Origin of the sequence: Caenimonas soli, assembly GCF_013155545.1 — a bacterium.
In the GTDB taxonomy this organism is placed as follows: domain Bacteria; phylum Pseudomonadota; class Gammaproteobacteria; order Burkholderiales; family Burkholderiaceae_C; genus Ramlibacter; species Ramlibacter soli.
This window is the reverse complement of sequence record NZ_JABJVV010000010.1, coordinates 169,460-227,130: the sequence shown is the minus strand read 5'-3', so window position 1 is coordinate 227,130 and position 57,671 is coordinate 169,460. Positions and strand designations below refer to the sequence as shown.

At 65.6% G+C, this 57,671-nt stretch carries 49 protein-coding genes and 1 tRNA gene (2 of these 50 running past the window's edge); 38 read left to right on the top strand and 12 right to left on the bottom strand.

Annotation, left to right across the window (positions count from 1 at the left end):
• A protein-coding gene (locus HNE04_RS17360; protein WP_172221761.1) for a hypothetical protein crosses the window boundary here: on the top strand, nucleotides 1-255 show its 3' portion. 66 nt of this gene lie to the left of the window's left edge; only the last 255 of its 321 coding nucleotides appear in the window; its start codon lies beyond the left edge, outside the window; its stop codon occupies nucleotides 253-255.
• Between the two features lie 6 nt (nucleotides 256-261).
• On the opposite strand, the gene dhaK (HNE04_RS17355) is transcribed toward HNE04_RS17360, so the two are convergent.
• Both dhaK (HNE04_RS17355) and HNE04_RS17350 read right to left on the bottom strand, forming a co-directional pair.
• Complete coding sequence (dhaK, locus tag HNE04_RS17355) at nucleotides 262-1,230, bottom strand: dihydroxyacetone kinase subunit DhaK (protein WP_172221758.1); 969 nt, start codon at nucleotides 1,228-1,230, stop codon at nucleotides 262-264.
• Nucleotides 1,231-1,282: 52 nt separating this feature from the next.
• Nucleotides 1,283-2,311, bottom strand: coding sequence for a LacI family DNA-binding transcriptional regulator (locus HNE04_RS17350; RefSeq protein WP_172221755.1), 1,029 nt, complete (start codon nucleotides 2,309-2,311; stop codon nucleotides 1,283-1,285).
• 167 nt (nucleotides 2,312-2,478) lie between these two features.
• On the opposite strand from HNE04_RS17350, the gene HNE04_RS17345 reads away from it, so the two are divergent.
• The 27 genes from HNE04_RS17345 (at nucleotide 2,479) to HNE04_RS17215 (ending at nucleotide 35,851) form a co-directional block, all read left to right on the top strand.
• Nucleotides 2,479-2,757, top strand: coding sequence for a hypothetical protein (locus tag HNE04_RS17345; protein WP_172221752.1), 279 nt, complete (start codon nucleotides 2,479-2,481; stop codon nucleotides 2,755-2,757).
• A gap of 190 nt (nucleotides 2,758-2,947) precedes the next feature.
• Entirely contained in the window at nucleotides 2,948-4,279 is a 1,332-nt protein-coding gene (locus HNE04_RS17340; RefSeq protein ID WP_172221749.1) for an ABC transporter substrate-binding protein, read from the top strand.
• Between the two features lie 21 nt (nucleotides 4,280-4,300).
• Nucleotides 4,301-5,308: a carbohydrate ABC transporter permease gene (locus HNE04_RS17335; RefSeq protein WP_328700356.1), complete on the top strand. Its 1,008-nt coding sequence runs from the start codon at nucleotides 4,301-4,303 to the stop codon at nucleotides 5,306-5,308.
• On the top strand, nucleotides 5,305-6,252 hold the full coding sequence (locus HNE04_RS17330) for a carbohydrate ABC transporter permease (protein ID WP_172221746.1): 948 nt from the start codon (nucleotides 5,305-5,307) through the stop codon (nucleotides 6,250-6,252). Before HNE04_RS17335 ends, HNE04_RS17330 begins: the two co-directional genes overlap by 4 nt.
• Nucleotides 6,249-6,440 carry a hypothetical protein gene (locus HNE04_RS17325; RefSeq protein WP_172221743.1) on the top strand — a complete coding sequence of 64 codons (192 nt, stop codon included), beginning with the start codon at nucleotides 6,249-6,251 and terminating at the stop codon, nucleotides 6,438-6,440. The genes HNE04_RS17330 and HNE04_RS17325 overlap by 4 nt, the downstream gene beginning before the upstream one ends.
• 1 nt (nucleotide 6,441) lies before the next feature.
• The gene (locus HNE04_RS17320; protein WP_172221740.1) at nucleotides 6,442-7,551 is read left to right on the top strand and encodes an ABC transporter ATP-binding protein; all 1,110 of its coding nucleotides are present in this window, start codon (nucleotides 6,442-6,444) and stop codon (nucleotides 7,549-7,551) included.
• Complete coding sequence (locus tag HNE04_RS17315; protein ID WP_172221737.1) at nucleotides 7,544-8,554, top strand: ABC transporter ATP-binding protein; 1,011 nt, start codon at nucleotides 7,544-7,546, stop codon at nucleotides 8,552-8,554. Before HNE04_RS17320 ends, HNE04_RS17315 begins: the two co-directional genes overlap by 8 nt.
• 27 nt (nucleotides 8,555-8,581) lie before the next feature.
• Nucleotides 8,582-9,220 carry a dihydroxyacetone kinase subunit DhaL gene (dhaL, locus tag HNE04_RS17310; RefSeq protein ID WP_172221734.1) on the top strand — a complete coding sequence of 213 codons (639 nt, stop codon included), beginning with the start codon at nucleotides 8,582-8,584 and terminating at the stop codon, nucleotides 9,218-9,220.
• Nucleotides 9,217-10,200, top strand: a complete 984-nt coding sequence (gene dhaK / locus HNE04_RS17305; protein WP_172221732.1) for a dihydroxyacetone kinase subunit DhaK — start codon at nucleotides 9,217-9,219, stop codon at nucleotides 10,198-10,200. The genes dhaL and dhaK (HNE04_RS17305) overlap by 4 nt, the downstream gene beginning before the upstream one ends.
• Nucleotides 10,201-10,208: 8 nt before the next feature.
• A complete protein-coding gene (locus HNE04_RS17300; protein ID WP_172221729.1) occupies nucleotides 10,209-11,360 on the top strand; it encodes an ABC transporter substrate-binding protein in 1,152 nt (383 codons plus the stop codon).
• 262 nt (nucleotides 11,361-11,622) lie between these two features.
• A complete protein-coding gene (locus HNE04_RS17295) occupies nucleotides 11,623-12,315 on the top strand; it encodes a class I SAM-dependent methyltransferase (RefSeq protein WP_172221727.1) in 693 nt (230 codons plus the stop codon).
• Nucleotides 12,316-12,655: 340 nt separating this feature from the next.
• Nucleotides 12,656-15,337, top strand: a complete 2,682-nt coding sequence (aceE, locus tag HNE04_RS17290; protein WP_172221725.1) for a pyruvate dehydrogenase (acetyl-transferring), homodimeric type — start codon at nucleotides 12,656-12,658, stop codon at nucleotides 15,335-15,337.
• A 20-nt stretch (nucleotides 15,338-15,357) separates the two neighbouring features.
• Nucleotides 15,358-16,953 (top strand): dihydrolipoyllysine-residue acetyltransferase, encoded by a 1,596-nt coding sequence (locus tag HNE04_RS17285; protein ID WP_172221724.1) that lies wholly within the window; start codon nucleotides 15,358-15,360, stop codon nucleotides 16,951-16,953.
• 11 nt (nucleotides 16,954-16,964) lie between these two features.
• Nucleotides 16,965-18,725: a dihydrolipoyl dehydrogenase gene (lpdA, locus tag HNE04_RS17280; protein WP_172221722.1), complete on the top strand. Its 1,761-nt coding sequence runs from the start codon at nucleotides 16,965-16,967 to the stop codon at nucleotides 18,723-18,725.
• 11 nt (nucleotides 18,726-18,736) lie between these two features.
• The gene (locus HNE04_RS17275) at nucleotides 18,737-19,534 is read left to right on the top strand and encodes an alpha/beta fold hydrolase (RefSeq protein ID WP_172221720.1); all 798 of its coding nucleotides are present in this window, start codon (nucleotides 18,737-18,739) and stop codon (nucleotides 19,532-19,534) included.
• Nucleotides 19,535-19,564: 30 nt separating this feature from the next.
• Nucleotides 19,565-21,859, top strand: a complete 2,295-nt coding sequence (locus tag HNE04_RS17270) for an NADP-dependent malic enzyme (RefSeq protein ID WP_172221718.1) — start codon at nucleotides 19,565-19,567, stop codon at nucleotides 21,857-21,859.
• Nucleotides 21,860-21,866: 7 nt separating this feature from the next.
• Nucleotides 21,867-22,808, top strand: a complete 942-nt coding sequence (lipA, locus tag HNE04_RS17265; protein ID WP_172221716.1) for a lipoyl synthase — start codon at nucleotides 21,867-21,869, stop codon at nucleotides 22,806-22,808.
• A gap of 33 nt (nucleotides 22,809-22,841) precedes the next feature.
• A complete protein-coding gene (locus HNE04_RS17260) occupies nucleotides 22,842-24,239 on the top strand; it encodes a dicarboxylate/amino acid:cation symporter (RefSeq protein ID WP_172221713.1) in 1,398 nt (465 codons plus the stop codon).
• 22 nt (nucleotides 24,240-24,261) lie between these two features.
• Nucleotides 24,262-25,593 (top strand): NAD(P)/FAD-dependent oxidoreductase, encoded by a 1,332-nt coding sequence (locus HNE04_RS17255; protein WP_172221711.1) that lies wholly within the window; start codon nucleotides 24,262-24,264, stop codon nucleotides 25,591-25,593.
• Between the two features lie 10 nt (nucleotides 25,594-25,603).
• The gene (gene phaC / locus HNE04_RS17250; protein WP_172221709.1) at nucleotides 25,604-27,169 is read left to right on the top strand and encodes a class I poly(R)-hydroxyalkanoic acid synthase; all 1,566 of its coding nucleotides are present in this window, start codon (nucleotides 25,604-25,606) and stop codon (nucleotides 27,167-27,169) included.
• 45 nt (nucleotides 27,170-27,214) lie between these two features.
• On the top strand, nucleotides 27,215-28,396 hold the full coding sequence (locus HNE04_RS17245) for an acetyl-CoA C-acetyltransferase (RefSeq protein WP_172221707.1): 1,182 nt from the start codon (nucleotides 27,215-27,217) through the stop codon (nucleotides 28,394-28,396).
• A gap of 28 nt (nucleotides 28,397-28,424) precedes the next feature.
• A complete protein-coding gene (gene phbB, locus HNE04_RS17240; RefSeq protein ID WP_172221705.1) occupies nucleotides 28,425-29,174 on the top strand; it encodes an acetoacetyl-CoA reductase in 750 nt (249 codons plus the stop codon).
• 14 nt (nucleotides 29,175-29,188) lie between these two features.
• Complete coding sequence (locus HNE04_RS17235) at nucleotides 29,189-29,875, top strand: DUF6781 family protein (protein ID WP_172221704.1); 687 nt, start codon at nucleotides 29,189-29,191, stop codon at nucleotides 29,873-29,875.
• A 287-nt stretch (nucleotides 29,876-30,162) separates the two neighbouring features.
• Nucleotides 30,163-31,524, top strand: coding sequence for a cytochrome ubiquinol oxidase subunit I (locus HNE04_RS17230; RefSeq protein WP_172221702.1), 1,362 nt, complete (start codon nucleotides 30,163-30,165; stop codon nucleotides 31,522-31,524).
• A 5-nt stretch (nucleotides 31,525-31,529) separates the two neighbouring features.
• The gene (locus HNE04_RS17225; RefSeq protein WP_172221886.1) at nucleotides 31,530-32,525 is read left to right on the top strand and encodes a cytochrome d ubiquinol oxidase subunit II; all 996 of its coding nucleotides are present in this window, start codon (nucleotides 31,530-31,532) and stop codon (nucleotides 32,523-32,525) included.
• A complete protein-coding gene (locus HNE04_RS17220) occupies nucleotides 32,522-34,411 on the top strand; it encodes a sensor histidine kinase (RefSeq protein ID WP_172221700.1) in 1,890 nt (629 codons plus the stop codon). The genes HNE04_RS17225 and HNE04_RS17220 overlap by 4 nt, the downstream gene beginning before the upstream one ends.
• Nucleotides 34,412-34,492: 81 nt before the next feature.
• Nucleotides 34,493-35,851, top strand: a complete 1,359-nt coding sequence (locus HNE04_RS17215; RefSeq protein ID WP_172221698.1) for a sigma-54-dependent transcriptional regulator — start codon at nucleotides 34,493-34,495, stop codon at nucleotides 35,849-35,851.
• Between the two features lie 146 nt (nucleotides 35,852-35,997).
• Here HNE04_RS17215 and HNE04_RS17210 read toward each other — a convergent pair.
• From HNE04_RS17210 to HNE04_RS17185, 6 genes are all read right to left on the bottom strand, one after another.
• Nucleotides 35,998-36,073, bottom strand: a tRNA-Thr gene (locus HNE04_RS17210).
• Between the two features lie 31 nt (nucleotides 36,074-36,104).
• Nucleotides 36,105-37,364, bottom strand: a complete 1,260-nt coding sequence (locus HNE04_RS17205; RefSeq protein ID WP_172221695.1) for a 6-phosphofructokinase — start codon at nucleotides 37,362-37,364, stop codon at nucleotides 36,105-36,107.
• Nucleotides 37,365-37,381: 17 nt separating this feature from the next.
• On the bottom strand, nucleotides 37,382-40,033 hold the full coding sequence (pepN, locus tag HNE04_RS17200) for an aminopeptidase N (RefSeq protein WP_172221692.1): 2,652 nt from the start codon (nucleotides 40,031-40,033) through the stop codon (nucleotides 37,382-37,384).
• 9 nt (nucleotides 40,034-40,042) lie between these two features.
• Nucleotides 40,043-41,147 (bottom strand): peptide chain release factor 2 gene (prfB, locus tag HNE04_RS17195; RefSeq protein ID WP_172221690.1). Its coding sequence is split into 2 segments (ribosomal slippage): nucleotides 40,043-41,065 and nucleotides 41,067-41,147, totalling 1,104 coding nucleotides; the frame shifts between segments, so codons are not numbered across the junction.
• Between the two features lie 71 nt (nucleotides 41,148-41,218).
• Nucleotides 41,219-42,082 carry a DUF2927 domain-containing protein gene (locus HNE04_RS17190; RefSeq protein ID WP_172221688.1) on the bottom strand — a complete coding sequence of 288 codons (864 nt, stop codon included), beginning with the start codon at nucleotides 42,080-42,082 and terminating at the stop codon, nucleotides 41,219-41,221.
• 180 nt (nucleotides 42,083-42,262) lie between these two features.
• Nucleotides 42,263-43,168 (bottom strand): alpha/beta fold hydrolase, encoded by a 906-nt coding sequence (locus tag HNE04_RS17185; protein WP_172221686.1) that lies wholly within the window; start codon nucleotides 43,166-43,168, stop codon nucleotides 42,263-42,265.
• A 26-nt stretch (nucleotides 43,169-43,194) separates the two neighbouring features.
• Between HNE04_RS17185 and HNE04_RS17180 the strand changes: the two genes are divergently transcribed.
• The 6 genes from HNE04_RS17180 (at nucleotide 43,195) to HNE04_RS17155 (ending at nucleotide 48,797) form a co-directional block, all read left to right on the top strand.
• A complete protein-coding gene (locus HNE04_RS17180) occupies nucleotides 43,195-44,949 on the top strand; it encodes an acyl-CoA synthetase (RefSeq protein WP_235965100.1) in 1,755 nt (584 codons plus the stop codon).
• Nucleotides 44,950-45,060: 111 nt separating this feature from the next.
• Nucleotides 45,061-46,122, top strand: a complete 1,062-nt coding sequence (locus tag HNE04_RS17175; protein WP_172221684.1) for an aldo/keto reductase — start codon at nucleotides 45,061-45,063, stop codon at nucleotides 46,120-46,122.
• Nucleotides 46,119-46,610, top strand: a complete 492-nt coding sequence (locus HNE04_RS17170) for an aminoacyl-tRNA deacylase (protein WP_172221682.1) — start codon at nucleotides 46,119-46,121, stop codon at nucleotides 46,608-46,610. The genes HNE04_RS17175 and HNE04_RS17170 overlap by 4 nt, the downstream gene beginning before the upstream one ends.
• A gap of 24 nt (nucleotides 46,611-46,634) precedes the next feature.
• Nucleotides 46,635-47,264, top strand: coding sequence for a glycerol-3-phosphate 1-O-acyltransferase PlsY (gene plsY / locus HNE04_RS17165; RefSeq protein WP_172221680.1), 630 nt, complete (start codon nucleotides 46,635-46,637; stop codon nucleotides 47,262-47,264).
• A 31-nt stretch (nucleotides 47,265-47,295) separates the two neighbouring features.
• Nucleotides 47,296-47,724: a CopG family transcriptional regulator gene (locus HNE04_RS17160; protein WP_172221678.1), complete on the top strand. Its 429-nt coding sequence runs from the start codon at nucleotides 47,296-47,298 to the stop codon at nucleotides 47,722-47,724.
• Between the two features lie 20 nt (nucleotides 47,725-47,744).
• Nucleotides 47,745-48,797: an extracellular catalytic domain type 1 short-chain-length polyhydroxyalkanoate depolymerase gene (locus HNE04_RS17155; protein WP_172221675.1), complete on the top strand. Its 1,053-nt coding sequence runs from the start codon at nucleotides 47,745-47,747 to the stop codon at nucleotides 48,795-48,797.
• Nucleotides 48,798-48,801: 4 nt separating this feature from the next.
• On the opposite strand, the gene HNE04_RS17150 is transcribed toward HNE04_RS17155, so the two are convergent.
• From HNE04_RS17150 to HNE04_RS17135, 4 genes are read right to left on the bottom strand one after another with little or no spacing between them, the layout of a single operon-like run.
• Entirely contained in the window at nucleotides 48,802-50,583 is a 1,782-nt protein-coding gene (locus HNE04_RS17150) for an alpha/beta fold hydrolase (protein WP_172221672.1), read from the bottom strand.
• Nucleotides 50,580-53,060: a glycoside hydrolase family 2 protein gene (locus tag HNE04_RS17145; protein ID WP_172221669.1), complete on the bottom strand. Its 2,481-nt coding sequence runs from the start codon at nucleotides 53,058-53,060 to the stop codon at nucleotides 50,580-50,582. The genes HNE04_RS17150 and HNE04_RS17145 overlap by 4 nt, the downstream gene beginning before the upstream one ends.
• Before the next feature lie 40 nt (nucleotides 53,061-53,100).
• Nucleotides 53,101-53,358: an acyl carrier protein gene (locus HNE04_RS17140; protein ID WP_172221666.1), complete on the bottom strand. Its 258-nt coding sequence runs from the start codon at nucleotides 53,356-53,358 to the stop codon at nucleotides 53,101-53,103.
• Nucleotides 53,358-53,798 (bottom strand): holo-ACP synthase, encoded by a 441-nt coding sequence (locus HNE04_RS17135; protein WP_207717603.1) that lies wholly within the window; start codon nucleotides 53,796-53,798, stop codon nucleotides 53,358-53,360. Before HNE04_RS17135 ends, HNE04_RS17140 begins: the two co-directional genes overlap by 1 nt.
• Before the next feature lie 157 nt (nucleotides 53,799-53,955).
• Between HNE04_RS17135 and HNE04_RS17130 the strand changes: the two genes are divergently transcribed.
• The 4 genes in view from HNE04_RS17130 to HNE04_RS17115 are tightly spaced (at most 54 nt apart) and all read left to right on the top strand, a layout consistent with a single transcriptional unit that may run on beyond the window.
• Nucleotides 53,956-55,140 (top strand): acyl-CoA dehydrogenase family protein, encoded by a 1,185-nt coding sequence (locus HNE04_RS17130; RefSeq protein WP_172221664.1) that lies wholly within the window; start codon nucleotides 53,956-53,958, stop codon nucleotides 55,138-55,140.
• Entirely contained in the window at nucleotides 55,137-56,048 is a 912-nt protein-coding gene (locus HNE04_RS17125; protein ID WP_172221250.1) for an amino acid--[acyl-carrier-protein] ligase, read from the top strand. Before HNE04_RS17130 ends, HNE04_RS17125 begins: the two co-directional genes overlap by 4 nt.
• A complete protein-coding gene (locus HNE04_RS17120; RefSeq protein ID WP_172221662.1) occupies nucleotides 56,045-57,028 on the top strand; it encodes a DUF1839 family protein in 984 nt (327 codons plus the stop codon). The genes HNE04_RS17125 and HNE04_RS17120 overlap by 4 nt, the downstream gene beginning before the upstream one ends.
• A gap of 54 nt (nucleotides 57,029-57,082) precedes the next feature.
• A protein-coding gene (locus HNE04_RS17115) for a metallophosphoesterase (protein ID WP_172221660.1) crosses the window boundary here: on the top strand, nucleotides 57,083-57,671 show its 5' portion. 173 nt of this gene lie beyond the right edge of the window; only the first 589 of its 762 coding nucleotides appear in the window; its start codon is at nucleotides 57,083-57,085; the stop codon falls past the right edge of the window.

Sequence of the window (57,671 nt, the reverse complement as noted above, 5' to 3'; positions counted from 1 at the left end):
GAACGTCTCCTGAACCAGACCTGGCATCACTACCTGGACAGACGCGGCCCAGCGGCGACCGATGGTCTCGTGAAAGAGGTCGCGCAGTTCCGCGATCGTGCCGAGTCCCGGCTGGCTCGCGCGCTGGCGCTCAGGGATTCGACCGGCGATGAATGTCCATCCACTGTCGTGGCGTTCCCGCACAAAGAGATCGCTGAAGGCAGTGCCGATCCGGAGTCGAGGTCTTCGCGGACCCTGTTGACCGCAAAAAATTGACAGGGGCTACCAGCGCAGGGCGGGGGTCGCCACCGGCGCATCCCAAAGCGACTTCATCTCGTCGTCCAGAAGCGTGACCGTCAGGGAAGCCCCCGCCATTTCCAGCGAGGTGGTGTAGTTGCCGACCAGCGAGCGCACCGGCACCAGGCCGGCGCGGCCCAGATGCTCGGCGGCCAGTTGGTACAGCAGGTACAGCTCCATCAAGGGGGTGCCGCCGAGCCCGTTGACGAACAACAGGACCTCTTGTCCCGGCTTGGGGTTCAAGTCCTTCAGGATTTCCGTCATCAGCTCCTGGACGATGGCGGCAGCCGGCTGGAACGGCGTGCGCCGACGCCCGGGCTCTCCATGAATGCCGACCCCGATCTCCATCTCGCCGGGCCCGATCTCGAAAGTCGGCACGCCTGCCTCGGGCACGGTGCAACTGCTGAACGCCACCCCCATCGAAGCGGTGCCGGCGTTCACCCGGTCGCCCAGGTGCTTGCAGGCCGCCAGGTCCGCGCCGCGCTCCGCGGCCGCGCCGACCATCTTTTCGACCACCACCGTTCCGGCCACGCCGCGCCGTCCCACGTTCAAGGAGACATCGTCGTTGACGAGCACCGACGCGAACTCCATGTCCATCATGTCCATGGCCATCTGGAAGTTCATCACGTCGCCGGCATAGTTCTTCACGATGAAGAGCACGCCCGGGTCGCCCCCAACGGCCTTGGCCGCGGCAAGCATCTGGTTCGGCGAGGGGGAAGTGAACACCTGGCCCGGGCAGGCCGCATCGAGCATGCCGACCCCGACGAAGCCGGTGTGCAGGGGCTCGTGGCCCGATCCTCCGCCGGAGATCAGCGCCACCTTGCCCGGGTTGGGGCTTTTGCGCGCAACGAAGAGCGGATCCAGGTGGACGGTCACCAGCTGGGCGTGGGCCGCCCCGAGCCCCAGCAGGCTTTCATACACGAGGTCGCTCGGGAGGTTGGTGAATTTCTTCATCGCCGCTCGCGTTGGGGTGGTGCGCTGATTATGGTTGCCGCAGAGACGCCTGTCACGCCAGGTTCTCCGCAGTAATGATCTCGATGCGGGGGTTGCTGACGGCCAGCGCGCCGCGCACTTCCTCGCACAGCAGCCGCAGCACTTTGGCGGCGGTCATGATGGCGTAGTGCACGTCCTGCTGCAGGACGTAGGAGACGGCGTTGGCGACCAGCAGCGTGCGGTGTATCTCCAGCATGTCGTGGACGGCGAAGCCCAGCGAGCTGTCGTAGCCGAATTCCTGCAGGGCGCGGCTGACGCCATGCGAGCCCGGCCCCACGTTGTACAGGGCATGCAGCTTCCCGGCGGTTTTCGCCGGGTCGAGGAACTGCCGGGCGAAGGCATAGGCCTGGTCTTCCGATTCGGGCATGTCGGGAAGCTCGATCAGGCGGGCATTCGGGAAACGCTCCTCCAGCACCTGGGCGAAGCCGATGCGCCTGTCGATCTCGGCGGCGAATCGCGTGGGCGGCGAAAGCATGGCGCAGCGGCCGAGCTCGCCATGCGGCAGGCCGCGGCCCAGCAGGATTGCCGCGGTCCGTCCGGCCGCCCGGTTGTCGGCACCCACGAAGGTCTCGCGCAGAGAGCCGGGAACGTCGGAAAACAGCGTGACCACATGCACGCCGCTGCGTGCCAACTCGTTGATGGCCAGCTTGACCTGCGGCACATCCGGGGCGAGCACGGCGATACCGTCGAGATCGGTCATCTTGGCCAGCTCCTGCGCGAAATCGGCACCGTCCTGGTTGGGCAGGCGATGCGTGATCTCGGTGATGTGCTGGTGGCGGAAATCCCCAGCAGCCTGCGCGACGACGCGGTCGATCAGGTCGAAAAAACCACGCCGTGACGCCGGCAGCACAAACCCAAACCGATAGTTCGGCGTCGAGCGCGGGCGGCCGCGGACCGGGCTGGCCGCGCCCAGCGCCTGCATCACGGTACGGACCCGCTCGACCGTGGCTGGGTTGACGCCGGGTCGATTGTTCAGCACGCGATCGACTGTTGCGGTGCTGACGCCCGCGGCTTCCGCGATCTGATTGATGGTGGCTGCCATTGGAGGGGGAATTTACCCCAGATTCGACGGGCTTTGCTGCCGTGGAGCGCAGGGTTTTTGAGGGATTAGGGTTTCTATTGATTGATGGATTAATTGATGTAATTAATATAAATCAATCAAATCAGCCGGCCCGCAAGGAGGCCGGCGCTGAGTCGAAGGAGACAACCATGACGTCCATTCATACCCCGGTCATCACGAGTGCCGAGCCACGCTGTTTTCGCCTCACACCAAGGGGACGCGCCTGCGTGACGGTGGTGGAAAGCGGCGAGCAAACCGTCGGCTCCCTGTCGCGCTATCTGCACGACGTGCTGATGCTGTGCGGCTCGGGGGCCTGGTTCGACCAGCTGCGCCAGTTCATGCCGCCCCGCTCGCTCGAGGAATCTCTGCAGTCCCTGCTGACGCTGGGGCTGATCGAGTGTCAAGAGGGATGTGATTTTACCCATTAGGGTTTGTCTTGATTGATGTATTAACTGACGTAATTAACATCAATCACATCAGACAAGTCGGACGACCTGGCGCGAGTTGTTCAAGCAGCGGGCCGCAGGCAGTGGGGCTGATCGGCGGATGACGCCGGAATAGACGCTTTTTATTTGCAACCCAAGCGTGGCCTGCCACGCACCGTATGGAGACGAACAAATGAGCAAAGCCAAATCAACCTTCTGGCGCCTGATGGCCGGGGCTGCGCTGGGCCTGACCGCGCTGGGCGCGCAAGCGCAGGACAAGCAGCTGACGCTGTGCTGGGCCGCCTGGGATCCGGCGAACGCACTGGTGGAATTGTCGAAGGACTTCACTGCCAAGACCGGCATCCAGATGAAGTATGAGTTCGTGCCATGGCCGAACTTCGCGCAACGCATGCTCAACGAGCTCAACTCCAAGGGCAAGCTGTGCGACCTGCTGATCGGCGACAGCCAGTGGATCGGCTCGGCCGCCACGGAAGGCCACTACGTCAAGCTGAACGAGTTCTTCGACAAGAACAGCATCAAGATGACGGACTTCATGCCCGCCACCGTCGAGGGCTACTCGACCTGGCCCAAGGGCAGCAAGAACTACTGGGCGCTGCCGGCCATGGGCGATGCCGTGGCCTTCACCTACCGCAAGGACTGGTTCGCCCGTCCCGAGCTGCAGGCCGAGTTCAAGCAGAAGCACGGCCGCGACCTGGCGCCGCCCAAGACCTGGGACGAGTTCAAGGAGATCGGCCAGTTCTTCCAGAACCGCACCATCGACGGCAAGAAGGTCTATGGCGCGGCGCTGTACACCGAGCGCGGCTCCGAGGGCATCACCATGGGCGTGACCAACACCCTGTACGCCTACGGCTTCGACTACGCCAACCCGGCCAAGCCTTATGACATGAAGGGCTACGTCAACGGGCCGGGCGCCGTGAAGGGCCTGAAGTTCTACAAGGAACTGTATGACTGCTGCGTGCCGCCCGGCCACAGCAACGCCTACATGACCGAAGACCTGGACGCGTACAAGTCGGGCCAGGTGGCGATGCAGATGAACTTCATCGCGTTCTTCCCCGGTATCTCGAAGGACCCGCAAGTCGGCGGCGAGAAGACCGGCTTCTTCCCGATTCCCAAGGGCGACAAGCAGCTGGCGCAGCTCGGTGGCCAGGGCATTTCGGTGGTGAAGTACTCCGACAAGAAGGACATGGCGCTGCAGTACATGAAGTGGTTCGCCCAACCGGCGATCCAGAAGAAGTGGTGGGACGGCGGCGGCTTCACTTGCCTGAAGTCGATCCTGGAATCTCCCGGCTTCGAGACCAGCACGCCCTACGCCAAGGTGTTCCTGGACTCCATGAAGATCGTCAAGGACTTCTGGGCCGACCCCAGCTACGCCCAACTGATGCTGGCCATGCAGAACCGTGTGCATGACTACGTGGTCGCCGGCAAGGGAACGCCCAACTCAGCCCTCGACGCGCTGCTGAAGGACTGGACCGAGGTCTTCAAGGAAGACGGCAAGCTCAAGTAAGCCAACACTATTGGAACCATCGTGAAACCTCGGGTGTTCATGCAGTGGCCGCAGCCTCAAGCGGCGGCCACCGCAAATTCCTCGGAGCCGGCGGCAAGTGCCCGCCAGGCCGCCGGCCCCGCCCTGGCGCCCAGCATGCTGTTGGCCCGCCAGGGCCTTTCGGACCGGGCCCTGGCGTGGCTCTTCGTCGGCCCCACCATCGCGCTCCTGCTGGCCTTCAACATCTTCCCGCTGCTCTGGACCATCTGGCTGTCGTTCACCAATTTCCGCGCCAACCGGCCCAACGCCGAAGTCGTATGGCTGGGGATCGACAACTACCGGCGCGTTCTCGGCAACGAGGCGATCTGGGAAAACATGCGGGCCACCGCACACTTCCTGGTGTCCTCGATCGCGCTGCAACTGGTGCTGGGATTCGTGCTGGCGTTGCTGCTCAACCGGCGCTTTCGCTCCCACAGTTTCTGGAGCACCGCCATCCTGCTGCCCATGATGCTGGCGCCCGCCGTGGTGGGCACCTTCTGGAAGTACTTTTTCGAACCGCAGTACGGCATCTTCAACGCCATCGCCCGTTTCCTCGGGGCCAGCGGCGACTTCACCATGCTGGGCAGCACCCAGCTGTCCCCATGGGCCATCGTCCTCGTGGACACCTGGATGTGGACGCCGTACGTCATGCTGCTGCTGCTGGCCGGCCTCAAATCGATTCCGCCCTACCTGTACGAGGCCGCAGAGATCGACCGCGCCTCGGAGTGGACCAAGTTCTGGCGCATCACGCTGCCCATGGTCATGCCCTTCATCCTGCTGGCGCTGCTGTTTCGCACCATCGAGAACTTCAAGATGTTCGACCTGGTGGACCAGCTGACCAACGGCGGACCGGGGTCGGTGACCGAGCTGGCCTCGATCCACCTCAAGCGCGAGGCCTTCGAGAAATGGCGCACCGGCTACGCCTCGGCCTTCGCCATCATCCTGTTCGTTTCCATCTACGGCCTGTCCCTGGTGACGGTGCGATTCCTCGACAAGGTGAAACAGCGATGAAAACCATGCCCCACAGCCCGCTGGAGCCCAGCGCCGCCGCCAAATGGTTTGCCGGCATCGTGGTGATCGGCTATGCCGTCATCACGCTGATTCCGCTGGCCTGGATCTTTATGACCAGCTTCCGCACGCCGGCCGACTCCATCGCCTATCCGCCCAAGGTGGTGGCGCAACCCTCGCTGGTCGGCTACGTCAACCTGTTCACCACCCGCTCGCGCGTGTCGGCCGACGAGCTGGCGGCCCTGCCGCGGCCCAGGACCTGGTACGAAGGGCTGGTGCGCGAGCAGCAGATGATCCTGGCCGGGCCTTCGCGCTTCACGGACCGCTACCTCAACTCGCTCCTGATCGGTTTCGGCTCCACGCTGCTGTCCGTGGTGCTGGGCACGCTGGCCGCCTATGCCTTCTCGCGCTTCCGGGTGCCGGGCAAGGACGACTGGCTGTTCTTCATCCTGTCGACGCGGATGATGCCGCCGATCGCCGTGGCGATCCCGATCTACCTGATGTTCCGCAACCTGGGGCTCAACGACACGCACCTGGGGCTGATCCTGCTGTACACGGTGGTGAACCTCTCCCTGGCTGTCTGGCTGCTCAAGGGCTTCATGGACGAGATTCCGCGCGAGTACGAGGAGGCCGCCATGGTGGACGGATACACCCGCTGGCAAGCCTTCGTCAAGGTGGTGCTGCCGCAGGCCGCGACCGGTATTGCGACCACCGCGATCTTCTGCCTGATCTTCGCCTGGAACGAGTACGCCTTCGCGCTGCTGCTCACCAGCGGCACGGCGCAGACATCGCCGCCCTTCATTCCGACCATCATCGGCGAGGGGGGACTGGACTGGCCCGCCATGGCCGCCGGCACCACGCTGTTCCTGCTGCCGGTGCTGGTATTCACCGTGCTGTTGCGCAAGCACCTGCTGCGTGGCGTGACCTTCGGAGCGATCCGCAAATGAAAACCACCCGTTCCACACCGCGCTGGCTGCGCCGCGGCCCCTGGGAGCACGGCACCAGCGCCCTGATCGGCCTGGGCCTGGTGATGCTGATGCAGCCCTGGTCGCTCACGGCGTACAGCTACTCCTTCGTCGTGCTGCTGGCCGGCGTGATCGGCTACTCCATCGCAGTCAAGCTGCCGGAGCATTGAAATGTCTGAAATAAGAATCCAAAACCTGCAGAAGCGTTTTGCCGACTTCACGGCCGTGCGCGGCTCCAGCCTGGTGCTCGAGAGCGGCAAATTCGTCGTGCTGCTGGGCCCCTCGGGCTGCGGCAAGACCACCACGCTGCGCATGATCGCCGGCCTGGAATTCCCCACCGGCGGCACCATCACGCTGGAAGACCAGGACGTGACGTATCTCAGGCCGCGCGAGCGCGACATCGCGATGGTGTTCCAGCTGTTCGCGCTCTATCCGCACATGGGCGTGCGCGGCAACCTGGAGTTTCCGCTGCGCAACGAAGGCGTGCCGCGCGCCGAGATCGACCGGCGCGTGCAGGAGGTTGCCTCCATCCTTCGCATCGAGCACTTGCTTCATTCCAGCATCAGCGGGCTGGCCGGCGGCGACCGCCAGCGCGTGGCCCTGGGCCGCGCCATCGTGCGCAAGCCCAAGGCCTTCCTCATGGACGAGCCGCTGGGCACGCTGGACGCGGAGTTTCGCGAGCTGATGTGCGTGGAACTGCGCAAGCTCCATGACCGGCTCAAGACCACCACCGTGTTCGTCACGCACGACCAGAACGAGGCGATGGCGCTGGCCGACCACATCGTTGTGATGAACGAGGGCGAGATCCTGCAGGCCGACGACCCGCACGGCATCTATGCCTTCCCGTCCTGCCTGTTCGTGGCGCGCTTCATCGGCCGCCCGCCCATGAACCTGATGCGGGCGCAGGCACCCGTGACGCGCGGCGACACCAGCGTGCGCCTGGCGGGCCGGTCCATCGAGGTCCCCATGGTGGACGCCCCGGCGGCTTCCGTGGTGCTGGGCATCCGGCCTGAACATGTGCGGCTGCTGGGCGCCGACGCGGGCAGCCTGGGCGGCACCATCGAGCATGTCGAGTACTTCGGCTCCCACTGGGTGGCCGAGGTCCGCACCGAGGCCGGGCTGCTGAAAGTGCTGGCCGACAAGACCGTCCGCCCGGCGTTGAAGGACCGGGTGGGCTTGTCGTTCGATACCCGGCATATCGTGCTGTTCGACGCGGACACCGAGAAGCTGCTCCCCAGCGCGACCACGCGCACCCACAAACCGAGCGTGCGCCATGGCTAGCATTTCACTTCAAGGCATCCAAAAACGGTTCGGCGAAACCACCGCACTGGCGGACGTGCAGCTGGACATCCTGGACGGCGAGTTCTTCGTGCTGCTGGGCCCCAGCGGCGCCGGCAAGACCACCACCCTGCGAGTCATCGCCGGGCTGGAGCGGCCCGACTCGGGCCAGGTGCGCATGAACGGCGAGGACGTCACGACGGCGGCGCCGGCGCAGCGAGATTGCGCTTTCGTGTTCCAGCAGTACTCGCTGTATCCGCATCTCACCGTTTTCGACAACCTGGCGTTCCCCTTGCGCGCGCCGATGCGCCGCATCGCCGAGGGCGAGATCCGCCAGCGGGTGGAACGGGTGGCCGCCATGCTGCACATCGAAAGCAAGTTGCAGCGCAAGGCCACGGCCCTGTCCGGCGGCGAGATGCAGCGCGTGGCGATCGGCCGCGCCCTGGTGCGTGAGCCGCGCGTGTACCTGATGGACGAGCCTCTGTCCTCGTTGGACGCGAAGCTGCGGGAGGAATTGCGCGTCGAGCTCAAGCGCCTGCAGCGCCAAAGCGGCGCCACCGTGGTCTATGTGACGCACGACCAGGTGGAAGCCACCACCATGGCCGACCGCATCGCCATCCTGGAAGATGGGCACATCCAGCAGGTAGGAACGCCCGAGGAGATCTATCGCGAGCCCGTGTCGGTGCATGTCGCCCAACGCCTGGGGTCACCGCCGATCAACGTCCTGCCGGCCGACTGGTTCGCCGGTCAGCATCCGGCCGCGGCCGTGAGCGTCGGCATCCGCCCGGAGGACGTCGAACTGGCGGGCGAGGGTGAGGGCTTCGAGTGCACCGTCATCGAGTCCTCGCTGCTCATGCACCACGTGATCGCCGAGCGCCACGGCGTGGAAGTGCGCGCCCGCCTGATGCAAAGCGTCGCGCCTCATCCCCGGTCCCCCATCCGCCTGCGTTTCCCGCCCGGCCAGCGCCTGCTGTTCGACCGGGCCGGGCAGCGCGTGTCCGCCTGATATCCCAATCACAACGAGAACCCTGCCATGAACACCCAAGACATCATCGCCGCCGTGGAGGCGGTGCAAGCCGCGATCCTTGCCAACGAGCAGCAGATCGAATCGCTGGACCGCGCCATCGGCGACGGCGATCACTTCATCAACGTGCGGCGCGGCTGCGAAGCCATCGCCGCCCTCAAGCCCGAACTCGCGCCCCTGCCGCCTTCCCAGGCGTTCAACCGCATCGGCATGAAGCTGCTCAGCACCATCGGCGGCGCCTCCGGGCCGCTCATCGCCAGTTTCTTCCTCTCCATGGGCAAGGAGCTGGAGGGCCTCACCGAACCGGACGCCAAGAGCTTCGCGCAAGCGCTGGCCGCCGGCGTCGAAGCCATCAAGAGCCGCGGCAAGGCCGACCTGGGCGAGAAGACCATGCTGGATGTGCTGATCCCGGCCGCGCGGCTGTTGGTGCGGCTGGCGGACGAGGGCAGCGACCTCGACACCTTGTGCTCCAGGCTCAAGCACGAAGCCGAACTCAACATGCTGGCCACCCGCGACATGATCGCGACCAAGGGCCGCGCGCACTTCCTGGGCGAGCGCGCGCTGGGACACATCGACCCCGGTGCGAAGACCAGCCAGGTGGCGCTGTTCGCGGTGTGCGACATGCTAACCATCGGAGCTGCGTCATGAAGAAATTCGTCAACGATGTCGAGCTGCTGCTGCGCGAGTCGCTGCAGGGAATGGCCGCCGCGCACAGCGATCTGCTGTCGCTGCACCTGGACCCAACGTTCGTCACCCGCAAGCAACCGCCCCAGCGCAAGGTTGCGCTGATCTCGGGCGGCGGCTCGGGGCATGAACCGCTGCACTGCGGCTTCATCGGCAAGGGCATGCTGGACGCGGCCTGCCCCGGGCAGGTCTTCACTTCGCCGACGCCCGACCAGATGCTCGCGGCCGCGACGGAAGTCGATCGCGGCAAGGGCGTGCTGTTCATCGTCAAGAACTACGCCGGCGACCTGATGAACTTCCAGATGGCCGCCGAAATGATGCAACAGCCCTGCGCCACCGTCCTGGTCAACGACGACGTGGCCGTGGAGCGTTCCACCCACGGCACGGGCCGGCGCGGCGTCGCCGGCACCATGATCGTCGAGAAGATGATCGGCGCCGCAGCGGAGGCGGGCGCCAGCCTCGAGCAGTGCAAGGTGCTGGGCGACCGCGTCAACAGCCGTACCGCCTCCATGGGCGTGGCTTTCACCAGCTGCACCGTGCCGGCGGCGGGACGTGCGACCTTCGACATCGCCGATGACGAGATGGAATTCGGCGTAGGCATCCATGGGGAGCCCGGGCGGCGCCGCTCGAAGGTGCGCCCGGCCCAGGAACTGGTGGACGAACTGATGGGCGCCATCCTGGGCGACCTGAAGCCCAAGACCGGCTCGCAGGTGCTGCTGCACGTCAATGGCTTCGGCGGCACGCCCCTGATCGAGCTGTACCTGCTCTATCACTGCGCGAGCCAATTGCTCGAAGGCAGGGGCCTGAAGGTGGCGCGGTCGCTGGTGGGCAATTACACGACTGCGCTGGAGATGGCCGGCGCGTCGATCACGGTCACGATGATGGATGAAGAGATGAAGTCGCTGTGGGATGCGCCGGTGCACACGGCCGCGCTGCGCTGGTAGGGGCCTTCATGACGACGAACCGGAGAGGGGCCATCACCCTGGCCTGCGCCGCGGCGGCGGGGCTCGCATGGCCGGCCCTGGGCCTGGCTGCCAGGAAACCGTCCGCGGACGGCATCGTGCGTCTGGGCCAATCGACTGCGTTGACGGGCAATAACGGCGCCGTGGGGCGGCAGTTTCGTGATGCGGCCCAGGGCTGGTTTAATCTGGTCAACAACCAGGGTGGGGCAGGGGGCCATAGGCTCGAACTCGTCACGCTCGACGACGGCGGCGTGGTCGAACGCGCAACGACCAACGCCAAGCTCCTGACCAGCACGCACGCGGTCTCGGGATTCTTCGGCTTCGTGGGTCCAGGCGCCAACCGCGAAGGAATGCAGGTGGCGCTGGAGGAGGGTGTGCCCTTCATCGCCCCGGTCAGCGGCATGGACGTGTTGCGGCAACAGGCCAACGGGCACGTGTTCCTGCTGCGCGCCGGCCATCGTGACGAGATTCGCCAGATCATCCGGCACACCAGCTCCACCGGCATCACTCGCGTGGGCTTGCTCTTCGAATACGAATCGGCGGGATGGGAGATCAGGGATTCGTTCGCGCAGGCCGCCGAAGCCGCCAAGCTTTCCAGCAACATCAGCGCCAGCGTTTCGCGCGGCAGCGCCGATGTCGGCGCTTCGGTTCCCGCGCTGCTGGCAGCCAATCCGCAGGCCATCATCCTGTCGGCCAACCCGAGTGCCAGCGCGGCGTTCGTGCGCGCCGCGCGCAAGGCCGGTTTCGGTGGCAGTTTCTACACGGTCTCCACAGTCGGTGGCCAGGTGCTGCTCGACCAGCTGGGCCCGTTGGCGGTGGGAATCTCCGTGGCCCAGGTGGTGCCGTTCCCCTGGGGCGGCGGCACCGCCATTTCGCGCGAATTCCTGGCGTTTTGCGCGGACAACAAGATCACGCCCGACTTCGCGAGCATGGAAGGCTACGTGGCGGCGCGCTGGTTGACCGAGGCGTTGAGGCGGGCCAAACCGCGCGAGGCGAGCGCGGCGGCAATCGCCTCGGCGCTGGAACGCCTGCCGGCGGTCAACCTCGGCGGTTTTCCGCTGGCTTTCAATGGCGACACGCGAAGCGCGTCGTCGTTCGTGGAACTGACGGTGGTGTCGAATGCGCTGAAGTTTCTCAAGTGACGCATTGCTGCAAGCCTGACCGAGCAAACAGCATGGCCGTTCTTTTCGGCGCCAGGCCGAGCTGCCTGCTTCCCAAGCCGAAGGACGCAGGAGAAGGCATGGCGGGCGGTCTTCCGCTGCCCGTCCTTTTTGCGCAGCCAACGTCATGCGTAGCAAAGCCAGGCAGCGGTACAGCAGATTCCTCTTGCGTCCTACAGGCTGTCGAGTACGGCGCTGCATAGCATTGCGTACCCTCACCGTCTGCGGCTTTTAGGAGGTCCCTATGGGCATGGGCCTGCGCACGCGGCTCAAGATGACGATTTCCAGCATTCCCCTTGCGCACGACTTGACTTTGAAGCTTCTTTCGCGCGAGAGCATTTTTTCGCGGGCATATAGTTCCAGAGCCTGGGGGAGCGAGGAAAGTGGGTCAGGAGTCGGCTCGGAACTCGGCGCGACTGAGGCGCTGCGCGCGTATCTTCCCGGCCTGTTTAAACGCCTGGGCGTCGAAAAGATCCTCGACGCTCCCTGCGGCGACTGGAATTGGATGCGACTTGTTGATCTGGAAGGCATCGATTACGTGGGCGTCGATGTGGTCCCAGAGGTCATTGCAAAGAATCAAGCGGCCTACGCGGCGGCGGGCGTTCGCTTCAAGGTTGCCGACATAACCAGGGATGACCTTCCGAGTGCAGACCTCATACTTTGCCGAGACTGCTGGGTTCATCTGTCCTTCCGTGACGCCGCCTCGATCCTCGAGAATTTTCGCCGCTGTGGCGCCACCTGGCTCCTTGTCAGCAACAGCCCACAGATATCCGAGAACAAGAACCAGTTGACTGGCTTGAGTTGGCGCTATCTCAACCTCCACCAGCCACCGTTCAATTTTCCGGCCGGATTGGAAGCCCGCAAAGATCACTACGACGATCACGGATTTCAAATCACCCTGTGGCGGATCGCGGATCTGCCCAGGATCAATGCTTGATCGCCAGGCGATCCAGCCTTCGGCTCGAGTCCGAGGACAGGCGCATGCGGTTGACGACCTCGCGCATGGCGCTCTCGCAGATCCGTGCCGGTGCTGATGAGCTGGCGTGGGGCCGATCTCCGTAGTAACCCTCATTCGGACACGCGATAAACCATACGCCGCTCATGGCGTCATTCCGGCACTTCGTTCAGGGCGCCCCGCGCGGGGAATGCGAATGTCCTGTCAAAACAAAGACTTGGCGACGAGTCAACCCATTCATCAGCCCTGGCATGCCGATTGCGAACTGCTTGGCATGCGTGTGGCACGTGAAGCGACATACGCCAGACCAAAAGGAGACAAGATGAATCTGAATGACGACGTCGATCCGATCGAAACCATCGAATGGGTCGATGCGCTGCGCGCGGTAGCACAGCATCGCGGGCCACAACGCACCAACCACATCGTCAACCGCCTGGTCGACCTGGCGCGGCAGGACGGCGTGTACGTGCCGCGCTCGCTGAACACGGCCTACAAGAACACCATCGAGCCCCATGCCCAGGAGAAATCGCCGGGCGACCGCGACATCGAGCATCGACTGCGCTCCATCATCCGCTGGAACGCGATGGCGATCATCCTGCGCGCCAACAAGGAGTCGTCCGAACTCGGCGGCCACATCGCCAGCTTCCAGTCGGCGGCGACGCTGTACGACATCGGCTTCGGCCATTTCTGGCACGCGCCCACCGAGCAGCATGGCGGCGATCTCATATACATACAGGGCCACTGCTCGCCCGGCATCTACGCCCGCGCCTTCGTCGAAGGGCGCCTCACTGAGCAGCAGCTGCTGGGCTACCGGCAGGAGACGGAAGGCAAGGGCATTCCCTCGTACCCGCATCCCTGGCTGATGCCTGACTTCTGGCAGTTCCCCACCGTCTCCATGGGCCTGGGCCCGCTGATGGCGATCTACCAGGCGCGCTTTTTGAAGTACCTGCAGGGCCGCGGCCTGGCCGAGACGGCGCCGCGCAAGGTCTGGGCCTTCATGGGCGACGGCGAGATGGACGAGCCCGAGTCGCTGGGAGCGATCTCGCTGGCGGGGCGGGAGGGCCTGGACAACCTGATCTTCGTCATCAACTGCAATCTGCAGCGCCTGGATGGCCCGGTGCGCGGCAACGGCAAGATCGTTCAGGAACTGGAGTCGGTCTTCCGCGGTGCCGGCTGGAACGTCATCAAGGTGCTGTGGGGCACCGGATGGGACAAGCTGCTGGCCAAGGACAAGAGCGGCCTGCTGCTCAAGCGCATGGAAGAGTGTGTCGACGGCGAATACCAGGACTTCAAGAGCAAGAGCGGCGCCTATGTCCGCGAGCATTTCTTCGGCAAGTATGAAGAACTTAAGGCGCTGGTCGCCGACATGAGCGACGGCGAGATCTGGGGCCTGACACGCGGCGGCCATGATCCGGAGAAGGTGTTCGCGGCCTACGCGGCCGCCGTCAAGCACACCGGCCAGCCGACGCTGATCCTGCCCAAGACCGTGAAGGGCTACGGCATGGGCGAATCGGGCGAGGGCCAGATGATCGCCCACCAGGCCAAGAAGATGACGCAGGACGCGCTGCGCGGCTTTCGCGACCGCTTCCAGATCCCGGTGTCCGACGAGGACCTGCCGAAGATGCCGTTCATCAAACTGCCCGAGGACAGCCCCGAGATGAAGTACCTGCGCGCGCGCCGAGAGGCCCTGGGCGGCTACTTGCCGCAGCGCCGCCAGAAGTCGGCCGCGCTCACCATCCCGCCCCTGGACACCTTTCGGCGCCTGCTGGCCAGCTCCGCCGAGCGGGAGATCTCGACCACCATGGCCTTCGTGCAGATGCTGGGCACGCTGGTGCGCGACAAGAACATCGGCAAGCACATCGTCCCGATCGTACCCGACGAGTCGCGCACCTTCGGCATGGAAGGCATGTTCCGCCAGCTGGGCATCTACTCGTCGCTCGGCCAGCTGTACAAGCCGCAGGACGCGGACCAGCTGATGTACTACCGCGAATCCAAGGACGGGCAGGTGCTGCAGGAGGGCATCAACGAAGGCGGGGCCATGTCCAGCTGGATCGTTGCCGCCACCTCGTACAGCGTGAGCAACGTGCCGATGATCCCGTTCTACATCTATTACTCGATGTTCGGGCTGCAGCGGGTGGGCGACCTGGCCTGGCTGGCCGGCGATATCCGCGCTCGCGGCTTCCTGCTGGGCGGGACCGCCGGTCGCACCACGCTCAACGGCGAGGGCCTGCAGCATGAGGACGGCCACAGCCACCTGCTGGCCGCAACGATTCCGAACTGCGTGTCCTACGACCCGACATTCGCCTACGAGATGGTGGTCATCGTGCGCGAGGGCATGCGCCGCATGTACGAGCAGCAGGAGGACGTCTTCTACTACCTCACCCTGATGAACGAGAACTACCCGCACCCCGGCCTGGCCGAGGCGGGGAAGGACGCGGAAGCCGGCATCCTCAAGGGCCTGTACAAGCTCAAGGACGGCGGCAAGACGGGGAAGAAGGGCCTGCGCGTCCAGCTCATGGGCAGCGGCACCATCCTGCGCGAAGTGATCGCCGCGGCAGAGTTGCTCAAGACCGACTTCAATGTCACCGCCGACATCTGGAGCGCGACCAGCTTCAATGAACTGCGCCGCGACGGCATGGCGGCTGCGCGCTGGAACCTGTTGCACCCGACCGAGGCGCCGCGTCAGAGCTGGGTCGAAACCTGCCTCCAAGGTACCGAGGGCCCGGTGATCGCATCCACCGACTACATGCGCAGCTACGCCGACCAGGTGCGCGAATACGTGCAGGCCGCGGGCCGGCGCTTCACGGTGCTGGGCACCGACGGCTTCGGGCGCAGCGACTACCGCGTCAAGCTGCGCAAATTCTTCGAAGTCGATCGCCACTACGTCGCCGTCGCCGCGCTGAAGGCGCTGGCCGACGAAGGCGCCATCAAGCCGGCGCTGGTGGCCGAGGCCATCGCCAAGTACGGCCTGGACACCGAGCGCGCGGCGCCCTGGACTGTTTGACCCGACTGGAACGACACAACATGAGTCAAATCATCGACATCCCGGTGCCCGACATCGGTGACTTCAAAGACGTGCCCGTGATCGAGATCTTCGTCAAGGTCGGCGACGCGGTGAAAGCGGAGGACCCGCTGATCTCGCTGGAATCCGACAAGGCCACGATGGACGTGCCGGCGCCCCACGGCGGCGTGGTCAAGGCGATCAAGGTCAAGGTTGGCGACAAGGTCAGCCAAGGCAGCGTGGTCATGCAGTTCAACGGTGCCGCCGGTGCTGCCGTGGTGGCCGCCGAGGCCACCAAACCCAGCGTCAGTGCGCCGCCGGCGCCCGTCAGCGCCCCGGCCGGGCTGGCCGAGGTGCGCGTGCCCGACATCGGCGACTTCAAGGACGTGCCGGTGATCGAGATCTTCGTCAAGCCCGGCGACACGGTGAAAGCCGAGGACCCGCTGATCTCGCTGGAATCCGACAAGGCGACGATGGATGTGCCGGCTCCGCTGGGTGGCGTGGTGCAGGAGATTCGCGTCAAGCTGGGTGACAAGGTCTCGCAAGGCAGCGTCATCATGACGTTGTCGACGGGGGCGGTGAGTGCCGCTGCGCCGGCCAATGTCGCGCCAGCGGCAGCCGTGCCCCCACCCCAACCCTCCCCCGGAGGGGGAGGGAGCAACACCATCGACGAGGCGGCGTTCGCCTTGGCCTACGCCGGGCCGGCGGTGCGCAAGCTAGCGCGCGAACTCTCGGTGGACCTGGGCCGTGTCAAGGGCAGCGGCGCGCACGGCCGCATCGTGCGCGAAGACGTCGAAGCCTTCGCCAAGGGCGGGGGCACAGCGGCCGGCGCAGCGCTTTCGGCCGCCAAGGCCGCCGCCGCGCCGTCCGGTGGTGGCGCTGGGCTGGACCTGCTGCCCTGGCCCAAGGTCGACTTCGCCAAGTTCGGGCCGGTCGAGCGCAAGGAACAGAGCCGAATTAAAAAGATCTCGGCCGCCAACCTGCATCGCAACTGGGTGGTGATTCCGCATGTCACCACGCATGACGAGGCCGACATCACCGACCTGGAGCAGTTCCGCGTTCAGATGAACAAGGAGCTGGACAAGTCGGGTGTCAAGATCAGCATGCTGCCCTTCATGATCAAGGCAGCGGTGGCGACGCTCAAGAAGTTCCCCGAGTTCAACGCCTCGCTTGACGGCGACGCCCTGGTGCTGAAGAACTACTGGAACATCGGCTTTGCCGCCGACACGCCCAACGGGTTGATGGTTCCGGTGGTCCGCGACGCGGACAAGAAGAGCGTGCCCGACATCGCCAAGGAGATGGGCGAGCTGGCCAAGCTGGCGCGCGACGGCAAGCTCAAGCCCGACCAGATGCAGGGCGGCACCTTCACCATTTCATCGCTTGGCGGCATCGGCGGCATGTACTTCACGCCCATCATCAATGCGCCCGAGGTGGCCATCATGGGCGTGTGCAAGAGCTTCTGGAAGCAGCACTCCGCCGACGGCAAGAACTGGGCCTCGCGCCTGACCTTGCCGCTGTCGCTCTCCTGGGACCACCGCGTGATCGACGGCGCCGCCGCCGCCCGCTTCAACGTCCATTTCGCCAACCTGCTCGCCGACATGCGGCGCGTGATGTTCTAAGGCTCTCTCCCATGGCACAACTCGTGGAAGTCAAAGTTCCCGACATCGGCGACTTCAAGGATGTCGCGGTGATCGAGGTGATGGTGAAAGTCGGTGAGACCATCGCCGTCGATACCGGCCTGGTCATGGTCGAGTCCGACAAGGCGTCGATGGAGATTCCGTCGACCCACGCCGGGATCGTGAAGGAGATCAAGGTCAAGGTGAATGACAAGGTCAGCGAGGGATCAGTGTTGCTGACGCTGGAGGCTGAAGGTGCCTCTGCTCCTACCCCTCCCGCTGCCTCCGCACCCGTCGCGCAAGTGCCCCCACCCCAACCCTCCGCCGGAGGGGGAGGGGGCCAATACAGTGGCAAAGCCGACGTCGAGTGCGAGATGCTGGTGCTCGGCGCCGGCCCGGGCGGCTACTCGGCGGCTTTCCGCAGTGCCGACCTCGGCATGAAGACGGTGCTGGTCGAGCGCTATGCCACGCTGGGCGGCGTCTGCCTGAACGTCGGCTGCATCCCGTCCAAGGCGCTGCTGCACACCGCTTCGGTGATGGACGAAGTCGCAACACTGCCCGACCACGGCATCAAATACGGCCCGCCCGAGATCGACATCGACAAGCTGCGCGCCTTCAAGGACGGCGTGATCAAGAAGCTCACCGGCGGCCTGGCCGGCATGGCCAAGGCGCGCAAGGTCGAGGTGCTCACCGGCGTCGGCAGCTTCCTCGATCCCCACCACCTGCAAGTGGCGACGGCCGGAGGCGACAAGAAAGTGGTGGTGAAGTTCGCCAAGGCCATCATCGCGGCGGGCAGCCAGGCGGTGCAGCTGCCCTTCATGCCGAAGGACGAGCGCATCGTCGATTCCACCGGGGCCTTGCTGCTCAAGTCCATTCCCAAGCGCATGCTGGTGGTGGGCGGCGGCATCATCGGGCTGGAGATGGCCACCGTCTACTCGACGCTGGGCACCCGCATCGATGTGGTCGAAATGCTCGACGGCCTGATGCAGGGCGCCGACCGCGACCTGGTCAAGGTGTGGGAGAAGCTCAATGCGCCGCGCTTCGGCCATTTGATGCTCAAGACCAAGACCGTCGGCGCCAAAGCGACGAAGGCTGGCATCGAAGTGAGCTTCGAGGGCGACAAGGCACCCAAGGAGCCGCAGCTCTACGATCTGGTCCTGGTCGCCGTCGGCCGCAGCCCCAACGGCAACAAGATCGCCGCCGACAAGGCCGGCGTCGCCGTGACGGACCGCGGCTTCATTAACGTCGATCGGCAGATGCGCACCAATGTGCCCCACATCTTCGCCATCGGCGACATCGTCGGGCAGCCGATGCTGGCGCACAAGGCGGTGCATGAAGCGCATGTGGCGGCCGAGGCCGCGCACGGCGAGCCGGCCTCCTTCGATGTCCGGCAGATTCCTTCGGTCGCCTACACCGACCCCGAGATCGCCTGGGCGGGCAAGACCGAGGAGCAGTGCAAGGCCGAAGGCATCAAGTTCGGCAAGGCGGTGTTTCCCTGGGCCGCATCGGGCCGCGCTATCGCCAATGGCCGCGACGAGGGCTTCACCAAGCTGCTGTTCGACGAAGCCACGCATCGCGTGATCGGCGGCGGCATCGTCGGCACCCACGCCGGTGACCTGATCAGCGAGGTCTGTCTGGCCATCGAGATGGGCTGCGAGCCGGCCGACATCGGCAAGACGATCCATCCGCACCCGACCCTGGGCGAATCCATCGGCATGGCCGCCGAGCTGTTCGAAGGCGTGTGCACCGACCTGCCGCCCCAGAAGAAGAAGTAAGGAGCAGCGCCATGACCGTCAAGCTGGCGTTCGAAGCGATAGGCGATGGCCCGCCCGTCGTGATCCTGCACGGATTGTTCGGCTCCGGGCGCAACTGGACGCCCATCGCCCAGGCCTTGGCCGGTACCTATCGGCTCTACCTGCCCGATGCGCGCAACCATGGGGCATCGCCCTGGGCCGAAACCATGTCCTATCACCACATGGCGCTGGATGTGCTGGAGCTGATCGATCGCCAGCAGTTGCAGCGGCCCGTGGTGATCGGTCACAGCATGGGCGGCAAGACCGCCATGGCCCTGGCGCTGGAGCATCCGCACGCGATCTCGGGCATCGCGGTGATCGACATCGCGCCCGAAGCCTACGCGGACCAGTTCTCGCCGTATGTGAACGCCATGCGCGGCCTGGATGTGGCCGCGGCCAACAGCCGCAGGGAAATCCGGCAGGCGCTTGCGACTCGCCTGGGCGGTGAAGCTCCCGTCGACTTCCTGATGCAGAACCTCAGGCGCCACGACGAGCGCTTCGACTGGCGGCTCAACCTGATGGCCACGGCCGTGTGCATGCGCGAGCTCTGCGGCTTTCCGCAGCAGCTGTTGCGCCAGCATTACCCGGGGCCGGCCCTGTTCGTCGGCGGCGAGCATTCCGACTACGTCCGGCCCGACTCGCGCGCGGGCATCGTCCGCCTGTTTCCCCAGGCGCGGCTGGAGCACATCCCCGATGCCGGGCACTGGGTGCATGCCGACGAGCCCGAGGCGCTGCTGCATGCGCTGCACCGATGGCTGGGCGAGATCGTCGCATTGCCGGCGACGAGCTGATTCCGATTCGACACCCCACGGAGACAAAACATGTCAGACACCCTGCGCGAGGCCGCCCTCGACTACCACCGCTACCCCACGCCGGGCAAGATCTCGGTGACCCCCACCAAGGCCATGGCCACCCAGCGCGACCTGGGCCTGGCCTATTCGCCGGGCGTCGCGGAAGCCTGCCTGGCCATCGTCGAGGATCCGCGCGAGGCGGGCAACCTCACCGCCCGCAACAACCTGGTGGCCGTGATCACCAACGGTACGGCCGTGCTGGGCCTGGGCAACATCGGCGCGCTGGCGGGCAAGCCGGTGATGGAAGGCAAGGGCTGCCTGTTCAAGAAGTTCGCCGGCATCGACGTGTTCGACATCGAGCTGGACGAGCTCGATCCGGACAAGCTGATCGACACCATCGCCCGGATGGAGCCGACTTTCGGCGGCATCAACCTGGAAGACATCAAGGCGCCCGAGTGCTTCTACATCGAGAGGAAGCTGCGTGAGCGCATGAAGATACCGGTGTTCCATGACGACCAGCATGGCACGGCCATCGTTGCCGCCGCGGCCATCCTGAACGCGCTGCGGCTGGTGAAAAAGGACATCGCCGAGGTCAAGCTGGTGTGCTCCGGCGCGGGCGCGGCGGCGCTGGCCTGCCTGGACCTGATCGTCAGCCTGGGCCTGTCGATGCGCAACGTGTTCGTCTCCGACAGTGCGGGCGTGGTCTATGTCGGGCGCAAGGAGCAGATGGACCCCAACAAGGCCCGCTATGCGCAGGAAACCTCGGCGCGCAAGCTGGTGGACATCATCGAAGGCGCGGACATCTTTCTGGGCCTGTCGGCCGGTGGGGTGCTCAAGCCCGAGATGGTCAAGACCATGGCGCGCGACCCCATCATCCTGGCGATGGCCAATCCGAACCCGGAGATCAGCCCGGAAGAGGCGCTGGCCGTGCGCCCCGATGCAATCCTGGGCACCGGGCGCTCGGACTACCCGAACCAGGTCAACAACGTCCTGTGCTTCCCCTTCATCTTCCGCGGCGCGCTGGATGTCGGAGCCACCACGATCAATGAGGAAATGAAACTGGCCGCGGTGCGCGCCATCGCCGAGCTGGCCCATGCGGAAATCCCGGAGGTGGTGGCCCAGGCCTATGGCGCTGTGGGCCTGCGCTTCGGTGCGCAGTACCTCATTCCCAAGCCGTTCGATCCTCGCCTGATCGAGGTCGTCGCTCCGGCCGTGGCCAAGGCCGCCATGGATAGCGGCGTGGCGACGCGCCCGCTCCTCGACCTGGACGCCTACCGCCAGCGCCTGAGCCAGTTCGTGTACCAGTCCGGCAGCGCCATGCAGCCGGTATTCGCCGCCGCCAAGCGCTTGCCCAAACGCGTCGTCTACGCGGAAGGCGAAGACGAGCGCGTGCTGCGCGCCGCCCAGGTGGTGGTGGACGAAGGGTTGGCGCGTCCGCTGCTGGCGGGCCGGCCCGAGGTCATTGCCCAGCGCATCGAGCAGTTTGGCCTGCGCCTTCAGCCCGGGGTGGATTGCGAGTGCGTGAACCTGCTGGATCCCGACGTCTACGGCCCTGCGGCGGACGCCTATTACCGGCTGGCCCGGCGCCGGGGCGTGTCGCGCGCCACCGCGCGTGCCGAGATGCGCAGCCGCAGCACGCTTCTCGGCGCGATGCTGGTGCGCGAAGGCGCGGCGGACGCCATGCTGTGTGGCACTCTGGGCAGCTACGCCGATCATCTGGGCTATGTGCGCGACGTGATCGGCCTGCGCCGCGGCACCCGCACGTTCGCGGCCATGCAGATGCTGATGCTGCCCGGTCGCCAGCTCTTCATCTGCGACACCCATGTCAACAGCGACCCGACGGCCGACCAGGTCGCCGAGATCGCGCTGCTGGCGGCCGAAGAGGTGCGGCGGTTCGGCATCGTCCCCAGCGTGGCGCTGCTGTCGCATTCAAGCTTCGGCAGTTCGAACGCGCCGGCGGCGCTGAAGATGCGCGAGGCGCTGGCACTGGTGCAGGCGCGCGACCCCAGCCTCGCGGTCGACGGCGAGATGCGCGGCGACGCGGCCTTGTCCAAGGAGATTCTCGATCGCGAGTTCCCGGATTCGGGGCTGGCGGGTGAGGCGAACGTGCTTGTCATGCCCAACGTCGATGCGGCCAATATTTCCTACAACCTGCTGCGCATCGCGGCCGGCGGCGGCATTACGGTGGGTGGCATCCTGCTGGGTGCCGCGCTTCCGGTCCATATCCTGACGCCGTCGTCGACGGTGCGCCGCATCGTCAACATGACGGCGCTCGCTACGGTCGATGCGGCCGCACAGCGAGCCCAGGCATGGGTCGCCGACTGAGCACGTCATGGATGCATCCTCCCTCTCTCCGGGCCAGCGCGGCGGCGCCAAGACCGCGCGCATCCCCATCAAGGTGGTGACGGCGCCCGCGCTGCCCAAGCCGGAGTGGATCCGGGTGCGCTTGTCGCACAGCGACACCTTCCGCGGCGTCAAGCAGGTGCTGCGCGAAGAGGGCCTGCACACGGTGTGCGAGGAGGCGGCGTGCCCCAACATCGGCGAGTGCTTCGGCAAGGGTACGGCCACCTTCATGATCCTGGGCGACCTGTGCACACGGCGCTGTCCCTTCTGCGACGTGGCGCATGGCCGGCCGCAGCCGCCGGACCCGCAGGAGCCGCTCAAGCTGGCCCGTACCGTGGCACAACTGCGCCTGAACTACGTGGTCATCACCAGCGTGGACCGCGACGATCTGCGTGACGGCGGCGCGGCGCATTTCGCCGCCTGCATTCGCGCCGTGCGCGAGCAGTCGCCGCGTACGCAGATCGAAATCCTGACGCCGGACTTCCGGGGTCGGCTTGAACCCGCGCTGGACGCGCTCGCACAAAGCCCGCCGGATGTGATGAACCACAACCTGGAAACGGTGCCGCGCCTGTACCGCGAGGCCCGGCCCGGCGCCGACTACCAGCATTCGCTGGAATTGCTGCGGGCCTTCAAACAACGGCATCCCTCGGTCCTCACCAAGTCGGGCCTGATGCTGGGCCTGGGAGAGACCGATGAGGAGGTTCTCACGGTCTTGTCGGACCTGCGCGCGCATGGCGTGGACATGTTGACCGTGGGCCAGTACCTGCGGCCGCGCCCGGGCAACCTGCCGGTGCGCCGCTACGTGGCGCCGCAGGCCTTCGACGCCTTGGCGCGCCAGGCGCAGGCGATGGGATTCAGCCACGCCGCCTGCGGGCCGCTGGTGCGCTCCAGCTATCACGCCGACAGCCAAGCCCAAGCGGCGGGCATCTAGCCGCCCCTCACACAAACCAACCAGGAAGACACCATGGACAAAGACCCGATCCCCAAGCCCTTTTACAAGTCGCTCTACTTCCAGGTCATCACGGCGATCGTGATCGGCGTGCTGCTGGGCCATTTCTACCCGGAAACGGGCGCCGCGATGAAGCCGCTGGGCGACGGCTTCATCAAGCTGATCAAGATGATCATCGCGCCGATCATCTTTTGCACGGTGGTGGTTGGGATCGCCGGCATGGAAGACATGAAGAAGGTCGGGAAGACCGGCGGCCTGGCGTTGCTGTATTTCGAAATCGTCAGCACGCTGGCGCTGGTGATCGGGTTGGTCATCATCAACCTGGTCGGGCCTGGCGTGGGAATGAACGTCGACCCGTCCGCCCTCGATACCAAGAGCATCGCCGCCTACACCGGCCCCGGCAAGATGCAGGGCACGGTGGACTTCCTGCTCAACGTGATTCCGAGCACCGTGGTCGATGCCTTCGCCAAGGGCGAGATCCTGCAGGTGCTGCTGTTCTCGGTGATGTTCGGCTTCGCGCTGCACAAGTTCGGCGGCCGCGGCACTTTGGTGTTCGACCTCATTGAAAAGGGTTCGCACGTGCTGTTCTCCATCGTGGGGATCATCATGAAGGTGGCCCCGATCGGTGCCTTCGGCGCGATGGCCTTCACCATCGGCAAGTATGGCGTCGGCTCCCTGCTCTCGCTGGGCAAGCTGATGGGCACCTTCTACCTCACCTGCCTGTTCTTCATCTTCGTGGTCTTAGGGATCATCGCCAGGCTGCATGGCTTCTCGATCTGGAAGTTCATCAAGTACATCAAGGAGGAACTGCTGATCGTTCTGGGCACGTCTTCGTCGGAGTCGGTGCTGCCGCGCATGATGGCCAAGATGGAAAACCTGGGCGCGCGCAAGTCGGTCGTCGGCCTGGTGATCCCCACGGGGTACTCGTTCAATCTGGACGGCACGTCGATCTACCTGACCATGGCCGCAGTATTCATCGCGCAGGCCACCAACACCCCGATGACGTTGACGCAGCAGCTGACGCTGCTGGGCGTGCTGCTGCTCACCTCCAAGGGTGCTGCCGGCATCACCGGCAGCGGCTTCATCGTGCTGGCCGCGACCCTGTCCGCCGTGGGCGGGGTGCCGGTGGCCGGCCTGGCACTGATCCTGGGCATCGACCGCTTCATGTCGGAAGCGCGCGCCCTCACCAACCTGATCGGCAACGGCGTCGCCACTGTGGTGGTCGCGCGCTGGACCGGTGACCTGGATATGAAACGCATGCACAGCCAGCTGAACAACGAGACCGCGGCCGAGGCCGAGGAGCCAGAAGCCGTGCTCGACCAGGTCGAGCACCACATGCCGGCGCCGACGGCGGCCCAGGCCGCGCGCACCGGCCAGGGCGAGCCCAACATGCCGCTGCCCGCAGCGCGCTGATCGATCTCCCGGAACTTCGATCATGAGCGCGGCCACTCTCCGTGCCGGCACGCGGCACCGCATCGTCATCGTCGGCGGCGGCGCGGGCGGGCTGGAACTCGCCACCCGGCTGGGCGATACGCTGGGCCGGCGCGGGCAGGCGGAGGTGACGCTGATCGAGAAGACACGCACCCATGTCTGGAAGCCCAAGCTGCACGAGATCGCTGCCGGCAGCATGGACATGAGCGCGCACGAGGTCGGCTACCTGGCGCAGTCGCATTGGCATCACTTCCGATTCCGCGTCGGTGAAATGGTGGGACTGGACCGCGAGCGGCGCGAGGTGCTGGTGGCGCCCCATGTCGACGACGAGGGCCAGCAGGTCACGCCGCGGCGCGTGTTCGGCTACGACACGCTGGTGATCGCCGTGGGCAGCCAGAGCAACGACTTCGGAACCCCCGGGGTGCGCGAGCACGCCATGCGGCTGGAGTGCGCGGCCGATGCGCTGCGCTTCCATTCACGCATGGTCAATGCCTGCATCCGCGCCCATGCCCAGGCCACGCCGCTGCGGCCCGAACAGCTGCACGTCGCCATCATCGGTGCCGGCGCGACCGGGGTCGAGCTGGCCGCCGAGTTGCACCGCACTACGCGACAAGTGGTTGCCTTCGGCCTGGATCGCGTCGATGCCGACAAGGACATCAAGGTGACGCTCATCGAGGCGGCCCCGCGCGTGCTGCCGGCGCTACCGCAGCGCCTGTCGCAAACCACCGAAGACCTGCTGCGCAAGCTGGGCGTGGAGGTGCACAACAACGCCAAGGTCGCCGAAGTCCACGCGGGCGGTGTCCGCCTGGCCGATGGGCGCGTGCTGCCGGCCGAACTGGTGGTGTGGGCCGCCGGCGTGAAGGCGCCGGACTTCCTGAAGGACATCGCGGGCCTGGAAACCAACCGGATCAACCAGCTGGTGGTGCATCCCACGCTGCAATCCACGCGGGACGTGAACATCTTCGCCATGGGCGACTGCGCAGCTTGCGAATGGCCGCAGGCCAACCAGGGCCAAGGCGGATTTGTTCCGCCCCGGGCTCAGGCCGCGCACCAGCAGGCCTCGCACATCGCCGGGCAGATCAGGCGCCGGATGGCCGGCAAGCCTTTGCTTGAGTACCGCTATCGCGACTTCGGCTCGCTCGTCTCGCTCGGTGAATTCAGCACCGTGGGCAACATGATGGGCGGCTTGATGGTCGAGGGCCTGTTCGCGAGACTCATGTACCTCTCGCTCTACAAGATGCACGAGCTGGCGCTGCACGGCTTCCCCAAGGTGGCGCTCGACACCCTGGCGCGCCTGATCGTGCGGCGCACCGAGCCGCACGTGAAGCTGCACTGACACAACGAACATGACCACCCCATCCCATAGCGATCCCACGGCCTGGATGTCGGAACTGTTGAACGCCCAGCAGGCCATGCTGCGCGCATGGAGCGAGCCGATGCCGGCGGCGACGGATCGCCGCTTCGCCGGCGAAGCCTGGCAGAAGGACCCACGCTACGAGTTGATGGCGAGCAACTATCTGTCGTACGCCAGGCTGCTGTGCGGGGCGATCGATGGCGCAGCGGCGGACGCTCGCAGCAAGGCGCAGTGGCAGTTCGCGCTGCGGCAGGTGCTGGACACGCTCAGCCCGGCCAACTGCCTGGCCACCAACCCCGAGGCGTTGGAGCTCGCGGTGGCGTCCGGTGGCGCCAGCCTGGCGGAAGGCATGCGCCTGTTCCTGCAGGACGTCGCCAAGGGCCGCATCTCCATGACCGACGAGCAGGCCTTCGAGGTCGGCCGCAACGTCGCCACCACGCCCGGCAGCGTGGTGTTCGAAAACGAGCTGATTCAGCTGATCCAGTACGCGCCAACCACCCTCAAGGTCCACAAGCGCCCATTGCTGATCGTGCCGCCTTGCATCAACAAGTTCTATATCCTGGACCTGCAGCCCGATAACTCGCTGGTGGCGCATGCCGTGGCCCAGGGGCACACGGTGTTCCTGGTGTCCTGGCGCAATGTGTCCGCGGCCCAGGGGCACCTGGGCTGGGACGACTACCTGGAGCTCGGCGTGATTGCCGCCATCGACACCGCACTCGCGGTCAGCGGCGCCGACCGCGTCAATACATTGGGCTTTTGCGTCGGCGGCACGTTGCTGGCCTGCGCGCTGGCCGTGCTGGCCGCGCGCGGGGAGCGCAAGGCGTCCAGCATGACGCTGCTCACAGCAATGCTGGACTTCCGCGACACCGGCGAGATCGGCTTGCTGGTCGATGAGGAAATGGTGACCAGACGCGAAGCCGCCATCGGCCGCGGCGGCGTGCTGCAGGGGCGAGAGCTGGCCCAGGTGTTCGCGTCCTTGCGCGCCAACGACCTGATCTGGCCCTACGTCGTCAACGGCTACCTGAAGGGGAAGGCGCCGCCCGCCTTCGACCTGCTGTTCTGGAACGGCGACGACACCAACCTGCCGGGGCCCATGTTCTGCTGGTACCTGCGCAACGCCTATCTCGAGAACAAGCTGCGCGAACCCGGCGCCACGGTGCAGTGCGGCGAGGCGGTGGACTTCGGCTCCATCGACGTTCCCGCATTCCTTTATGCCTCGCGCGACGACCACATCGTGCCCTGGCACACCGCATATGCCACGACCGGATTGCTGGGCGGCGACACCACCTTCGTGCTGGGCGCCAGCGGCCACATTGCGGGCGTGATCAATCCGCCGGCCAAGGCCAAGCGCAACCACTGGGTGGGCAAGGCGGGTGCGCAGCCGCAGGCCTGGCTGGAGACCGCAGAGGCCGTGCCGGGAAGCTGGTGGCCGGCCTGGACGAAATGGCTGGCCCGGCAGGCCGGCGCCCAGGTCGCGGCGCCCAAGAATGCCGGCAACCGCAAGTACCCCGCGATCGAGCCCGCACCGGGCCGCTACGTGAAGGAGAAGGCTTCATGAGGCCGGCTTTGTTGTTCACCGTTACCCACTGAAAAGGAGTTATTCATGTCCGATATCGTCATCGTCGCCGCCGCCCGCACCGCCGTGGGCAGGTTCGGCGGCACCCTGGCCAAGACTGCAGCTCCCGATCTGGGTGCCCATGTCGTCAAAGGCCTGCTGTCGCAGGCCGGTGTGCCCGGCGACGCCGTCAGCGAGGTCATCCTCGGCCAGGTGCTTGCCGCCGGTTCCGGCCAGAACCCGGCGCGCCAGACCGTCATCAAGGCCGGGTTGCCGCAGGGCGTGCCGGGCATGACCATCAACAAGGTCTGTGGCTCGGGCTTGAAGGCGGTGATGCTGGCCGCCCAGGCGATCAAGTGCGGGGACGCCGAGATCGTGGTGGCCGGCGGGCAGGAGAACATGAGCGCGGCGCCGCACGTGCTGCTGGGCTCGCGCGACGGCCAGCGCATGGGCGACTGGAAGATGGTGGACTCCATGATCACCGACGGCCTGTGGGATGTCTACAACCAGTACCACATGGGCACGACGGCCGAGAACGTGTCGAAGAAGTTCGGCATCACGCGCGAGATGCAGGATGCGCTGGCCCTGGCTTCGCAGCAGAAAGCGGCCGCGGCCCAGGATGCCGGAAAGTTCAAGGACGAGATCCTGCCGTTCACGATCGCCCAGAAGAAGGGCGACCCCATCGTGTTCGCGGCCGACGAATTCGTCAATCGCAAGACCAGCGCCGAGGGCCTGTCGGGCCTGCGTCCCGCCTTCGACAAGGCCGGCACCGTGACCGCCGGCAACGCGTCGGGCCTGAACGACGGCGCTGCTGCCGTGCTGGTGATGAGTGCCCAGCGCGCCGCGGCGCTGGGCCTGAAGCCGATGGCCGTGATCCGCGCCTACGCCAGCGCCGGACTGGACCCCAGCATCATGGGCATGGGGCCGGTGCCCGCCTCGCGGATCTGTTTGAAAAAGGCCGGCTGGTCGGCGCAGGACCTGGACCTGATGGAGATCAACGAGGCCTTCGCGGCGCAGGCCTGCGCCGTCAACAAGGAGATGGATTGGGACACCAGCAGGATCAACGTCAACGGCGGCGCCATCGCCATCGGCCATCCGATCGGCGCTTCCGGCTGCCGCATCCTGGTGACGCTGCTGCATGAGATGGGGCGCCGCGGCGCCAACAAGGGCCTGGCCTCGCTGTGCATAGGCGGCGGCATGGGCGTCGCCCTCGCGGTCGAACGGGCCTAACGATTAATCACACCAAGGAAAACAAGAGATGACTAAAGCAACACGCGTGGTCCTGGTTACCGGCGGCATGGGCGGCCTGGGCGAGACGATTTCCACCAAGATGGTCGATGCCGGCTACAAGGTGGCGGTGACCTATTCCCCCGGCAACGCCAAGCACGGCGAGTGGGTGGCGCAGATGAAGGCCAAGGGCTACGACATCCTGGCCGTGCCCTGCGACGTGGCCGACATCGATTCCTGCCATCGCGCCGTGGCACAGGTACAGGAAAAGCTGGGCGCGATCGACGTGCTGGTCAATAACGCGGGCATCACGCGCGACATGACCTTCAAGAAGATGGACAAGGTCAATTGGGACGCGGTGCTGCGCACCAATCTCGACAGCCTGTTCAACATGACCAAGCAGGTTGCCGACAGCATGGTCGAGCGCAGTTGGGGCCGCGTCATCAACGTGTCCTCGGTGAACGGCTCCAAGGGCGCTTTCGGCCAGACCAACTACTCGGCGGCCAAGGCCGGCGTGCACGGTTTTACCAAGGCGCTGGCGCTGGAAGTGGCGAAGAAGGGCGTCACCGTGAACACCATCTCGCCCGGCTACATCGGCACCAAGATGGTCACCGCCATCCCGCAGGAAGTGCTGGACTCCAAGATCCTGCCCAACATCCCGGTCGGCCGCCTGGGCAAGCCCGAGGAGGTGGCGGGGCTGATCATCTACCTGGCTTCGGAGGAAGCCGCGTTCGTGACCGGAGCCAATATCGCCATCAACGGCGGTCAACACATGCAATAAACAGAATGCACCCCATGAACAAATCCGGAATCGACCAGGACGCGCTGATCGCCAAATTCGCGCAGGCCACCGCCAAGCAGGGCGAGACCCTGCGCAAGACCGTCAGCGAGGCCACGCTCAGGGCCTTGCAGGGACGCGAGCTGACGCTGGACAACATCCGCAAGGTGCTCAAGTCGGTGACGCAGGCGGCCTCCGCGGGCGCCGCGCAGAACCCCGCGAGCACCGTCGATGTCGAGGCGATGCTGGGCAAGGCCTTTGCCGGCATGGATGCCGCCCTGCTGCAGACCGTGGAGGCCCAGCGCAAGGCCTTGCAACAGTTCATCGATCAGGGCCTGGACCTGAAGGACAAGCAGATGAAGGGCGCGCTGGGGCACCTGGAGAAGATGGAGGATGTCTTCTTCACCACCGTGTCCAAGGCGACCGAGGGCGCGGGCAGCACACTGCAGGCGCCGTGGCAGCAGGTGCTCCAGTCCATGAAGGGCAAGGGCACCGACACCGGGGCGCAGGCGGGTGCGGCCGTGGAACAGCTGGTGGAGCGGGCGCGCACGGCTTTGCGCGACGGCCGCGCCACGAGCCTGAGCGCCACGCAGGCCATGATGGACAGCTACGCGGCGCTGGTCAGCGGCGTGCTGATCGGCATGTCCGACGGCCTGCGGCCGGTGGCGGCCAGGGCGGACGCCGGCCGCGCACGTCGCCGTTGATCCCACGCGCGCCTAGGGCCTGTTAACGCTATTTATGGCGATGCGAACGTGCCTAAAACCGCGCCAGGCTAGGCGCGCGACGACGCCAAGGCTGGCCGCCTTGGCTAGGAGCGGAACGACGCCTGGCGCGGTTTTAGGCACGTTCCCTTCGGGCTGCGGCCAAAAAGGCCATGCGCCGCGTTACGAGTCCTTGACGGAGATGACTCCGCCTGCGGACTCGCGCCTTGCGCATGACATTTTTGGCGAGCAGCGCATCGTCATAAATAGCGTTAACAGGCCCTAGTCCCATGGACCCCATCCTCCTGGCGCGCATGCAGTTCGCGGCCAACATCAGCTTCCACATCCTGTTCCCGACGATCAGCATCGCGTTGGGCTGGATGCTGCTGTTCTTTCGCTGGCGCTGGCTGACGACGCATGACGGCGCCTGGCTCATCGCCTACCGCTTCTGGACCAAGGTGTTCGCGCTGACCTTCGCGCTGGGCGTGGTCTCGGGCATCACGATGAGCTTCCAGTTCGGCACCAACTGGCCCGGCTACATGGAGCAAGTCGGAAACGTCGCCGGCCCGCTGCTCGCCTTCGAGGTACTGACGGCGTTCTTCCTGGAGGCGGGCTTCCTGGGCATCATGCTGTTCGGCCATGGCCGCGTCAGCGAACGCGTGCACCTGCTGGCGACCTTTTTCGTGGCCTTCGGCACCACGCTCAGCGCGTTCTGGATCCTGGCGCTGAACTCGTGGATGCAGACGCCGGCCGGGCATGAAGTGATCGCCGGCCAGTTCCATGTGAGGAGTTGGTTCGATGTGGTGTTCAACCCCTCGTTTCCCTACCGCCTCACGCACATGCTGCTGGCCTCGGCACTCACCGTGGCCTTCCTGCTGGCCGGCATCAGCGCCTGGCAGGTGCTGCGCGGCTGCATCAACGCCTCGACGGCCAAGGTGCTGCGCGTCGGGCTGACGCTCGCGGCCCTGCTGATCCCGGTGCAGATCTTCGTCGGCGACCTGCATGGCCTGAACACACTCAAGCACCAGCCGCAGAAGATCGCCGCGATGGAGGGCGTGTGGCAGACCGCGCGCGGTGCGCCCTTGCTGCTATTCGCGCTGCCCGACGACCAACGACGCAAGAACCATTTCGAGATCGCCATCCCGAAACTGGCCAGCCTGATCCTCACCCACGAGGCCGACGGCGAGATCAAGGGCCTGGACGAATTCCGCGACGCGCATCCACCGGCGCTGCCCATGTTCTTCGCTTTTCGGGCGATGGTCGGCATGGGAGTGCTGATGCTGCTGGTGAGCTGGGCCGGATGGTGGCTGTACCGCCGCAGCGGCTGGCAGGCGCAGCGGCTGCCGCGCTGGCTGCTCTGGGGCCTGGCCGGCATGACCTTCTCGGGCTGGGTGGCAACCCTGGCCGGCTGGTACGTGACCGAGATCGGGCGCCAGCCCTACGTTGTGTTCGGCCTGCTGCGCACCGCCGACGTCGCATCCGCCGTGGCTGCGCCGATGATCGCGTTGACGCTCGCAAGCTACGTGGCGATGTATCTCGCGTTGATGGTCGCCTACATCGCCGTCATCAAATACATGGCTGAGAAGCCTGGGCACGTCCTGGATGCCGACAACGACGTGCCGGCCGCGGTCGTGGGCGGGAGCAGGGTATGAGCGCGATGAGCTTCGACGAGTTCCTGCCGGTGATCTTCATGGCGTTGATGGGCGTCGCGATGCTCCTCTACGTGATCAGCGATGGCTACGACCTGGGCGTGGGCATGCTGTTGCCACGCGCGAGTGCCGCCGAGAAGGATGTGCTCATTGCATCAATCGGCCCGTTCTGGGACGCCAACGAAACCTGGCTGGTTCTGGGCATCGGCATTTTGCTGGTGGCTTTCCCCAAGGCGCATGGCCTGGTGCTGAGCGAGCTCTACCTGCCGGTGGCGTTGATGCTGATGGGCCTCACGCTGCGCGGCGTGGCGTTCGACTTTCGCGTCAAGGCCAAGGCCGACCACAAGCCGATGTGGGACCGGATGTTCTTCGCCGGCTCGACGATCGCTGCCGTGGCACAGGGCTGGATGCTCGGCCGCTACGTCAGCGGCTTTGGCGAAGGCTGGAACTACCCGCTCTTCGCCGCCGCGATCGCCGCGGCGCTGCCAATGGCGTACGTGCTGCTCGGAGCCGCATGGTTGATCATGAAGACCGAGGGTGATTTGCAGCAAAAGGCCATTCACTGGGCCAGGATGGCCTGGGGTCCGATGGTGGTGGGCCTGGCGTTGATCTCGCTGGCCACGCCGTGGATCAGCGCGACCGTGCGCGAGCGCTGGTTCACGCTGCCGGCAGTGATCGCCCTGATGGCCATTCCGTTGACCACCGTGGTCGCGCTGCTGACGGTGCGCCGCCTGCTCGACGCCCGGATGGTCCGCGGTCCGCTTTGCTGGCTGCCATTCGTGCTCCTGATCGGCGTGTTCGTCCTCGGCTTCCTCGGCCTCGCTTACAGCCTGTTTCCGTATGTCGTGATCGATCGCCTGACCATCTGGCAGGCGGCGAGCAGCCCGCCAGCGCTGAAGATCATCCTGTTCGGTGTTTGCATTTCCGTGCCGGCGATTGCGGCCTATACGGTGTTCTCGTACCGCGTGTTCCGCGGCAAGGCCACCGAGCTCAAGTACGCATGACGGCGCATACCTTGCCAGGCGACCGCAGCGTGCTTCGTGGCACACTGGGGCCGAGACAACCTGGAGCCAAGATCATCACCCCGAACCCCGCGAGCCGGGGCGAGACCGGCGTGAAGCGCTGGTTCACCCGCACCCTAGCCTGGATCGCATCGCTCGCGATCATCGGCGCCGCCGCGCTTGCGGCTCACGATGCGGCCATGCGATCGGGCATCGATCGCGTGCGCGGTGCAGCCGGCCACCGGCTCGACATGGTGGGCGCTGGCCTGGAGAGCGACCTGGCGCGTTTCGAGTACCTTCCTTCCTTGCTGGAGATGACGCCCGGCGTTTTCGCGCTGCTCGACGCGCCCGCCAATCCGGCGCTGCGCGATGAGGTCAATCGCTATCTGCAGGGCATCAACGCCACGGCCGGGGCCTCGAACCTGTACGTCCTGGACAGCTCGGGTGTCGCCCTGGCCGCGTCGGATTGGAACGAGCCGGGCACACCGGTCGGCGCCGACCTCTCGTTCCGGCCCTACGTGAAGGAAGCGTTGGCGCAGGGACGTGGCAGCTTTTATGGCGTGGGCATCACCAGCAAGCGTGCCGGCTACTACCTGTCCTATGCCTTGCGGCAACAGGGCCGACAGCGAGGGGTCGCTGCCGTGAAAGTCGATCTGGAAGAAGCGGAGCGGGCGTGGAAGAACCTCCCCGGCAATGTGATGCTGGCCGATGAACGGGGTGTCGTGATCCTGTCGTCGCGCGAAGACTGGAAGTTCAGGCCGCTGGCGCCATTGGCGCCGCCGGTTCTGGCGGACATCGCCAGCATGCGGCCCTACGGCGAGGCCAAGCTGGAACCCCTGGACTGGCGCGAATCGGGGGGCGAGGCCGGGGACGCCTCGATGGTCCAACTGGGCGGCAGGGGCTACCTCACCTCGGCACGCCCCTTACGCCGTACCGGGTGGCGCCTGATCGCGCTGGACGACGTGGCTCCGGTACGGGTCGACGCGCGCAATCTCGCCGTGACAGCCGCCCTGGGTACGTCGGTGCTGCTGCTGCTGCTCACGGTGCTGTGGCAACGACAGCGGGCGGTGCGGTCCAAGCTGGCGAACCGGGCGGCCCTGCAGGCCGCACATGACAGCCTCGAAGCCAAGGTCGTGGAACGTACCGCCGAGCTGCGGGCCATGCAGGACGAACTGGTGCATGCCGGTAAGATGGCGGCATTGGGCCAGATGTCAGCCGGCATGGTGCACGAACTCAACCAGCCGCTGGGCGCACTGCGTACACTGTCCGATAACGCCTGCGTGCTGTTGGACCAGGACAGGCTGGGCGATGTGCGGGGCAACCTGCAGCGTATTGCCCATCTCGTCGACCGCCTTGGGCGCCTGACCCACCAGCTCAAGGCTTTCGCGCACAAAGCGAGTCCCCCGCGCGAGCCGGTGAACTTGCGGCAAGTGGTCTCCAATGCGCAGTTCCTGGTGTCGCAGCGCCTGCGCGACACCGGCGTGGAAATGGTAGTGGAGATGCCAGCTGGCCTGACCGTGCTGGCGGAGGATGCGCGATTGGAGCAGGTCCTTGTTAATTTGCTGGCCAATGCGATCGATGCCATGTCCGTGTCGCCGACGCGGTGCGTGCGAGTGGTAGCCGCTGCCTCCCCCATCGCAGAAGGCAGCTGCGTCGTTCAGGTGTGCGACACCGGGCCCGGGATCCGCGCCGACATCCTGCCCCGATTGTTCGAGCCTTTCACTACCAGCAAGCCGGCGGGCGCGGGCCTGGGCCTGGGCTTGATGATTTCGGCGCACATCCTGCGCGAGTGGGGCGGCAGCTTGCGCGCCCACAACATGGAAGGCGGGGGCGCATGCTTCGAAATCGAGTTGGCCGTGGCGGCGACGCGGGAGGAAGTTGTCGAATGAGCGCAGTGCAGAACCGCTTCAAGCAAGCGCACGCCCCCTTGGGGGCAACGAGAGCACGTCAGTGCCGAGCGTGGGGGCTACATGGGTGAGGCGCAGCGGATCCGGGTGATCTTCGTCGACGACGACAGTGACATGCGCCTGGGCAGCACCCAGGCATTGGAATTGGCAGGGCTCGACGTCGACGGCTTCGCGAGCGCCGAGGAAGCCCGTTCACGTATTCATGGGGGTGTGCCAGCCGTTGTAGTTTGCGACGTCAAGTTGCCCGGCATGGCGGGCACTGAATGGCTCAACGAGGTCCGCGCAGTTGACCCCGAGTTGCCGGTGATCCTGATCACGGGTCATGGCGACATCGCGATGGCCGTACGAGCCATGCGCCAGGGCGCGTATGACTTCATCGAGAAGCCGTTTTCCTCCGAGCACCTGGTGACCGTGGTTCGCCGGGCCGCGGAGAAACGCCAACTCGTACTCCAGGTGCAGGCGCTGCGCGACCAGCTGGAGAACTGGCATGGCATCCAGGGGGTGTTGCTCGGCCGCTCGGCGCAAATGCAGAGCGTGCGCCGCACGGTGTTGAACCTGGCGGCCACCTCGGCCGACGTGGTGATCTACGGTGAAACCGGGACCGGCAAGGACATGGTGGCCCGCTGCTTGCACGACCACAGCGACCGGCGCCGCGCCAACTACGTGCCGCTGAACTGTGGAGGCCTGCCGGAGGCGCTGGCCGAAAGCGAGCTGTTCGGCCACGAGGTCGGCGCATTCACCGGTGCGACTCGGGTCCGGATCGGAAAATTCGAGCATGCACATGGCGGTACGCTGTTTCTGGACGAGATCGAGAGCATGCCCATGGCGGTGCAGATCAAGTTCCTGCGGGCCTTGCAGGAGCGCAGCATCGAGCACGTTGGCTCCAACAAGCCGATCGCCGTCGATTGCCGCGTGATCGCCGCCGCGAAGGAGGACCTGAAGGTTCTGAGCGACAGACAGAAATTCCGCGCCGACCTGTACTACCGCATCGGCGTGGCCTTCATCGAGCTGCCGCCGCTGCGGGAGCGTCGAGAGGACATACCGTTGCTCTTCGAGCACTTCGTGCTGTTGGCGGCGAGTCGCTATCAAAGAGCCGCCCCCATGCTCAATAGCGCGCAACTCGGCGAACTGATGGCCCATGCCTGGCCCGGAAACGTCCGGGAATTGCGCAACGTGGCTGACCGCTTCGTGCTGGGCCTGTTCGGGGACCGGCTGAACCTGACTGCGGGCAGTCACCCGCAAGGAAGCAGCTTGCCCGAGCAGGTCGAGCAGTTCGAGCGGTCCATGATCAACGAGGAACTGCGCCGCCATCGCGGTGATGTGGGCCTGTGCGCCAAGGCGCTTGGCGTGCCAAAGCAGACCCTGTACGACAAGATGCGGCGGTTGCGAATCTCAACTGACGACTTCAGGCAGGAGAACTGAAACCGCATTAAATCTGCAAACGGGATTGCAAACCAATTGTCAGCCGAGCCGCTCGACAATTGCTCGCATTTTTGGCTACATGGTGGCTACACGACCCCAAAAACCAAAGGGCGCTATCTTTTGGATAGCGCCCTTGGCTCATGTTTTGGTGCCGGAGAGATGAATCGAACACCCGACCTTCTCATTACGAATGAGCTGCTCTACCGACTGAGCTACACCGGCTTTTTCGTCAACCCGCAATTATAGCGTCTCGCTATTTGAGTTCGAAGGCCGGCAACTTCTGGGCCACGGCCACGTTCTTCAGGGTGGCGTAAACCGGCACCCCACCTTTGTATTTGGGATAGTCCTCGCCCTGGATCAGGGGCATCAGGTACTGCCGGCATGGCTCGGTGATGCCGAACCCGTCCTTGGTGATGAAGCTGCGCGGCATGAATTTTTCCACGTTGGCCACCTTGGACAGCGGGGCCACGCCGATCTTGTACTTGTAGGGCGTGTTGCTGATGCGGTCGATGGTGGGCATCACGGCGTTCTGGCCCTTGAGCGCCAGCTGCACGGCCGCCTTGCCCAGCTCGTAGGCCTGTTTCACGTCGGTTTTCGAGGCGATATGGCGCGCGGCGCGCTGCAGGTAGTCGGCCACGGCCCAATGGAACTTGTGGCCCAGCGCCTGCTTGACCATATTGGCCACCACCGGCGCTGCGCCACCCAGCTGGGCGTGGCCGAAAGCGTCGCGCGTGCCTTGTTCGGCCAGGAAGCGGCCGTCCGGGTAGTGGCAGCCCTCGGACACGACAACGGTGCAGTAGCCGTGTTCCTTGACCAGCGCGTCCACCCGCGCCAGGAATTTCTTTTCGTCGAACTCGATCTCGGGGAACAGCACGACGACCGGGATGCCGTGGTCCTGGATCAGCCCGCCGGCAGCGGCGATCCAGCCGGCGTGCCGGCCCATCACCTCGAGCACGAACACCTTGGTGGAGGTCTTGGCCATCGAGCGCACGTCGAACGAGGCTTCCAGCGCCGAGACGGCCACGTACTTGGCGACGGAGCCGAAGCCGGGGCAGCAGTCGGTGATCGGCAGGTCGTTGTCCACGGTCTTGGGGACATGGATGGCCTGGATCGGGTAGCCCATGGATTCCGACAGCTGGCTGACCTTGTAGCAGGTGTCGGCCGAGTCGCCGCCACCGTTGTAGAAGAAGTAGCCGATGTCGTGCGCCTTGAAGACTTCGATCAGGCGCTCGTACTCGCGCTTGTTCGCCTCCAGCGACTTGAGCTTGAAGCGGCATGAGCCAAAGGCGCCCGACGGTGTGGAGCGCAGCAGGGCGATGGCGGAGGCCGATTCCTTGGTGGTGTCGATCAGGTCCTCGGTGAGCGCGCCGATGATGCCGTTGCGCCCGGCGTAGACCTTGCCGATCTTGTCTTTATTTGCCCGCGCGGTCTCGATCACGCCGCAGGCCGACGCGTTGATGACGGCGGTGACACCGCCCGATTGCGCGTAGAAAGCGTTCTTTTTCTTGGCCATGTCTCTTCGTTTCCTTGTCAGTCGCTCAAGGCGCGGGTCACGACCTCGCGCACGTCGTTGCTCAAATCCGGCTTGGCCGCCACCCGCGCGATGGCTTCGCGCGCGGCGCCGCGCAGCGGCTCCACCAGCTTCTTCCAGCGGTCCAGCGCCCGCGCCAGCCGCGCGGCCACCTGCGGGTTGATCGTGTCTAGCTCGATGACCCGCTCGCACCAGAACACATAGCCCGCGGCATCCGGCCGGTGGAAGGCGCCCGGATTCGCGCTGCAGTAGCTGAAGATGACGCTGCGCGCGCGATTCGGGTTGCGGATGTTGAAGTCGGGATGGCTCATCAAATGCTTGACGGCGGGCAGGACCTGGCCGCCGCGATCCGGGGCGCCGGCCTGCAGCGCGAACCACTTGTCCAGCACCAGCGGTTCGTTGGCGAACATGGCGTGGAATTTCTGCAAGGCGGGCCGCGCCAGCTCGTGACCGCTGATCACCAGGGCCGCCAGCGCGTTGAAGCGGTCGGTCATGTTGCTGGCAACCTTGAAGCGCTGCAAAGCCTTGCCGGGCCACACGGCGTCGCCGCTGCGGCGGGCCGCCAGGCACAGTTGGGTGAGCGCCAGCCCGGCCAGCGCGCGGCGGCCGGAAGACACGGCGTCGGGCTGGTAGGCGCCGTTCTCGCGGTGCGCCTCGTAGGCCCATTGCCAGTCTTCGTACAGGGCCTGGGCCAGGTGTTCGCGCATGGCTTCGCGCACCGCGTGGATGCGCTGCGGATCGACCACGTCGAGCTGCTCCGCGATGTAGGTCTCGGCCGGCAGGGTGAGCACCAGCTCCTTGAAGGCGGCGTCCAGGGTGGGATGGCGAAGGATGGTCCGCATCGCCTCGATGTAGGCACTATCCAGCCGGATGTCTTGCGGCGTTGCGGCTTCCCTGATGAAGCCGATGGCGCGATTGACCGCCAGCCGCTGGCCCGCTTCCCAGCGGTTGAACGGGTCGGTGTCGTGCGCCAGCAGCGCCAGCAACTGCTCGTCGCTGTAGTCGAACTCCAGGATCACCGGGGCGCTGAAGCCACGCAATATCGAAGGCACCGGCTCGCCTTGCAGGCCCGGGAAGCTCAGGGTTTCGCTGGCCTCGGTGAGCACATGCATGCCATTGCCGACCTCGCGGCCGTCGGGTCCCAAGAGGCCCAGGCCGATCGGGATGATGAAAGGTAATTTGTCCGGCTGGCCGGGCGTGGCCGGGCAGCTCTGCGACAGGGTGAGTTCGTACGTGCCCGAGGCAGCGTCGTATTGGCCTGCCGCATTGATGCGCGGGGTGCCGGCCTGGCTGTACCAGCGCTTGAACTGGGGCAGCAGCTTGGCCAGTTGCGACTCGGGGTTGGCGTCGGCGATGGCCTGCGCGAAGTCGTCGCAGGTGACGGCGTGGCCGTCGTGGCGCTCGAAGTACAGCGCCATGCCCCGGGCGAAGCCTTCGCGCCCCACCAGGGTCTGCATCATGCGCACGACTTCGGCGCCCTTTTCGTACACGGTCACCGTGTAGAAGTTGTTGATCTCCAGGTACTGGTCGGGCCGCACGGGGTGCGCCATGGGGCCGGCGTCCTCGGGGAACTGGGCGGTGCGCAGCACCCGCACGTCCTCGATGCGCTTGACGGCGCGGGCCGAAGGCTCGCCCGCCAGGTCCTGGCTGAACTCCTGGTCGCGAAAAACCGTCAGGCCTTCCTTCAGGCTCAGCTGGAACCAGTCGCGGCAGGTCACGCGGTTGCCGGTCCAGTTGTGGAAGTACTCATGGCCGACCACCGACTCGATGTTGGAGTAGTCGGTGTCCGTGGCCGTGGCCTGGCTGGCCAGCACGTACTTGGTGTTGAAGACGTTCAGGCCCTTGTTCTCCATGGCGCCCATGTTGAAGTCGCTGGTGGCGACGATCATGAAGCGCTCCAGGTCGAGCGACAGGCCGAAGCGGGCCTCGTCCCAGGCCACCGAGGCCATCAGCGAGTTCATCGCGTGCTCGGTCTTGTCCAGGTCGCCCGGTCGCACATAGACCTGCAGCAAATGGTCCTTGCCGGCGCGCGAGGTGATGCGCTGCTCGCGGCACACCAGCTGGCCCGCCACCAGGGCGAACAGGTAGCTGGGCTTGCGGAAGGGGTCGACCCACTTGGCATAGTGGCGGCCGTCTTCCAGCGCGCCCTGGTCGACCAGGTTGCCGTTGGACAGCAGCACCGGGTACCTGGCCTTGTCGGCGCGCAGCAGCACGGTGTAGCTGGCCATCACGTCCGGGCGGTCCAGGAAATAGGTGATGCGGCGGAACCCCTCGGCTTCGCACTGCGTGAAGAACGAATCGTTGCTCACGTACAGGCCCATGAGCTTGGTGTTCTTCGCCGGGGCGCAGGTGGTGAAGATCTCCAGATCGAAAGGCTCGTAACCCTCGGGGAGGTTTTCCAGCACCAGCTGGTTGTTCTCGATCTTGAACGAGGTGCCCTGGCCGTTGACCAGCACCCGCGCCAGGTTCAGGTCTTCGCCGTCCAGGCGCAGTGCTTGCGGCACGGCGTCCGGGTTGCGGCGCAGCTTCATCTTGTTCAGCACCCGCGTCTTGGCCGGGTCCAGGTCGAAGCAGAGTTCGACGGTGTCTATCCAGAATGCCGGCGCCTGGTAATCGGCGCGGTAGATCACGTTGGCTTGTCCTTCACGCATCTTGATTCCTTAAACGCCCTGCTTGAGCGAAGCTTCGATGAAAGCGTCCAGGTCGCCGTCCAGCACTTTCTGCGTCGCGGAGATTTCGACGCCGGTTCGCAGATCCTTGATGCGGCTGTTATCCAGCACGTAGCTGCGGATCTGGTGGCCCCAGCCCACGTCGGTCTTGGTGTCCTCCAGCTTCTGCTGCTCTTCCTGGCGCTTGCGCATCTCGTGGTCGTACAGCCGCGAGCGCAGGCGCTTCCAGGCTACGTCGCGGTTGCTGTGCTGGCTGCGGCTGTCCTGGCACTGCACCACGATGTTGGTCGGGATGTGTGTCAGGCGCACGGCCGAATCGGTCTTGTTGATGTGCTGGCCGCCGGCGCCGCTGGCGCGGTAGGTGTCCACCCGCACGTCGGCCGGGTTGATGTCGATCTCGATCGAGTCGTCGATCTCCGGATAGACGAACACGCTGGCGAAGCTGGTGTGGCGTCCGCCCGAGGAGTCGAAGGGCGACTTGCGCACCAGCCGATGCACACCGGTTTCGGTGCGCAGCAGGCCATAGGCGTAATCGCCTTCGAGCTTGATGGTGGCGCTCTTGATGCCCGCCGTGTCGCCCGGAGTTTCATCCTCGACGATGGTCTTGAAGCCCTTGCGCTCGGCGTACTTGAGGTACTGGCGCAGCAGCATGCTGGCCCAGTCGCAGGCCTCGGTCCCGCCGGCGCCGGCCTGGATGTCCAGGAAAGCGTTCAGCGGGTCCGCCGGGTTGTTGAACATGCGGCGGAACTCCAGCGCCTCGACGTCCTTGCCCAGCTTGTCCGTTTCGGCTTCGATGGTGAGCAGGCCGGCCTCGTCGCCTTCCTCCTTGCTCATCTCGAACAGCTCGAGGTTGTCGGAAAGCTCGCGCGTGAGGTTCTGCAGCATCACGACGACGCTGCTCAGCTGCTTTTGTTCCTTGCCCAGTTCCTGGGCCTTCTTGGGATCGTTCCAGACCTGCGGGTCTTCGAGCGAGGCGTTGACCGTCCTCAGGCGTTCCGATTTGGCATCGAAGTCAAAGATACCCCCGTAAGGCTTCGGTGCGGGCGGAAAGGTCGGTGAGTTTGCTGCCGATCAGGTTGATGCGTTCTGCGTCCATGGTCCAAATCCTTTTGAGCCAAGGATTCTGACACGACGAAGGAGGCGTCCGTCGCAGCGGGGCGTTTACCGTTACTGTTTAAACGCGCCGAGCTTGGCCTGGGCGCCGCGGTTGCCCATGGTGGCGGCACGTTCCAGCCAGCGCACGGCCTGGGTGGCGTCGCGTTGGACGGTGGTGCCTTCCAGGTAGGCGATGCCCAGGAAGTAGCTCATTTCGGTGCGGCCGTAGCGAATGCCTTCGTTAGTGGCCTTGCCGGAGCGCTTGACCACCGCAGGAACGTCGCCCTGGCCGTTGGCATAGGCGTGCATCTGCTGGATGGTGGAGGAGAAGAACTGGTCCCGAATCTGGGCGGCGGCGGCCTTGTTGGCGGAAGTGGCCACCAGCTCGTCGGCCAGCACCGGCAACGCTTCGAAGGGCGTCATGCCGCCGGCCATGCGCGGCGAATACCAGGCGCGCAACATGACCTTGTCCAACGGCAGCAGGCCGTCGATCTTCCAGGGGAAGTAGCTCAGCACGGTCTGCCCGGCGGGATGGCCGCGCACGCCCATGACGTGCATGGCTTCGTGATAGGCGCAGCGCCATGCGTCCTTGGAACGCATCTGGATGCTGGCCGATTCGATCTTGGTTTCGGTCCGGAAATCCAGGTAGGTCACGCAGGGCTGGTTGTCTTCCAGCGCGGTGTCGGCCGTGATTTCGACGTTGAGGTTGGCGGTTGACTCGTCGGGCTGGCCGCTCACGTCGATCAGCTTGATGCCGGCTTCGCCGGTGACGGTGCGCAGGGCCTGGAGCGTATGCTCGCGGTGAGCGGCGGCATTGACGCCATGGATGCGCACGCGGATGTCGTTTTCCCAGCGCACGATCCGGGTGGGCGTGCCGCTTTGGTGCCAAAGGACTTCCCAGAGCGTGGCCAAGCCCTGATCGAACTCATCAGCCACGGCCGCACAAGGCAGCAGGCTAGCCAGCAACAGTCCCCAACAAATCCTACGCATTCGACACCCCGAACACACTTGGTGACTGGAGTGTGAAGTAGGACCATTCCTACTTCAAGCATTGTTACGTGTTGGGCTTCAGCTCTACCGGACTTGCGGTAATTTTTCGCGCTTGCGTCGCGCGTTTTACGTCGCCAAAAAGTTTTCGATCAGTTTGGCGAGCTGCTCGGGCTGGTCGTGATGCAGCATGTGGCCGGCGTCCTGGACCAAAGCCGTGCGCACGTTCGGCACAGAACGTAAACGTTCGTGGTACTCGGCCAGAGTGTATTTTCCTTGCCACCACTGTGACAGGCTGTCATCACCTGCTTCCACGGCCAAGGTGGGGGCCGAGATCGACTTGTAGATCTCCAGCACCTCGTCCACGCGATACAGCTGCGCGTTGGTGATCTTGTGGGCCGGATCGCCCAGGATGCGCCACATTCCCGCCGCGTCCTGCCTGGCCCAGTGCTGTGCCAGCCAGTCGGCCTTGTCTTGCGACAGCCGCTTGTTGGTCTTCATGAGGCGCCGCGCGACGCCGGACACCGATTCGTAGGGCTTGAGCGCCAGCTCGCCGCGATGGAAGGCCTTCAGCTCGTCCATCCATTTGGCGTAGCGCGTCGGCGCTTGCGAAGGCCGCGTCGCTCCCATGCCGAAGCCCTCCAGGTTGACCAGCCGGTGGATTCGCTGCGGGCGTGAGCCTGAGTACAGCATGGCCACATTGCCGCCCATGCTGTGGCCCACCAGGTTCACCGGTGCGCCGGGCGAATAGTGGTCGAGGAGGAAATCGAGATCGGCCAGGTAGTCGGGAAACCAGTAGTTGTCGGCTGCCGGCGATTCGGTCAGGCCATAGCCGCGCCAGTCGGGGGCGATCACGTAATGGTCCTGGGCGAACGCGTCCACCACGAACTGATAGGAAGCCGCAACGTCCATCCAGCCGTGCACCATCACCAGCGGCACCTTGCCCGGCGTCGGGTTGCCCCATACCAGCACGTGGTACTTCAGGCCGCGGATGGGGACGAATTCGCTGCGCGGAGCTTTCTTGGCTTGGTACATTCACCCAATCATAAGGAGATGCGGCCATGGGTGTCAGTCAAGGCAGGGACAACTACGCGCGCATGCACGCCGGCTTTCGCTGGCAGGTGCCCGAGCACTTCAACATCGCCGAGGTCTGCTGCACGCGCTGGGCCCGGCGGCCCGATGCGATCGAGCGCACGGCGATCCGTGCCCATGGCGTCGAAGCCGGCTCCGAGTTTCTTTCCTACCTGGAGTTGCAGGTTCGTGCCAACGCCATGAGCAACCTGCTGGCATCCCTGGGAGTGCAGCGCGGCGACCGCGTCGCCATCGTCATGCCGCAGCGTTTCGAAACCGCCATCGCCTATATGGCGGTGTTCCAGCTGGGCGCCGTGGCGATGCCGCTGTCGATGCTGTTCGGCCCCGAGGCGCTGGAGTACCGATTGCAGAACAGCGAGGCTGTGGTCGCCATCTGCGACGAAAGCTCCATCGCCAACCTGCTCTCGGTCCGTGGCGATTGCCCGGCCTTGCGCACCGTCATCGGCGTGGGCGAAGCGGCTGCGCAGGCCGACCTGGGCTACGAGGAGGAGTTGGCCAAACAAGGCACCACCTTCACCGCGGTGGACACCAAGGCGGACGAAGGCGCGATCCTGATCTACACCAGCGGCACGACCGGCCCGCCCAAGGGCGCCTTTCTCCCGCATCGCGCGCTGATCGGCAATCTGCCGGGGTTCGTGTGCAGCCAGAACTGGTTCGGCTTCGACGGCAAGGCCAACGAGGAAACCCATGCCGTGTTCTGGTCCCCGGCCGATTGGGCCTGGACCGGCGGCCTGATGGATGCCTTGTTGCCGACCCTGTATTTCGGCCGGCCCATCGTGGCCTACAACGGCCGCTTCAGCCCCGAGCTGGCGTTCACGCTGATGCAGGAACATGCCGTCACCCACACCTTCCTGTTCCCTACCGCCCTCAAGGCCATGATGAAGGCGTATCCGGAGCCGGCGGCCGAATTCAAGCTCAAGCTGCAAGCCATGATGAGCGCCGGCGAGGCGGTGGGCGATGCGGTGTTCAACTACTGCCAGCAGCAGCTGGGCGTGACGGTGAACGAGATGTTCGGCCAGACCGAGATCAACTACGTGGTCGGCAACTGCTCGATGAACGGCCGCACCGAAGGCGGCATCGGCTGGCCGGCGCGAGCGGGCAGCATGGGCCGGGGCTACCCCGGGCATCGCGTGGCGGTGATCGACGAAGACGGCAACGAATGCCCGGTCGGTGTACCCGGCGATGTGGCGGTGAATCGCTACGACGTCCAAGGCGATCCCGACCCGATCTTCTTCCTGGGCTACTGGAAGAACGAAACCGCAACGCGCAACAAGCACACCGGCGACTGGTGCCGCACCGGCGACATGGCCACGCGGGACGCCGACGGCTATCTCTGGTACCAGGGCCGCGCCGATGATGTGTTCAAGGCGGCGGGCTACCGCATCGGCCCCAGTGAAATCGAGAACTGCCTGGTCAAGCACCCGGCCGTGATCAACGCAGCGGTGGTGCCCAAGCCTGACCGCGAGCGCGGCGCCCTGGTCAAGGCCTTCGTGGTGCTGGCGCCAGAGTTTGCGGCAGAGCGCGCGAAGTCGGGGCCCGACTTCGATGCCCAGCTGGTCGAGCAGCTGCAGGCCCATGTGAAGGGCAAGCTCGCGCCCTATGAGTACCCGAAAGAGATCGAGTTCATCGATGCCTTGCCGATGACGACGACGGGCAAGGTGCAAAGGAGGGTGCTGCGTCTGCAGGAAGAAGAGAGGGCCAGAGATCCGTCATCCCGGGCTTGACCCGGGATCCACCGCGGCGCGCCGAATTCCTGGATTGCGGGTCAAGCCCGCAATGACAGCGAAAATCAATTATTCTGCGCAGTCACCCTTCACCCTTGTAGTCTTTCTCCCATGCAAAAAGTCAAACTCGGCCACAGCGACCTGCACGTCACGCCCATCTGCCTGGGCACCATGACCTTCGGCGAGCAGGTGGATGAACCCACCGCCCACGCCATCCTCGATCGTTCGCTGGAGCGGGGGATCAACTTCATCGACACCGCCGAGATGTACTCGGTGCCGGCCCGCGCCGAGACCTTCGGCGCCACAGAAACCATCATCGGCAACTGGTTCAAGAAGAACCCCGGCGCGCGCGACAAGCTGGTGCTGGCCACCAAGGTCGCGGGCCCTTCGCGTGGCATGCCCTGGGTGCGCGAAGGCACTGGCCTGACGGCCAAGGACATCGTTGCTTCCTGCGAGGCCTCGTTGAAGCGCCTGCAGACCGAAGCGATCGATCTCTACCAGATCCACTGGCCCGAACGCAACGTGCCCATGTTCGGGCAGATGTACTACGACCCGACCAAGGAGCGCACCACCACCTCCATCCACGAACAGCTGGAAGCTTTTGCGCAGCTGGTCAAGCAGGGCAAGATCCGCCACATCGGCCTGTCCAACGAAACGCCTTATGGCGTGCATGAATTCGTGCGGCTCGCGGAAGAGCACAAGCTGCCCCGCATTGCCACCGTGCAGAACCCCTATTGCCTGGTCAGCCGGACGCTGGAGAACGGCCTGGACGAAACCATGCACCGCCTCGACGTGTCGCTGCTGGCGTACTCGCCGTTGGCGTTCGGCCTCCTGACCGGCAAGTACGACGAATCGGGCATCGAAGGCCCGAATGCGCCCAAGAGCGCGCGTATCGCCAAATATGAGTCGGTGCGCAAGCAGCGCTGGGGCCGCCCCGAGGCGCTGGCTGCCGCCCGCCGCTACAACGCCCTGGCCCGCGCCAACGGCCTGACGCCGGCGCAGATGGCACTGGCCTGGTGCTATACCAAGTGGCAGGTGGCCAGCACGATCATCGGCGTGACCACGCTCGCGCAGCTGGAAGAAGATCTCGACGCCTGGGGTACCAAGCTCGCACCCGAGGTGCTGGCCGAGATCGACAAGATCCGCTGGGAAATTCGCGATCCCGCAGTGTGAGCAAGAAAGAGCACGTTTCCGAAACTCCCGCCACCGCCTTCCTCAAGGCGAACAAGGTGGCGTTCACCGAGCATCCCTACGAGTACCTGGAGCATGGCGGTGCGCAGCACAGCGCCCAGGTGCTGGGGTTCGATCCGTTCACGGTGGTGAAGACGCTGATCATGGAAGACGAAAAGGGCAAGCCCCTGATCGTCCTCATGCACGGCAACCGCAAGGTGTCCACCAAGAACCTGGCGCGCCAGATCGGCGCGAAGTCGGTCGAGCCCTGCCAGCCCGAAGTGGCCAACCGGCACAGCGGCTATCTGGTGGGAGGCACCTCGCCCTTCGGCACGCGCAAGGCGATGCCCGTGTACATCGAGGAAAGCATTCTTGCGCTGCCGCGCATCGCGATCAACGGCGGGCGCCGCGGTTACCTGGTGGGGCTGGATCCGCAGGTGTGCGTGCAGCTGCTGCACGCGAAGCCCGTGAACTGCGCGCTGGCAGAATAGCGGCTCCCAGCCCGGAGGCACCGCTTGCAATCGCTCTATCCTGTTCTCGCTACCGTCTTGGCCTACCTGGTCGGGTCCTTGTCCTTCGCCGTGATCGTCAGCCGCGTCATGGGCCTGAACGACCCGCGCACTTTCGGCAGCAAGAACCCCGGTGCCACCAACGTCCTGCGATCGGGCAACAAGGTCGCCGCCATCATCACCTTGCTGCTGGACGCCGTGAAAGGCCTGGTGCCCGTGCTGCTGGTGAAGTGGTTCGGCAAGCCCTATGGCCTGGAGGACGGCACGATCGCGATGGTGGGGCTGGCGGCTTTCCTCGGCCACCTCTGGCCCGTGTTCTTCAAGTTCCAGGGCGGCAAGGGCGTGGCGACGTTCATCGGCGTGGTGTTCGGCATCGACCTGGTGCTGGGGCTGGCTACCGGCGCGACCTGGCTCATCATCGCGTTCTTCTTCCGCTACTCGTCGCTGGCCTCTTTGGTCTCGGCAGTGTTCGCGCCCGCGTACTACTTGCTGGGCAATCGCATGGCCTGGTACGCGGAGACCCCGATCGCGCTGGCCCTCGCTGCGATGGCGATGCTGCTGGCTTACCGCCACCGCGAAAACATCAACCGACTGTTGCAAGGCAAGGAATCCCGGCTGGGCGCCAAGAAGGTTTGACCATCCACTTGGATGGTGTTAGGATGGCGGCATGCCAGCCCGAAGCGCGACCCTTTCCGCCAATCCCAAGCCCGTCGACGAGAAGCTGACGATCAACATCGGCTGCGTCGACCTGGGCCAGATCGACCTTCTGGTGCAGGAGGGCTTCTATAACAATCGCACGGACCTCATCCGCACCGCGATCCGCAACCAGCTGGCCACGCATCAGGACGTGGTGCGCCAAGTGGTCATGCGCAAGACGCTGGTGCTGGGCATCCAGCATTACACCGCCGACGACCTGAACGCAGTCAAGGCGGCAGGGCAGATGCTGCAGATCAGGGTGCTGGGCCTGGCCTCCATCGCCGCCGACGTCACTCCGGCGTTGGCGCTCGACACCATCGAATCGATCACCGTGCTGGGCGCGCTGCATGCGAGCCCGGCGGTCAAGGCCGCGCTGCGCGGCCGCACCGCCAGCGCCTGACAGCTAAGGACACACCAACAATGAACACGCAATTTCAGAATCTCATGAACGAGGCCACCCGGCTCACCCGCGCCGGCGACCTGCAGGCCGCCACGGCGGCGATCCAGGCCGCGCTTGGCGCAACCAGCTCCATGCCGAGCCAACCCAGGCCCACCTTCGATGCCATCGAAGTGCCCGCTCGCGAAGTGCCGGCCACGCCGCAGCCCGGTGCCGATCCGGCAATGCCGGGCCGTTTCGTCGCCGGCAGCTCCGGCAGCGGCACCGCCCGCCGGGACTACAAGCTCTACATTCCGCCTGGCGCGGGCGATATCCGCCTGCCGCTGGTGGTGATGCTCCACGGCTGCACCCAGGACCCCGATGATTTCGCCAGGGGTACGGCCATGAACGACGCGGCTCTGGCCCAGGGCTTCTACGTGCTGTATCCGGCGCAGTCGCGCCAGGCCAATGCCCAGGGTTGCTGGAACTGGTTCAAGCACAGCCACCAGCAGCGCGGCCGCGGCGAGCCCGCCATGCTGGCCGCGATGACGCGCGAAGTGATGGCTCAGCACGCGATCGACCCGCAGCGCGTCTACGTCGCAGGCCTATCGGCCGGCGGCGCGATGGCGGCCATCCTGGGATCGGCCTACCCCGAGCTGTACGCCGCCGTCGGCGTCCACTCGGGATTGGCGGCCGGGGCAGCAACCGACCTGCCCGGTGCCTTGGCCGCGATGCGCGGCGGCGCTTCGGCGCCTGCCGGTGCGGCGCATGGCGTGCCCACCATCGTCTTTCATGGCGATGCCGATTCCACCGTGCATCCGGCGAATGGCGAACAGGTCGTTGCCGCATGTGCGGGCACGGGTTCGTCGGTCGAAACCCACCAGGTCCGCAACAGCGGTGCGCGCGCCAGCACCCGGCGAGTTCACGTCGATGCCACCGACGGCCGCGTGGTCGCGGAGCATTGGCTGGTTCATGGCTCGCCCCACGCCTGGTCGGGCGGCAGCCCGCTCGGCTCCTATACCGACAGCCGCGGCCCGGACGCGACCGCCGAGATGCTGCGCTTCTTCTTCGAGCACCCGCAGCAGCCCAGGCAATAAGCCCTCAAGTCGTCGCGATCAGGCCGGGGAGGGGCGCCCATTGCTCGGAGGCCAGGTGCAGCAGGTCCAGGTGCTCGCGCACGGCATCGATGACGGCACGCTGGCTGGCCACCGTCGAGAACGTGTGGTCGGCGTCCTCGATCATCACCATCCGGAAGTTGGGATGGCGCCGCAGGCGGCTGCCGCGCCGGCCCAGATGGAATTCGACGTAGTCGAGCCCGTCGTCCTGCACCGACATGATCATCAGCGTGTCGGTGCCGCGCGCACTTAGCTGCTTCATCTTGGCCAGCACGCCTTCGTCGGCGACGCGTCCATCCAGCATCTCGCGGAACGCCCGTTTGAACCGCGCACCGAGCAAGGTCCAGATACGACCTGCGATGCCGTTCACGTCGACCTCGCCGCGCACGAGACGCCGGTAGAGGTTGGCCCTCAGCAAGGCGCGGCGATAGAAGTCGGTCGACTTGTAGTACCGCTGCATCGAGGTCTGCCAGGTTCCTTCCTGGTCCTCCTGCCATTCCAGCAGTCTCGAGTTCATCAGGATCTGTCCGTTCACGCGCGAATCGGCCAGCGCAGTCTGGAACGCAACGTACGAGCCCGAGCAGATGCCCATCAGGTAGAAGCGCTTGCAGCCCCTCGCGGCCAGGCAATCGATGGCCGCGCGCACATCGGCGATCGACCGCTTGCGATACATGCTGCGACTCGAAAAGCCGGCTTCGGTGCGGCTGTCGCCGATGCCCGCGAGGTCCATGCGCAAGGTCCGGTAGCCGGACGCGGCCAATGCCCGCGAAAGCTTGACGTAGTTCCGGTTGGGCCCGATGCGGTAGTTGCCGCCGACGTTGAGCATCAGGATTGCCGTGTCGGCATGCGCCGGCGAAGCGGCTTCGGTCGGCTCGGCAAGGATGCCGAACAGGGATCGGTCGGCTCCGAACGCCAGCGGCTCTTCGCGCAGCCCGTCCACCGTGTACCCGTCCGGCCAGTCGGGCGTCTGCGCGAGCCGGGCTTGCGCCGGCGAGGGCGCAGGTCTTGACGTCAACCACTCGGTGATGGATGCGACCGTGGCGGGCTCCAGCACGGCCTCATGCGGCTCGGCCATCATCCCCGCGTAACCCGGCCACACTGTGTACGTGGTGTCCACGCCCATCCGGCGGTAGCTGGCAGGCAGCGGTCCTTCCGCGGGCATGTCGTCGCGGCCGATGATCAGTACGCGCTGGGCCGGTGCCCGTCCCGGCCGCACGCAGTCCAGGGCGTTGAGCTGTTCCAGCGTTTCGGCCGTGTACAGGCAACCCAAGGCTTCCAGCTCGCCGTGCGCATTTGGGGCTGCGGTTGCGCGCTGGGCATTGGCCGCGCGCATTTCACGCGCGAAGGCGCGGCCGGTGGCGCAGGGCGCCCACAGCACCAGGTCTTCCACGCCACCCATCCGCAGCGCCGCCTGCACCGCCAAGGTCGCGCCCAGCCGCATGCCGAACAGGGCGATGTGCGAAACGCCGCCCAGCCGCTTCAGTTCGTCCGCGGCGCAGGCAATGCTGTCGATCCACGCGGGCACCCGGCCCGGGTCATGGTCCCCGCCGGCCGAGTCGCCCGTGCCGTGATAGTCGAATCGCAGCACTTCGAAACCCGCATCCGCCAGGGTATGAGCCAGCTGTGTGTAGGTGCGGTACGAACACAGCGCTTCGTAGCCCATGGGGCGGCACAGCAGCACCCCTGCGCCACGGGCGGGCGCTCGCGCTGCGTGGAACCATCCAAAGCAGCGGCCCGCGCCGGTCTGGAAGGTGATGGGGACGGTCATAGGCTGGCGCTCTTGATCGAGTTCGTCGCGTGAACGAAACCCGCCAATGGATGATCGCCTTGCCGGCGAAGCAATACCCGAACCGGCGTATCGGGAGGCAGGTGGAAGTAGTCGTCGTCCGCCAGGAAGCCCGGAATGTCGATGTGCACGCCTTGCGCGAATTGCACGCTGTGCACCGTCAGCTCGGCGGTCCGCTCATCGAGCATCACGGCCTGCGCGCTCAGCCCGATGTCGGCCTGCGCCTTGGTGGCGAGCCCATCCGGAAAATGGAAGGCCCGGGCGAGCACTTCTCCGCGTGCATCGCGCAGCGTGGCAACGATGGCGTCGCAGGGAGGAGGGCCGAATCGGTACGCGTAGTTGAGGTCCATGAAGTGATCGAGCAGATCGAGGCATGACAAGCTCAGGGACCCCCGTGCCGGCAGCGCCATGGCTTTTGTGCCGGATGCAACTCTCACGGTGCCGTCACGCCAGGCTGTCAATTCGAGTTCGACCTTCACTTCCTCGCCGTTCTCGTTGACGAGATGCGCGAAAAGGCCGTTGACGCCCTCGTCCGACAGCAGCACCGCCAGCGGCTGCAGCACGCGCTTGAGATAGTGGTAGCAGGCCTTGGGAACGCCCGCGTCGTCGACCACGCCCCATCCGGCTCCGGCCCACAGATCGCGCAAGCACAGCACCAGTGCGCCGCGGCAGGTGGAGCCCGGGCGCCGCCACTCGGCAAAGCTCGCGCCCATCACTTCCCCCGTGGCGAGGCGGCCCAAGGCCAGATAGCGGTCGTGGTCCATGGCGCGCAACTTCGCGGGGTTGACACGGAAGAGTTCGCTCACATAGTGGTCGCGCACGTCGTCGAAATCCCAACCCGCGCCCAGGTCTCGCGGCGAGCGCTCTTTCCAAGCCGCGTGATGCGCGCGCGTGGCATGGCCGCCAGGCATGCGGCCGATAGCGGATGGGGCAGGGACGTTGGCGAACGCCAGACATTCCGTGGCGAACTTGAGCTCCGCGCGCCGGGCGTCGTCGAGGGGGCGCAGGTAAGCCCCGACGCCGTAGTACGACGTCGTGCCCGTGCTGGCCTGGTGCGGGAAGGCACCCCCGTGTGCGCTGGACGGCCAATACGGCACTCCGGGTGCAAGCTTACGGCAGAGCTGGGGCAGGGTTTCGTCGAACAACGCGCAAGACCATTGCTCGCGCGGCGCGCCCCACATGGCGGCCTGCTGTTCCACTTCGCTGTTGCCGCACAGCACGGCCAGGCATGCCCGGGACCGCAGCCGCTGGAGCTGTTGGCGCACCTCGAGTGCGACCGAGGCGGCGAAGGCCGGATCATCCGCGGGGTAGTCCATGCTGGCGAACATGAAGTCCTGCCAGACCATCACGCCGTGCTCGTCGCAGGCTTCGTAGAAATGATCTTCCTCGTACACGGTGGTGCCGGGCACGCGCAGCATGTTCATCCCGGCTGCGCGCGCCTGGGCCACTGCTGCGCGACAGCTGTCGGGGCTGGAACGCAGCGTCACCGCGTCGAGAGGGGTCCAGCAGGCACCCCGGCAAAACACCGGAACACCGTTGACGCTCAGCGAAAACCCGCCGCCGGTGGAATCGAGTTCGATGGTGCGAAATCCGACGGGCGCGAGGCGCACCACGGCGTCAGGCGCATCCGCCATCCGGATTTCCAGGCGAGCCTCATACAGCGCCGGTTCGCCATGGGTGTGCGGCCACCAGAGGTCGACATCGCCGATGTGAAGCTGCCCGCTGAACACGGCGGCGTCACCTGCGCGATCGAGGCGCTGGACCGCGACGCAGCCACCGCGTTCGAGCCGCAGCGCAATCGCCTGGGGCAAGCGGCCGGCGCCGGGTGCAAACTCCAGCCTGCAATTCACGATCCCTTGCCCACCCTCTACGGAGGCTTCGACATGGAGATCTTGAATGCGGGCATCGCTGCTCTGCTCCAGCCAAACCGGCTTCCACGGCCCCACCACGGCGGCGGGCGGCGACCAGCCCGACGTGCGGCCCAGCAAGGTCGTGCGGAACCAGCGCAACTGCTGATGCGCCACCATCGGAGTGCGCCAGCGCGGCCGCTTGCGGCGCACTTCCAGTTGCGAGTCAAGGGCGCTGAATCTCATCACGAGGGAGTTGTCTTTTTCCCGCAGTTGGCGGCTGACGTCGCACTCGTGCGCAAGGAACATGTTGGTGCTACCGAGAAGCGTTTCGCCGTTCAGCCAGACTTGCGCGACGGTAGCCAACCCGTCGAACCCGAGAATCGCGCGGTCCCCTTGCTTCAGCCCTTGCGCATCGAACTCGAGCCGGTACCACCACTCCTGGGCATCGAAGCGGCGTGCCGGTCCTTTCAGCGACCATTGCTCGAGCGCACGCAGCGCTGCGGCTGCCGGCGCGAGTTCGTCGATTGATAGCCACTCGCATCCTTCGGGCGGAGCCGACCGCGTGTCGTTCCCCGGTGCGCAGGCGCACATCTGCCAGTTGGAACTCAAGAGCGCGCGCGGTTGGTGAGCGCCCGGCTGCGTCATCGCATCAGGCCGCCGTCAATTCATTCAGGGCCTGCCGGATCGAGTGGATGCTGCCGAAGACGCTGCGCTTGAGCATGTGGTCGGGAAACTCGACGTCGAAGGCGCCTTCGAGCGCGAGCATCACATTGACGCTTGCGTGCGAGGTCATGCCGGACTGGTACAGATCGGCATGCGCATCGAGCTGGTCGGCGTTCTGGTTCAGGCGGCCATGGTCGCGCAGCACGCCGCGGATGTGGGAGTCGAGGTCTTCCAAGGTCTTCATCAGGCTACTTCCGGTTCGAACAATACGGTGACGACGGCGCCCGCGTAGTCGCCGTCGTGGCTCAAGCTAAGCAACAATTGGCTCGCCCCCATCGCGGCGGCCAGCTCGGCCGCGCGACCATGAAGCGAGAGGGCGCAATCGCCATCGGCCCGCTTCACCACCTCGATGTCGCGCCAGTTGACGCCGGCCTCGCTCAGGCGCAGGGCCTTGATCACTGCTTCCTTCGCCGCGAAGCGGGCCGCCAGCCGTTGGGCGCACATGCCGCGCCCGCTGTTCGCATACGCAAGTTCGCCTGGCGTGAAGAGTCGATTGGCATAGACGGAACCAAAGCAGTCGATCGACTCGGCAATGGCGCTGATCTGCGTCAGGTCGAAGCCCATGCGGACTCGCTGCGGCAGAACTGCTCGATGGGAACAATCAAGGTCGGGCTTGAACTTCATCCGGACGCTTTTCCAGTTGGGCTTTTGGTACCGTCCAGTTGTACCAAACTATGCTGCGTTCGGGTAACCAGTTACTGGGACTGTCAGTAGCTCGCGGCGTTGTCCGACATGGTGCGGCCCACCGACTTTTGGCGGGACGCAACAATCTCGCTCAAGCATGAAAACATCACGCGCCGACCAAGAGTTCGGGTCCCTCCTGGCAGCGGTGCGCCGCATTGCTGTCGAGGTCACGGCACCCCAGGCAGACCCGGTGGACAGGGAGGCCCGCTTTCCCCACGAATCCGTCGCGGCACTGCGCGAAGCGGGAGTCCTGTCCGCCGCCGTACCGCGCGAGTTTGGCGGCGCGGGCTGCACCATGGTTGAGCTCGGCCAGCTGTGCTCGGTGTTGGCGCAGGCTTGCGGCTCGACTGCGATGGTGCTGGCCATGCACTACAGCCAGCTGGCCTGCATCGCGCGTCACGGCCAGGAGAGCGACTTCTTTCGCAACTACTTGCGCGAACTCGTAGCCCGTCAATATCTTCTGGCTTCGATGACGTCGGAGGTCGGAACCTACGGCGATACACGCTCCAGCATCTGTGCCGTCGAGCTCGGCAATGGCCGTTTCGTGCTCAACAAGGACGCCACCACCGGGTCGTACTGCCAGCATGCCGATGCGATCCTGGTCACATGCCGTCGCGACAAGGATGCCGCCGCGGGCGACCAGGTGCTGGTCATGGCGCGGCGCGAGGACTGCAGCCTGAAGCAGACCACGAGCTGGGACACCCTGGGCATGCGGGGCACGTGCAGCCCGGGCTTCCGACTGGAGTCGACCGGCGCGCAGGAGCAGATCATTCCGGGCGCGTTCGCCGACAGCTCCGCGCAGACGATGGTGCCTTACTCGCACATCCTCTGGTCATCGCTGTGGTGGGGCATCGCGGCCGACGCGGTGGGCAGGGCGGCCAATTTCGTGCGTGGCCAGGCCCGCCAGTCGCCCGGCAGCGTGCCGCCGACTGCAACGCGGCTGGCGGAGGTTTCCTTGCAGCTCCAGACCATGAAGCAGAGCTGGATGTCCGCGGCGCAGGCCTTCGACGCCATCGGCCCCGGCGCCGCGGCGCAGGAAGAGTTGCTGGGCATGAGCTGGGCGCTGCGCCTGAACAACCTGAAGATCGCATGCTCGGACGCGGCCCCGCAGATCGTTCACCGCGCCCTGCAGATCGTCGGCATCCTGGGCTACAAGAACGACAGCCCGTTCAGCCTGGGACGGCATTACCGCGACGCGCTCTCGGCCTCGCTCATGATCTCCAACGACCGCATCGCCGCGAAAAGCGCGTCGATGCTGCTTGTCTTCAAGGACGCACCTTGACCCTTACCTACGACATCGACAAATTCCATCGCCAACTGGTTGAGCACGGACTGATACTTCCCACGCAGGTGAAGGGCGCCTACGGCCGCGGCGCGGTGTTCGAGGACATCGTGCGCCGCTTCGATGACCTGGTCGCCCGCATTGCCGCCCCCGACGGCGCCGAGCAGCTTTCCTTTCCTCCGATCCTGCCGCGCGCCCTGGTCGAGAAGGTCGGCTACCTGGACAATTTTCCCCAGCTGGCGGGATCGGTGCACAGCTTTGCCGGCAACGACGCGAAGGCGCGCGAGCTGTCGGCCCACGTCAACGGCGGCCAGCGCTGGGAGCATCTGCTCGATCCCACCGAGGTCATGCTCACGCCCGCCGCCTGCTACCCGGTGTATCCCAATTTCAGCGGCCTGTTGCCGGGGGGCGGTCGCCTGATCACGGTCCTGGGTTGGGTCTTTCGCCACGAGCCGTCCGACGAGCCCACGCGTTTGCAGTCTTTCCGCATGCGCGAGTTCATCCGCATGGGCAAGCCCGATGAAGTCCTGGCCTGGCGCGACAACTGGTTGCAGCGTGGCCTCGATCTGCTGCGGGGCCTGGACTTGCCGGTGCAAAGCGACGTGGCCTCCGATCCATTCTTCGGACGCGCCGGCAAGATGATGGCCGCGCAGCAGGTCGACCAGCGCCTGAAGTTCGAGATCGTGGTGCCGATCATCTCGCTCGAGAAGCCCACCGCCATCTGCTCCTTCAATTGGCACCAGGACCACTTCAGCTCGAAGTTCGGCATCCGAAGCTCGGACGATTCCATCGCCCACACGGCTTGCCTGGGCTTCGGCATGGAGCGTGTGACCCTGGCCCTCATCAAGACGCACGGCTTCGATCCCGCGAGCTGGCCCGACAGCGTGCGCCGGCAGCTCTGGCCATGAGCGTTATCGAGGTCCTGGCGGGGTTGGATCCGGCGGGCTACCGTCGCCACGCCTTGCACGGCGAAGAGGCCGCCTGGCAGGAGAAGAACTGCTACGTCGATCTGTGGATCGAGCTGGTGCACGCGCTCAAGCTCGAACCGCTCGCGATGCTGCCCTTCACCCTGGGTGCGGATTTCGAGGATGACCAGTGGACGTTCTTCAAGCCGCCTCTGGAAGAACTGCGGGACCTCTATGGCATCGACGTGCAAGAGCTGACCGTGTGGCGGCCGCTCATCGATCACGCCGTGGAGCACCTGGCGGCCGGCCGGCTGATCAGCACCGAAGCCGATGCCTACTGGCTGCCCGACACCGCCGGCACCGACTACCGCAACAAGCACACCAAGACGACGATCGTGTTGGCCAATCTCGACGTGGACGGCCGCAAGCTGGGCTACTTCCATAATGCCGGCTACTTCGAGCTGGGGGGTGAAGACTTCGCGCAGCTGTTCCGGCTCGATATGCCGGCGGACCCGGCGTTCCTTCCGCTTTTCGCGGAACGCATCCGGATCGACAGGCTGGTGAGGCGAACACAGCCTGATCTCGTCACGGCGTCATTGGCGCTGCTGCGCCGCCATCTGCCACGCCGCCCGACGTCCAACCCGTTCGGGCGCTTCGGCACGCGCCTGGCAAAGGACTTTCCTGAACTGACCGCAGGGGGGCTGGCGCAATACCACGCCTGGGCTTTCGCCTCGCTGCGCCAGGCGGGCGCGGCGTTCGAGCTGCTGGCCTCGAACCTGCGGTGGCTCGCCGGGTTCGGCCATCCGCAGCTGCGCGATGCCGCCCGGAGTTTCGACGTGATCTCCGAGGGCAACAAGGCGCTGATCCTCAAGGGCGCGAGGGCTGTGCACACTGGCCGCGCGCTCGACGCCAGCGCCTTGTTGGGCGACATGGCGCGAGCTTGGGATGAGGGAATGGCCTCTTTGGACAAAGGCCTGCGTTAGCGGCCTCTGCAGCGTCGGCCCGGATTGCATATAAGGCGAGACGGGAGGCGCGCGATGAAACTCAATATCCTGTCCGATCTTCACCTGGGCCAGGGCCTGCTGGAGCCGCCCCGCAACGACGCCGACGTCGTGGTGCTCGCCGGCGATATCGCCCGGCCCGCGCAAGCCGTGGCCTGGGCATTGGGTATTGGAAAGCCGGTGTTGTACGTGCCCGGCAACCACGAGTTCTATGGCAGCAGCGTCGCGGGCACCAAAGCCAGCCTCAAGCAGCTTTGCGCTGGCAGTCTCGTGCACATCCTCGATGACGATGAGGCTGTCATCGGTGGCGTCCGCTTTCTCGGCTCGACACTCTGGACCGATTTCCTGCTGTTCGGCGAGCATGAAGGGCGCACGGCGGCGTTCGGGCAGGCGCTGCGGTTCATGCGCGACTACAGCCGCATCCACCTGGACGACGGGCTCGAGCAACTGTTCACGCCGCTCGATTCGGCCGCGCTCTTTCAGCGGCATGCCGGGTGGCTGGCCCGCAAGCTCGCCACGCCGCATCCCGGGCCCGCCGTCGTCGTCACCCACCACGCGCCCTCGGCGCGCAGCATTCACCCGCGCTTCGAGGGCTCGCCTCTCAACGCCTGCTTTGTCTCCAACG

Coding starts and splice junctions, on each gene's coding strand:
- HNE04_RS17330 (WP_172221746.1), top strand. CDS start 5,305: ATGAAAACCATGCCCCACAGCCCGCTGGAGCCCAGCGCCGCCGCCAAA.
- HNE04_RS17270 (WP_172221718.1), top strand. CDS start 19,565: ATGTCAGACACCCTGCGCGAGGCCGCCCTCGACTACCACCGCTACCCC.
- HNE04_RS17350 (WP_172221755.1), bottom strand. CDS start 2,311: ATGGCAGCCACCATCAATCAGATCGCGGAAGCCGCGGGCGTCAGCACC.
- dhaK (WP_172221732.1), top strand. CDS start 9,217: ATGAAGAAATTCGTCAACGATGTCGAGCTGCTGCTGCGCGAGTCGCTG.
- HNE04_RS17140 (WP_172221666.1), bottom strand. CDS start 53,358: ATGAAGACCTTGGAAGACCTCGACTCCCACATCCGCGGCGTGCTGCGC.
- HNE04_RS17285 (WP_172221724.1), top strand. CDS start 15,358: ATGAGTCAAATCATCGACATCCCGGTGCCCGACATCGGTGACTTCAAA.
- HNE04_RS17340 (WP_172221749.1), top strand. CDS start 2,948: ATGAGCAAAGCCAAATCAACCTTCTGGCGCCTGATGGCCGGGGCTGCG.
- HNE04_RS17160 (WP_172221678.1), top strand. CDS start 47,296: ATGCCAGCCCGAAGCGCGACCCTTTCCGCCAATCCCAAGCCCGTCGAC.
- dhaL (WP_172221734.1), top strand. CDS start 8,582: ATGAACACCCAAGACATCATCGCCGCCGTGGAGGCGGTGCAAGCCGCG.
- aceE (WP_172221725.1), top strand. CDS start 12,656: ATGAATCTGAATGACGACGTCGATCCGATCGAAACCATCGAATGGGTC.
- HNE04_RS17245 (WP_172221707.1), top strand. CDS start 27,215: ATGTCCGATATCGTCATCGTCGCCGCCGCCCGCACCGCCGTGGGCAGG.
- HNE04_RS17315 (WP_172221737.1), top strand. CDS start 7,544: ATGGCTAGCATTTCACTTCAAGGCATCCAAAAACGGTTCGGCGAAACC.
- HNE04_RS17120 (WP_172221662.1), top strand. CDS start 56,045: ATGAGCGTTATCGAGGTCCTGGCGGGGTTGGATCCGGCGGGCTACCGT.
- dhaK (WP_172221758.1), bottom strand. CDS start 1,230: ATGAAGAAATTCACCAACCTCCCGAGCGACCTCGTGTATGAAAGCCTG.
- HNE04_RS17135 (WP_207717603.1), bottom strand. CDS start 53,798: ATGAAGTTCAAGCCCGACCTTGATTGTTCCCATCGAGCAGTTCTGCCG.
- HNE04_RS17325 (WP_172221743.1), top strand. CDS start 6,249: ATGAAAACCACCCGTTCCACACCGCGCTGGCTGCGCCGCGGCCCCTGG.
- HNE04_RS17345 (WP_172221752.1), top strand. CDS start 2,479: ATGACGTCCATTCATACCCCGGTCATCACGAGTGCCGAGCCACGCTGT.
- HNE04_RS17155 (WP_172221675.1), top strand. CDS start 47,745: ATGAACACGCAATTTCAGAATCTCATGAACGAGGCCACCCGGCTCACC.
- HNE04_RS17295 (WP_172221727.1), top strand. CDS start 11,623: ATGGGCATGGGCCTGCGCACGCGGCTCAAGATGACGATTTCCAGCATT.
- HNE04_RS17150 (WP_172221672.1), bottom strand. CDS start 50,583: ATGACCGTCCCCATCACCTTCCAGACCGGCGCGGGCCGCTGCTTTGGA.
- HNE04_RS17255 (WP_172221711.1), top strand. CDS start 24,262: ATGAGCGCGGCCACTCTCCGTGCCGGCACGCGGCACCGCATCGTCATC.
- pepN (WP_172221692.1), bottom strand. CDS start 40,033: ATGCGTGAAGGACAAGCCAACGTGATCTACCGCGCCGATTACCAGGCG.
- lipA (WP_172221716.1), top strand. CDS start 21,867: ATGGATGCATCCTCCCTCTCTCCGGGCCAGCGCGGCGGCGCCAAGACC.
- HNE04_RS17180 (WP_235965100.1), top strand. CDS start 43,195: ATGGGTGTCAGTCAAGGCAGGGACAACTACGCGCGCATGCACGCCGGC.
- HNE04_RS17185 (WP_172221686.1), bottom strand. CDS start 43,168: ATGTACCAAGCCAAGAAAGCTCCGCGCAGCGAATTCGTCCCCATCCGC.
- lpdA (WP_172221722.1), top strand. CDS start 16,965: ATGGCACAACTCGTGGAAGTCAAAGTTCCCGACATCGGCGACTTCAAG.
- HNE04_RS17235 (WP_172221704.1), top strand. CDS start 29,189: ATGAACAAATCCGGAATCGACCAGGACGCGCTGATCGCCAAATTCGCG.
- HNE04_RS17260 (WP_172221713.1), top strand. CDS start 22,842: ATGGACAAAGACCCGATCCCCAAGCCCTTTTACAAGTCGCTCTACTTC.
- HNE04_RS17225 (WP_172221886.1), top strand. CDS start 31,530: ATGAGCTTCGACGAGTTCCTGCCGGTGATCTTCATGGCGTTGATGGGC.
- HNE04_RS17215 (WP_172221698.1), top strand. CDS start 34,493: ATGGGTGAGGCGCAGCGGATCCGGGTGATCTTCGTCGACGACGACAGT.
- HNE04_RS17300 (WP_172221729.1), top strand. CDS start 10,209: ATGACGACGAACCGGAGAGGGGCCATCACCCTGGCCTGCGCCGCGGCG.
- HNE04_RS17275 (WP_172221720.1), top strand. CDS start 18,737: ATGACCGTCAAGCTGGCGTTCGAAGCGATAGGCGATGGCCCGCCCGTC.
- HNE04_RS17130 (WP_172221664.1), top strand. CDS start 53,956: ATGAAAACATCACGCGCCGACCAAGAGTTCGGGTCCCTCCTGGCAGCG.
- HNE04_RS17320 (WP_172221740.1), top strand. CDS start 6,442: ATGTCTGAAATAAGAATCCAAAACCTGCAGAAGCGTTTTGCCGACTTC.
- HNE04_RS17175 (WP_172221684.1), top strand. CDS start 45,061: ATGCAAAAAGTCAAACTCGGCCACAGCGACCTGCACGTCACGCCCATC.
- HNE04_RS17220 (WP_172221700.1), top strand. CDS start 32,522: ATGACGGCGCATACCTTGCCAGGCGACCGCAGCGTGCTTCGTGGCACA.
- HNE04_RS17230 (WP_172221702.1), top strand. CDS start 30,163: ATGGACCCCATCCTCCTGGCGCGCATGCAGTTCGCGGCCAACATCAGC.
- phbB (WP_172221705.1), top strand. CDS start 28,425: ATGACTAAAGCAACACGCGTGGTCCTGGTTACCGGCGGCATGGGCGGC.
- HNE04_RS17205 (WP_172221695.1), bottom strand. CDS start 37,364: ATGGCCAAGAAAAAGAACGCTTTCTACGCGCAATCGGGCGGTGTCACC.
- phaC (WP_172221709.1), top strand. CDS start 25,604: ATGACCACCCCATCCCATAGCGATCCCACGGCCTGGATGTCGGAACTG.